Below are 52,694 nucleotides of genomic sequence, written 5' to 3'. Positions count from 1 at the left end.
GCGAGCCCTCGACCGGGCGCCGGTTGTGGTAGGCCACCTGCATGTCGAAGCCGGCTGCGCGCCGCGCCACGGCGCTGCCGATGCGGCCCATGCCGAAGATGCCCAGGCGCTTGCCGCTGGCGCGTGTATGTATGCCGAAACGCTGGCGGCTCCAGCCGCCGCGGCGCACGAAGCGGTCGGCCGCGGACAGGCCGCGCGCCGCGTCGAGCAGCAGGGCGAAGGCCATGTCGGCCACGCAGTCGTCGAGCACGCCGGGGGTGTAGCCCACGCGCGCGCCGCGGCGCAGCAGCGCCTGCCGGTCCAGCGCGTCGAAACCCACACCGAAGCTGCTCACGTACCTGAGGTGGGGCAGGGCATCGACCACGTGGGCGGGCAGGCCCATGGCGGCGGAGGTGACCACGCAGTCGAACGTGGCGCCGTGCCCGGCGAGGAAGCGGGCGGGGTCGGCCTGCTCGCTGAGCACGGCCACGTCGTAGCGCTCGGCCAGTTCACGGTCGAGCGCGGGCAGGGGCATCCGGCCGTACTGGAGGATGCGGGGAGGGCGTTGCGTCATGGGGGCGTGGGTCAGTCCGCCGTGATCCTGCGGGCCTCGATCAGCGTCTTCCAGCGCGCGTACTCGCGCGCCTGGAAGGCCGCGAACTCCTCGGGCGTGTTGGCCACGATCTCCATGCCCTGCTCGGTCAGGCGCTTCTTCAGCGCCGGCTCGCTGATGGCCTGGATGGCGGCGTCGGCCAGCTTCTTCTTCACCTCGGCGGGCAGGCCCCTGGGGGCGGCCAGGCCCTGCCAGGAATAGATCTCGGCGCCCTTCACGCCGGCCTCGGCCAGCGTGGGCACGTCGGGCAGCACGGGCGAGCGCCGGTCGCCGGTGACGGCGATGGCATGCAGCTTGCCGGCGCGGATGTGCGGCAGCACGGCGTTCACGTTCTGGAACGAGAAGTCCACCTGGCCGCCCAGCAGGTCGTTGATGGCCGGCGCGCCGCCCTTGTAGGGGATGTGCAGGCCCGAGGTGCCGCTCTGCTGCCAGAACAGCTCGGCCGAAAGGTGGTCCGACGAGCCGTTGCCCGAGCTGGCGAAGCTGATCTTGCCGGGCTGGGCCTTGAGCGCGGCGATCACATCGGCCACGGTGCGCGCCTTCTGCGCGGGCGAGGCCACGAGCACGTTCGGCGCCTGCACGGGCAGGCTGATGTAGTCGAAGTCCTTCACCGCGTCGTACGGGATGTTCTTCACCAGGTGCGGCGCGATCACGAAGGGGCCGAGCGATGCCACCAGCAGCGTATAGCCGTCGGGCGCGGCGCGCTTGACCGCGGTGGCGCCTATGGTGCCCGTGGCGCCGGGGCGGTTGTCCACCACGAAGGGCTGGCCGAGTTTTTCGCCCATGTGCTGCGCCATGGCGCGGGCGATGGTGTCGGTGGAGCCGCCCGCCGGGAAGGGCACGATGACGTTCACGCTCTTCTCGGGCCACGCGGCCGCGGCGGACAGGGCCACGCTGGCCGTGAGGGCCAGGAGGATCTTCTTCATTGGTCTGCTCCTTGTGTAGTTCGTGTGCGATGAAGGTGGCCCCGCCGCCGCTCGCGGTGCGGGACCGGGTCCGTCAGGCCTGCTCGACCTTGCGGATCAGCGCGGCCAGCATCTCGACCTCGTCGGGCTGCAGGTCGGCCAGCGGCGGGCGCACCGGGCCCGCGGGGTGGCCCACGATGCGCGCGCCCGCCTTGATGATGCTCACGGCGTAGCCCGCGCTGCGGTTGCGGATCTTCAGGTAGGGCATGAAGAAGTCCTTGAGCAGCTGGTGCTGGGTGGCCTGGTCGTCGTTCTTCACGGCCTCGTAGAAGCGCATGGCCGTCCTGGGGATGAAGTTGAACACGGCCGACGAGTACACGGGCGTGCCCAGCGCCTTGTAGGCCGCGGCGTAGACCTCGGCCGTGGGCAGGCCGCCCAGGTAGGCCAGGCGGTCGCCCATGGCGAGGAACATGCTGGCCATGCCCTCGATGTCGCCCACGCCGTCCTTGAAGCCCACCAGGTTCGGGTTGCGCTCGCACAGGCGCGCCACGGTTTCGGGCGTGTAGCGGCTCACGCCGCGGTTGTAGATGATCACGCCGAAGTCCACGCTCTTGCACACGGCCTCCACGTGCGCGGCCAGGCCTTCCTGGCTGGCCTCGGTCATGTAGTGCGGCATGAGCAGGATACCGTGCGCGCCGGCCTTCTCCGCCGCCTGGGCGCATTCGATGGCGAAGCGCGTGGGGCCGCCCGCGCCGGCGATGATGGGCACCTTGCCCCGGCAGGTGTCCACCGCGGTGCGGATGATGGCGGGGTACTCGCCGGCCGTGAGCGAGAAGTACTCGCCCGTGCCGCCCGCGGCGAACAGGGCGCTGGCGCCGAAGGGGGCGAGCCATTCCAGGCGCGCGGCATAGCTCTTGGCATCGAAGTCGCCGTTGGCATCGAAGTCGGTGATGGGGAACGACAGCAGGCCGGAGCCCATCACGTTCTTGAGGTCTTGGGGAGTCATGTCGGTCTTTCTTTCGGGGCCGCTGCGCGGCGGGTTGGGGCGATGGGGGAAATGGATGCGTGGATGAGGCGTCAGTCGAGCTGCAGCTTTTCCTGCTGCACCACCTTGGACCAGCGGGCGCGCTCGGCGGCGAAGAACCTGTCCACCTCGGCGGGCGACATGGTCACCACCTCGGCGCCCTGGCCGGCCAGGCGCGCGCGCACCTCGGGGTTGCGGATGGCGGCGACCAGCGTTTCGCCGAGGCGTTTGACGATGGCTGGCGGCGTGCCCGCGGGCAGCATCACGCCTTGCCAGGTGCCGGTCTCGTAGCCGGGCACGCCCTGCTCGGCGATGGTGGGTACGCTGCCGATCAGCGGCATGCGCTCGCGCTTGGACACGCCCAGCAGCTTGAGCTTGCCGCTCTGCACGTGGGGGTAGGTGGCCAGCATGCCGTTCATGAGCACCTGGGTCTGGCCGGCCACCGTGTCCTGCACCGACTGCACGCCGCCCTTGTAGGGCACGTAGACCCACTTGGCGCCCGTGGCGCGGGCCAGCTCCACGCCGGCCAGGTGCGGCGCGCTGCCCGTGGCGGTGACGGCGAAGTTCAGGTCGCTGGTCTTGGACAGCTCCACCAGCTCCTTGAGGTTGTTCGCCTTCACCGAGGGATGGACCACCAGCAGGTGGGGCGAGTAGGCCAGCATGGCCGTGCCGCGCAGGTCCTTGGACGGGTCGAACGCGAGCCGGGTGTAGACCGAGGGGCTGATGGCCAGCGCGCCCAGGTCGCACAGCAGCAGGGTGTAGCCGTCGGGCGCGGCCTTGGCCACGAAGTCGGCGCCCAGGTTGCCGTTGGCGCCGGGCTTGTTGTCCACGATCACCGGCTGCCCGAGCGCTTCCGACAGGTGCTGGCTGATGGAGCGCGCGATGATGTCCGAGCTGCCGCCCGGCGGGTAGGGCACGACGATCTTCAGGGGGCGGCTGGGCCACTGGCCGGCGGCCTGGGCGCCAAGGGGCAGCGCGGCGGCGCACAGGCCGGCGAGGGCGATGGCGGCGGCGCGGCGGGTGAGGGGGTGCTGGGGCATGCGGTGTGTCTCCTGTGATTTGTTATATGTCATCATACAACATACGGCGAGTGATGCAAGCGGTATTTCCGCCAGCGCGGCGCAGGGCCCGTTCAGGTACGGGGCGCGCTCGCGCGCTGCGCCAGCCGCAGCCGCTCGCGCGAGTTGGTCAGGTGGATGCGCATGGCCGCGCGGGCCGAGTCGGCGTCCTGGCGCTCGATGGCGTTGTAGATCTCCTCGTGCTCTCGGTTCACGCGGCGCAGGTAGTCGGGGGCGTGCGTGGGCGCCTGCAGCGAGGTGATGCGCGTGCGCGGGACCAGCAGGGCGCCGAAGTGCGCCAGGATGTCCCTGAAATACCGGTTGCCCGTGGCCTGGGCGATGCCCAGGTGGAACGCCAGGTCGTGCGTGACGGTGTCGCCGCCGCTGGCCGCGTGGCGCTCGAAGGCCTGCAGCGCGTCGCGCAGGGCCTGCAGGTGCTCGCTGCTGCGGCGCTGCGCGGCCAGGCCGGCGGCCTCGGTCTCCAGGCTGATGCGCAGCTCCAGCACGGCCAGCACGTCCACCGACTCGCTCAGCTCGCGCGCGTCGAGGGTCAGGCCCGCGCCGTCCCGCGCGGGCAGCACGAAGGTGCCTATGCCGTGGCGCGTCTCCACCAGGCCCGCGGCCTGCAGCTTGGACAGGGCTTCGCGCACGACGGTGCGGCTCACGTCGTAGTCCCGCACCAGCTCGGACTCGGTGGGCAGCTTGTCCCCTTCGCGCAGCAGGCCCTGGCGGATCTTGTTCTCGAATTCTTCGGACAGCAGGTTCGCCAGGCTGCGCCCCCCGCCACGGCCGGCCCGGCCGCGCAGCGAAGGGGTGGGCGTGGCCGTGGAGGAGGGGGATTCGGGTAATCCCGTGGATGGGGTGTTCATGTCCGCCATGATAATCTGTTGCAAGTCATCAGACGACATACTTCATGACAACCTCCCACGCGATCCGCCACATCCGCATCACGCCCATTGCCTTCCGCGACCCGCCGCTGCTCAACGCGGCGGGCATCCACGAGCCCTGGGCGCTGCGCTCCATCATCGAGATCGAGACGGCCTCGGGCCTGGTCGGCATCAACGAGAGCTATGGCGACCAGCCCATGCTGGATGCGCTGGCCAAGGCCGCGCCGGCGCTGCAAGGGCTCTCGCCCTGGGCTCTCAACGAGATGGAGCGCCGCGTCGCGGCCCTGGTTGCGCCGCCCGCGCAGACGGCCTCGGAATTCCTGGGCCGGCAGGTGTCGCTGGCGCCGGGCACCCATGTCTCCAAGACGGTGGCCAAGGTGGTCAGCGCGTTCGAGGTGGCCATGCTCGACCTGCAGGGCCAGCTGGCCCGGGCGCCGGTGGTCGATCTGCTGGGCGGCGCGGCGCGCGAGGCCGTGCCCTTCTCGGCCTACCTGTTCTACAAGTACGCGGAGCACATCGACAAGCCCTATGCGCCCGACGCCTGGGGCGAGGCGCTCACGCCCGAGCAGCTCGTGGCCCAGGCGCGGCGCATGATCGGGCAGTACGGCTTCCAGAGCATCAAGCTCAAGGCCGGGGCCCTGCCGCCCGGGCAGGAGGCCGCGGGCATCCTGGCACTGGCCGAGGCCTTTCCGGGCACGCCGCTGCGCATAGACCCCAACGGCAACTGGACGGTGGAGACCAGCCTGAAGATCGTGCGGCAGCTGCGCGGCGTGCTGGAGTACTACGAAGACCCGGCCCCGGGCCTGGACGGCATGGCCGCCGTGGCGCGCGAGTGCGACGTGCCGCTGGCGACCAACATGGTCGTCACCGACTTCGCCGAGTTCCGCCGCAACGCCGAGATGGGCTGCCCCGTGAAGATCGTGCTGAGCGACCACCACTACTGGGGCGGTCTGCGCGCCACGCAGCGCCTGTCCACGCTGTGCAAGACCTTCGACCTGGGCCTGTCCATGCACAGCAACTCGCACCTGGGTATCAGCCTGGTGGCCATGGCGCACCTGTGCGCCAGCGTGCCGCTGCTCACCTATGCCTGCGACACGCACTACCCCTGGCAGGACGAGGAGGTCGTCGAGGGCGGCCGCCTGCGCTTCGAGCAGGGCAGCCTGCGCGTGCCCACCGCGCCAGGCCTGGGCGTGACGCTGGAGCGCGAGGCGCTTGCCCGCCTGCACGACAACTACCTGCGCTGCGGCATCCGCAACCGCGACGACCTCGCGCAGATGCGCAAGTACGACCCGGCCTTCACCGGCCGGCAGCCCCGCTTTTGAGCTTTCTCCAGGAGACGACCCACCATGCAACGCCGCACCTTCATCCACCACACCCTCGCCGCCAGCGCCGCGCTGCTGGGCGGCTCGCAGGCCATGCCCGCCATGGCGCAGGCTCCCTGGCCCACGGGCAAGGCCATCACCTACGTGGTGCCCTTTCCGCCCGGCGGCAACACCGACACCCTGGCGCGCGTGATCGCCCAGCCCCTGAGCCAGGCGCTGGGCACGCCCGTGGTCATCGACAACAAGGGCGGCGCCGGCGGCAGCATAGGCTCGGCCCTTGCCGCGCGCGCGCCGGCCGACGGCTACACCATCCTCGGCGGCACCATCAGCTCGCACGCCATCAACGTGAGCCTGTACGCCAAGCTGGACTACGATCCCGTCAAGTCCTTCTCGCCCGTCGCCATGCTGGGCTCCGGCCCGCTGGTGCTGGTGGTGCCGGCGGCCAGCCCCTACAAGACGCTTGCCGACGTGCTGGCCGCGAGCAAGGCCAAGGCCGCGGCGGGCGGGCTGTCCTCGGCCTCGCCGGGCACGGGCACATCGCCGCACATGGCGCTGGAGCTGCTGGCCTACCAGTCGGGCGTGAAGTTCACGCACGTGCCCTACAAGGGCAGCGGCCCGGCTGTGCAGGACGTGATCGGCGGCCAGGTGGACATGATGTTCGACACCACGCTGATCGTCGGCCCCCACATCCAGTCCGGCAAGCTGCGCCCCATCGCCGTGACCAGCTCCAGGCGCCTGGAGTCGCTGCCCGACGTGCCCACCATCGCCGAAGCGGGCCAGAAGGGCTTCGACATGGGCTCCTGGCAGGCGGTGTTCGCCCCCGCGGGCACGCCCAAGGCCATCGTGGACCGGCTGCATGCCGAGATCATGAAGATCGTCGCCACGCCCGAGGTGCAGGCGCGCCTCAAGAGCTTCGGCATGATCCCCTCCACCATGACCCCCGCCGAGCTCGGCGCCTACCAGAAGGCCGAGGTGGCCAAGTGGGCGCAGGTGATCAAGGCGGCGGGCATCAAGGCCGATTGAGCCGTATCCATGACGATGCCCGTGGCGAGATGACAGTGCGATGAATACCCAAGCCCCGCTTTCCATCACCATGCATCCGGCAGACAACGTCGCCATCGTCGCCAACGACGGCGGCCTGCCCGCGGGCGCCGTGCTGCCCGGCGGCCTGGTGCTGCTCGACAGGGTGCCCCAGGCGCACAAGGTGGCGCTGGTGGGCATCCCCGAGGGCGGCGCGGTGCGCCGCTACAACGTGGTCATAGGCTATGCGCTGCGGCCCATACCGGCCGGCAGCTGGGTGCACGAGCGCCTGCTCAGGATGCCCGATGCGCGCGCGCTGGACGGCCTGCCCATCGCCACCATCCGCCCCGCGCCGCAGGAGCCGCTGGCCGGCTACACCTTCGAGGGCTACCGCAACGCCGACGGCTCGGTGGGCACGCGCAACATCCTGGCCATCACGCAGACGGTGCAGTGCGTGGCCGGGGTGACGGCCTTTGCCGTGCAGCGCATCAAGGCCGAGCTGCTGCCCAGGTACCCCCATGTGGACGACGTGGTGGCGCTGGAGCACGGCTACGGCTGCGGCGTCGCCATCGACGCGCCGGACGCGGCGGTGCCCATCCGCACGCTGCGCAACATCAGCCTGAACCCGAACTTCGGCGGCGAGCTGATGGTGGTGAGCCTGGGCTGCGAGAAGCTGCAGCCCGAGCGCCTGCTGCCGCCGGGCAGCATCCCGCTGGTCGATGAGCGCAACGTGGCCGACGTGGGCGCCAGCGCCGATTCGGTGCTGGACGTGGTGTGCCTGCAGGACGAGGCGCATGTCGGCTTCATGTCCATGGTCGAGTCCATCCTGCGCCAGGCCGAGGCGCACCTGGCGCGCCTGAACGCGCGCCGGCGCGAAACGGTGCCGGCCAGCGCGCTGGTGGTGGGCGTGCAGTGCGGCGGCAGCGACGCCTTCAGCGGCGTGACGGCCAACCCGGCCGTGGGCTTCTGCGCCGACCTGTTGGTGCGCGCCGGCGCCACCGTGATGTTCAGCGAGGTGACGGAGGTGCGCGACGGCATCGACCAGCTCACCGCGCGCGCCGCCACGCCCGAGGTGGCGCAGGCCTTGATCGACCAGATGGCCTGGTACGACGCCTATCTGGCGCGCGGCCGCGTGGACCGCAGCGCCAACACCACGCCGGGCAACAAGAAGGGCGGGCTGTCCAACATCGTCGAGAAGGCCATGGGCTCCATCGTCAAGAGCGGCAGCGCGCCGATCTCCGGCGTCGTTGCCCCGGGCGAGCGGGCGGCGCGAAAGGGCCTGCTCTACGCCGCTACGCCGGCCAGCGACTTCATCTGCGGCACGCTGCAGCTGGCCGCCGGCATGAACCTGCACGTGTTCACCACCGGGCGTGGCACGCCCTACGGCTTGGCCGCGTGCCCGGTCATCAAGGTGGCCACGCGCAGCGACCTGGCGCGGCGCTGGCACGACCTGATGGACGTGAACGCCGGCCGCATCGCCGACGGCGAGGCCAGCATTGAGGACGTGGGCTGGGAGCTGTTCCACCTCATGCTTGACGTGGCCAGCGGCCGCAGGAAGACCTGGGCGGAGCAGTGGAAGCTGCACAACCAGTTGGTGCTGTTCAACCCCGCGCCGGTGACCTGAACAGGCTCATTGCTATCGAAATAATAACGTTTGGCGCTTGCCAGACGGGCGCTGCAGGGCAAAAAGGCTTGAAACCTCAGTCCTCCAAGTACCACGCGTCCTTGAGCGCGCTCACCGTGGCCTCGGCCACCTCGGGCTGGGCGGCCAGCCAGGCCTGCGTGGCTTGGCGGTCGTCCTCGGTGGCGGAGCCGCGCGCGAACGCCGTGACGAAGCCCTCGCGCACCCAGCCGGCGGCGGCCAGGTTGCGGGGCACGAGCAGCTCGCGCACAAAGCGGTCCATCAGCGCCTCTTCCTGCTCGGGTGCCAGGGCCTGCCGGACTTTCAGCTCGTACTCGAAGCCGAACTCCTGGAATTCGCCCACGCGCATCTTCTTGCGAAGGCGGCGGCTGCGTTCTTTGTTGGGTGGCAGGGCCATGTCCAAAACTCCTTGAAATGCAAAAAATCAGATGCCCAGCACCTTGGCCACGTAGTCCGCGTCCTTGTCGCCGCGGCCCGAGAGGTTGACCAGGATGTGCTGGTCCTTCGGCAGGCCGGGCGCCACGCGCATGGCCCAGGCCACGGCGTGGGCGCTCTCCAGCGCGGGGATGATGCCCTCCACGCGCGACAAGGTCATGAATGCCTCCAGGCATTCCTTGTCGGTCACCGCCTCGTACTGCACGCGGCCGATGTCCTTGAGGTAGCTGTGCTGCGGGCCCACGCCGGGGTAGTCCAGGCCGGAGGCGATGCTGTGCACCGCGGCCGGCTGGCCTGCGGCGTCTTCCAGCACGTAGCACTTCATGCCGTGGATCTCGCCGGGCTTGCCCATGCTCAGCGTCGCCGCGTGGCGGCCGGGCTTGTCCGTGCCTTCGCCCGAGGGCTCTACGCCCACCAGCTTCACGCCGGTATCGTTCAAGAAGGCCGTGAAGATGCCCATGGCGTTGCTGCCGCCGCCCACGCAGGCCGCCACGTAGTCGGGCAGGCGGCCATGCCTGGCCTGGAACTGCTCGCGCGCCTCGCGGCCGACGATGCTCTGGAAGTCGCGCACCATCATCGGGAACGGGTGCGGGCCGACGACCGAGCCGATGGCGTAGAGGTAGTCGGTGGGGTTGGTCAGGTATTCCTCGAAGGCGCTGTCCACGGCCTCCTTCAGCGTGGCCGCGCCGCGCGTCACCGCCACGAGCTTGCAGCCCAGGATGCGCATCTTGGTGACGTTGGGGTGCTCCTTCTCGATGTCCACCTGGCCCATGTGGATCTCGCACGGAATGCCCACCAGCGCGCAGGCCGTGGCCAGCGCCACGCCGTGCTGGCCGGCGCCGGTCTCGGCGATCACCTTCTTCTTGCCCATGAACTTGGCCAGCAGGGCCTCGCCCAGGCAGTGGTTGATCTTGTGCGCGCCGGTGTGGTTCAGGTCCTCGCGCTTGAGGTGGATCTGCGCGCCGCCCAGCTGCTCCGACAGCCGCCTGGCGTGGAAGATCGGGCTGGGCCGGCCCACGTAGTCGGCAAACAGCTGCGCCAGCTCGTCCTGGAAGTCCTGCCGGCGGGTGATTTCGGCATAGGCGGCGTTGATGTCGTCCATAGCCTGCTTGAGGTGCGGCGGCACCAGCTGGCCGCCATAGGGACCAAAGAAGCCCTGGGCGTCGGGCATGGGGGCGAAGTCGGTAGAGGCAGTCATCGCAGTGGAGGAGGGTGGTTGAATTGGGAAGGGCCTGCGGGGCGCAGGCCGGCGGCACGGCGCAATATACGCGCAGATCCATCACGTTCCGGGCCGCGCGCCGCCAGGGTTGTCCCGATGGGCGCCAGAATTCAGCCATGCACTTGAAGCCCTACGAAAGCGTGGACGGCGTGCCGTTCACCGCCATGCGCGAAGACATCGTCCGCGCCCGCGGCCGGCCGCGCAGCGAGGAACGCAACGGCGTAGGCCTGACCGCGCTGGACTATGGCGGCGTGGTCTACCGCTTCCAGGATGGCGGCAGACTGGAGGAAATCACCGCCCGCGCCCGGGCGCTGCACCTGGGCACCGTGGCCGTCCCGTTCGCCAGCCTGGCCGCCTTCGTGCGGGCGGGCGACGATGCGGCCTTCGAGCGCGCGGGCTTTCTCGTCAGCCCGCGCTACGGCATCGCCTTCGTGCCTGGAGAGTCCTGCTGGGTGACTGCGCTGGCGCGGCACTGCCTGCCGCAGTGGGAGGCCATGGGCGCTTGAGGAGTTCCGATCCGACTCATGTTTGTCGAATGCAATGGCGGCATTCGACTACGGCAGTCAGGCATTCTCGGCTGGTATGCCAGCATCGGCGGGCGCGGAAGCCTGCGCAACCGTTGAGGCATCGGGTGCGGAACCCTTGGCGAGCTTGCGCTGGTTTTTTTCTTCCTTCTTTTTCTTTTTCTCAAGTTCGCGCTGACGTTTTTCGAAAGAATAATTGGGCTTGGCCACGCACACCTCACAGGAATTTGGCTTTGAGGATCATGATACCACCGGGCCTGCCTGAATCCTTGGGCGCATACCCGGCTCCTTGCAGCCACGCTGGACCGGCTCGGGCGTCGAATCGGATTCGATGGCCGGAAATGTTATGGGAAAAGAACAGTGTGCTATAAAAAACAGAGCAATTGGTACTGAATGGCGAAATGCCGGAAGGCCGCCTGGCAAGAAGCAGTGCCTATGGGCGGGCCCGGTCGACAGATGCACGGCGACGGGTCTATCCCTCAATTCTGTCCAGCCCCGTCTTTGTAAAACAGCGCGTCGTATTGAAAGAACGGCACTTCATCGGTCAGGTTGGATTTCCTGATTGGGGAAATGATCTTGTTCTTGTAGCCATGGGATGACATGAGTCTGAAAAGCTCTTCTTTCGACGATCCAAGCTGTTGCAGGGTGTTTTCTGATATTTCGCAAATCACGTCTGGAGCATCCGGCCGCGATAGAATCGCAGAGGCCCCTTTCAACGCCAGGACTTCGGCGCCCTCGATGTCGATTTTTATGAGTCTGATGGGCTGGGCGGACAGTTGGCTGTCCAATGTATCGAGGTGAACGGAAAATTTCTCCCCCGAGCCTTCTCGTAAAGAGCCGCCGCCAATATTCGATGCATTGGCCACATGGAATTCGGCAATGCCGCGCTTGTCGGCCAGGCCGACGGGCCGGACATCTATGTTTTGCCTGTTGTTGATTTCAATATTTCTATTCAGCTGCGCAAGGCACGTGGGATTGGGCTCGAATGAAATGACTTTGCTGCAGATTTGCGATGCCAGCAATGAAAAATATCCAACATTTGCCCCTATGTCGACAAAGACATCGTCTGTTTTAAGTCTCGATAAAATTACACGGCCAACGTCGTCGTCCCATCGGCCGGTCACGAAAATCGTGTGCTGAATGAAATCCCTGGTGTTCAGATGCATCAGGAAGCCGTAACTTGTCCGTGCAACGGTCTCTATTTTGTGGGTCCGCTCGTTTAACCACTGCGAAAAACGCCACTTGCCGGCTTCCAGGGGGAATCGGCGCATGTACAGGAGCAGAAGATTCACGCCGATATTATTGATGGGCATTGTTTTCAGCTCCTTTTGCAGGATCGGCCATGTTCTTCTCTGGGGCATGGCGCTGCAGACAAATCGAGAAAGAAAACACAATGCCCTTCATGCCAGATAAAAAAGGCGCCGTAGCACATGCTACAGCGCCCGTTCCGCGGAGGGTTTACAGAAAAACCCGACTCACCCCTTTTTCTGCAGCATCTTGATCACGCTCGAAAAGTCCTCGCCCCCATGCCCCGCGAGGCTGTGCGCCGCGTAGAGCGCGCGCGCCAGCCCGCCCAGGGGCGTGCTGGCCTTCACGGCGGTGGCGTTTTCCTGGGCCAGGCCCAGGTCCTTGAGCATCAGGTCGGTGCCGAAGCCGCCGGTGTAGCCGCGTGTGGCGGCGCTGGCCTCTTGCACGCCGGGGTAGGGGTTGTAGACCTCCAGCGCCCAGTTGCCGCCGGAGCTGCGGCGCATGATCTCGCTGAGCACCTTGGGGTCGAGGCCGTTGGCCACGCCCAGCGAGATGGCTTCGCTGGTGCCGATCATCAGGATGCCCAGCAGCATGTTGTTGCAGATCTTGGCCGTCTGGCCCGCGCCCACGGCTCCGGCGTGGAAGATGTTCTTGCCCATCTTTTCGAGCAGGGGGCGCGCGCGCTCCAGGTTGGCGTCGCTGCCGCCGACCATGAAGGTGAGCGTGCCCGCGATGGCGCCGCCGGTGCCGCCCGAGACGGGCGCGTCGATGAAGGCGATGCCTGCGGCTTCGGCCGCCTTGGCGGCCTTCTGGCTGGTGGCGGCGGCGATCGTGGAGCTGTCGATCACCAGCGTGCCCTTGGCGATGTGCTGCAGCAGGCCGCCCTGGCCGTCCTTGCCCAGGTACAGGCCCTCCACGTGCTGGCTGGCGGGCAGCATGCTGATGACGGCCTCGGCGCCCTGCACGGCGTCCTGGGCGCTGGCGGCGACCTGCAGGCCCTGGGCCTTGACCTGGGCGCAGGCGTCCGCGCTCAAGTCGAAGGCCTTGATGGCGTGGCCGGCCTTGTGCAGGTTGATGGCCATGGGGGCGCCCATGTGGCCCAGGCCGATGAATGCGATTTGCATGGTGGGTCTCCTGTGATGAATGAAGGGTGACTAGCGGGAAGGGGGAGGCGCGGAGCGCCGGGGCGTGGCCCTGGCCTGCGGGTTGTAGGCCAGGGCTGCGTCTATCCAGTGGCGCCACTGGGCGCGCGTGGCGTAGGCGGCGGGCGTGACCCAGAAGTAGCCGGACATGCCGCCGCGCGGGTCCAGCTCGCGCAGGCCGGGGGTTTCGGCGATGGCCGCGTGCTGCGGCGGCGGCAGGCGCACCAGCAGCTCGTCGCCCTTGACGGCCAGGCAAAGCTTGCCGTCCACCATGAAGGCGTGGCTGCCGAAGAGCTGGCGTTCCTCCACGCGTGCCCGCGCGTCCAGGCGCTCGGCCAGGGCGTCCTGCACTGCGGCGATCAGGTGCAGCGTTTCGTCGGACAGGGGGCGGGCGGGCATGGTGGTATGTGGTTGAAAAGGCCGCAAGCGCCCGTCCATCAAGCGCTGGCAGCTCTTTTATCGATAGCTATCGGACTGCATCCGGTGCATCGCCGTCGAGCATGCGCCTGCCGATGATGACGCGCATGATCTCGTTCGTGCCCTCCAGGATCTGGTGCACGCGCGCGTCGCGCAGCAGGCGCTCCAGCGGGTATTCGCGGATGTAGCCGTAGCCGCCGTGCAGCTGCAGCGCCTCGTTGACCACGTTGAAGCCCGCGTCGGTGGCGAAGCGCTTGGCCATGGCGCAGTAGGTGGAGGCGTCGCGTGCGCCGGCGTCGAGTTTGCTGGCGGCCAGCCGCACCATCTGGCGCGCGGCGATGAGCTCCGTGGCCATGTCGGCCAGCTTGAACTGCAGGGCCTGGAAGCTGGCGATGGGCTTGCCGAACTGCTTGCGCTCCTGCATGTAGCGCTGGGCGTGGGCAAGCGCGCCCTGCGCCGCGCCCACCGAGCAGGTGGCGATGTTGATGCGCCCGCCGTCCAGGCCCTTCATGGCGATCTTGAAGCCCTCGCCCTCGCGGCCCAGCAGATTCTGCGCGGGGATGCGCACGTTGTCGAAGCTGATCTGGCGCGTGGGCTGGCTGTTCCAGCCCATTTTTTCCTCCTTCTTGCCGTAGTGGATGCCCGGCAGGTCGGCGGGCACGGCGAAGGCGCTGATGCCGGCGGCGCCCGATTGCGCGTCGCCCGTGCGGGCCATGAGGACGAGCACGTGGGTGCTGCCCGCGCCGCTGATGAAGGCCTTGCCGCCGTTGATGACGTACTCGCCGCCCACGAGTTCGGCGCGGGTCTTGATGGAGGCGGCGTCCGACCCGCTGCCGGGCTCGGTCAGGCAGTAGCTGGCGAGCTTGCGGCCGCTGGTCAATGCCTCGCCCCATTCGGCGCGCACCGCATCCTGGGCCCAGGTGCCCAGCATCCAGGTGGCCATGTTGTGGATGGTGATGAAGGCGGTGGTGCTGGGGTCCACGGCGGCCAGTTCCTCGAAGACCAGCGTGGCGTCCAGCCGGGGCAGCTGCAGGCCGCCGACGGACTCGGGCGCGTACAGGCCGCAAAAGCCCAGCTCGCCCGCCTTGGCGATGGCCTCCACCGGGAAGATGCCCTCGGCGTCCCAGCGCGCGGCGTGGGGGGCCAGCTCCGCCTGGGCGAACTGGCGGGCGGTGTCGGCAAAGGCGCGCTGGTCTTCGCTGAGTTCAAAGTCCATGGCGGTGCTCTCCTTCTCTCGTCGCTTATTCGTTGTGCGGCGGCGCTTCGCCGTGGTGCAGCCAGTGCATCAGGGCCTGGCGCCGCGCCCGGGTCTGCGCCACCAGGCATTCGTGGTACAGGCGCGGCCATTCGGGGCGCTGCTCCTGCGCGCGCTGCGCCTGCTTGCACTGCGTGATGCGGGCGCGCTGCCAGGCCTGGTGGTCCTGGCGCAGGGCGGGGCGCTCGTGGGCCGACAGGGCGCGCATCACGTCGCCGTACAGGATCTGCAGGGCGGTGTCCGCCTCCTGGTAGTCGCGCACGGCGCAGGCGTTGGTCTCCTCCACCGAACCGCCGGGGCGGCAGGCGCCGCCGGCCTGCGCCCAGGCGGCCGTGCCGCCGAGGCACAGCGCAAGGGCGAGGGCGGCAGCGCGCGGGCCGGTCACTTCAGGCTGATGGTGGTGTTCACGCCGTGGTGCAGCGTGCTGTCGTCGAACCAGCGTTCGGTGACGGTCTTGGTCTGTGTGTAGAACAGCACCACCTGCTTGCCGTAGGGGCCCAGGTCGCCGAGCTTGGAGGCGCGGCTGCCGGTGAACGAGAACAGCGGGACCGGCACCGGCACGGGCAGGTTGATGCCGACCTGGCCCACGTCGATATCTTCCTGGAACATGCGCGCGGCCGCGCCGGACTGCGTGAAGATGGCCGTGCCGTTGCCGTTGGGGTTGGCGTTGATGAACTCGATGGCCTGCTCCAGGTCGTCGGCCGCCACCACGCACAGCACGGGGCCGAAAACCTCCTGGTCGTAGATGCTCATGCCGGGCTTGACGCCGCTGAAGATCGTCGGGCCGACGAAGTTGCCCTTCTCGAAGCCGGCGATGCCGGGGTTGCGGCCGTCGAGTTCGAGCTTGGCGCCTTCCTGCACGCCGCGCGCGATCAGGCCCTCCACGCGCTCGCGCGCGGCGCAGGAGATCAGCGGACCCAGGTCGGCGCCCGGGGTGGTGCCGGCCGAGACCTTGAGCCCCTTGGCCTTCTCGACGAAGTCGGGCAGCCACTTCTGCGCCTCGCCCACCAGCAGCACCACCGAGATGGCCATGCAGCGCTGGCCGGCCGCGCCGAACGAGGCGCCCAGGATGGCGTTGATGGACTGCTCCTTGTTCGCGTCGGGCATGACGATCGCATGGTTCTTCGCGCCCATCATGCATTGCACGCGCTTGCCGGCCAGGCTGGCGCGGTTGTAGACGTGCGTGCCCACGCGGGTGCTGCCCACGAAGCTGATGGCCTTGATGTCCGGGTGGTCGCAGATGGCGTTGACCACGTCCTCGCCGCCGTGCACCACGTTGAGCACGCCGGGGGGAATGCCGGCTTCGAGCGCCAGCTCGCACAGGCGCATGGTCACCATCGGGTCCTGCTCGGAGGGCTTGAGCACGAAGGTGTTGCCGGTGGCGATGGCCATGGGGAACATCCACAGCGGGATCATGGCCGGGAAGTTGAACGGCGTGATGCCCGCGCACACGCCCAGGGGCTGCAGCACGGTGTAGGTGTCCACGCCGCTGGCCACGTTGTTGGCCAGCTCGCCCAGCTGCAGGTTGCCGATGGCGGCGGCGTGCTCCACCACCTCCAGGCCGCGGAACACGTCGCCCTCGGCGTCGGGCAGGGTCTTGCCCTGCTCGGCCGTGAGCAGCGCGGCCAGCTCCTTCATGTTCTCGCGGATCAGCTGCTGCAGCTTGAGGAAGATGCGCGCGCGCGTGCCAATGGGGGTCTTGCGCCAGGTCTTGAAGGCCTCCTTGGCGTTGGCGACGGCGGCATTCACCTCGTCGGGCGTCGCGAAGGGCACGCGCGCCAGCACCTCCTGGGTGGCGGGGTTGACCACGTTGCGCCATTGGGTGGTCTTGGATTCGACCATCTGGCCGTTGATCAAGAGCTTGACGGTAGGGGCTTGTACGGCGGTGGATGCATCCATGGCGCGGGTCTCCTGTGCTGAAGGTGAGTGAACGGGCCCTATGGTAGTTGTGCGAAATTACCCATGCAATAGACAATTGTGCACCTTGGCTTTGCAAATATGCACATTCGTGCGAAGAGAGGGCTCCACCATGGACTGGGACAACCTGCGCTACTTCCTGGAACTGGCCCGCACCGGCACCCTGGCCGCCGCCGCGCGCCGCACGGGCGTGGAACACACTACGGTGGCGCGGCGCATCCAGGCGCTGGAAAAGCAGATGGGCGCGCCCCTGTTTGCGCGCGAGGCCGCCGGCCACCGCCTGACCGAGGCCGGCCGCCACCTGCTGCCCGCCGTCGAGGCCATGGAGGCCGCCGTGCTCGGCGTGGAGCGCGCATCGCCGGCCAATGCGTCCGCCGCCGGCCCGTCGGGCCTGGTGCGCGTGGGCGCCACCGAGGGCTTCGGCACGCTGATCCTGGCTCCACACCTGGCGCGGCTCACGCAGCGGCACCCGCACCTGTCCATCGACCTGCTGGCGCTGCCGCGCATGCTGCACCTGTCGCGGCGCGAGGCGGACATCGTCATATCGCTGGAGCGCCCCAAGCGCGGCTCGGTCATCGTCACCAGGCTGGCCGACTACACCCTGCGCCTTTACGGCCAGCGCGAATACCTGGCACGCCGGCCGCTGGTGGCCACGCGCGAAGACCTGCGCCACCACGCCTTCATCAGCTACGTGGACGACCTGCTGTTCACCAAGGAGCTGCAGTTCCTCGACCAGCTGTACCCGCCCGAGCGCTTCGCCCTGCGCAGCACCAGCATCACCGCCCAGTACGAGGCCGTGCGCGCCGGCGCGGGCTTGGCCGTGCTGCCCGCCTTCCTGGCCGACCGCGACCCCATCTTGGCGCGCGTGCTGCCGCACGAGGCCGCGTTCACCCGCACCTTCTGGATGAGCATGCCCGCCGAGGCCAAGCACCTAGCGCGCATGCAGGCCGTGTGGGCGTTCCTGAAGGAAGTGGGGCAGAAAGAGGCCGGGCTGCTGGTGCCGGATGCGCCGCATAAACCCGGATGAGCGGGAGGGTGCCCGGCCTGCGCACAATGCCAGGGCAGGGCACCGAAGGCGGCGCCCGGGGAGCCGTTCCATGAATTACTTGCGAAAAGTGCTTCTAACGCCTTTCCGGAAAGCGCATGCAGCTACTGTTTGCGTAGCGATCGCCATGCTTGCCAGCAGCGGTGCGCATGCGCAGGACGGCGCGCCCGTGCAGCCCGTGGCGGCGCGCAGCCGCGCGTCGGCGGAGGTGGTGGCCTCGGGCCTGGAGCATCCCTGGGGCCTGGCCTTTCTGCCTGGCGGGCGCTTCCTGGTCACCGAGCGGCCCGGCCGCCTGCGTGTGGTGGAGCCCGGCGGGCGCCTGGGGCCGCCCCTGGCCGGTCTGCCGCAGGTGGCGGCGGGCGGGCAGGGTGGGCTGCTGGACGTGATCACCGACGCGGACTTCGCGCGCAACCGGCGCATCTTCTTCTGCTACTCCGAGCCTGCCCCGGAGGGCCGCGGCAACGGCACGGCCCTGGCCAGCGCCACGCTCGCGCCCGATGCGCCGGCGCTGCAGGACGTGAAGGTGCTCTTCAGCCAGTCGCCCAAGGTGGCGAGCCAGCTGCACTTCGGCTGCCGCATCGTGCAGGCGCCGGACGGCAACCTGTTCCTCACGCTGGGCGAGCGCTTCAGCCGCAAGGACGACGCCCAGCGGCTGGACGGCCACCTGGGCAAGGTCGTGCGCCTGGCGCCCACGGGCGGCGCCGCGCCCGGCAACCCGCTGGCCAGCCGCGCGGGCGCGCTGCCGGAGATCTGGAGCTGGGGCCACCGCAACCCCCAGGGCGCCACCTGGGGGCCGGACGGCAGGCTGTGGATCCACGAGCATGGCCCGCAGGGCGGCGACGAGATCAACCGCCCCGAGCCCGGCCGCAACTACGGCTGGCCGGTCATCACCTACGGAGAGAACTATGGCGGCGGCAGGATTGGCGAGGGCACGGCCAAGGCCGGCATGGAGCAGCCGCTGCACTACTGGGTGCCGTCGATCGCGCCCTCGGGCATGGCTTTTCTCACCAGCGACCGGTACGGCGCGGCCTGGAAGGGCAGCCTGTTCGTGGGCTCACTCAAGTTCGCGCGCCTGCACAGGCTGGAACTGCGCGATGCGCGCGTGGTGCGCGACGAATACCTGCTCGACGGCCTGGGCGCGCGCATCCGCGACGTGCGCCAGGGGCCGGACGGCTGGCTCTACCTGCTCACCGACAGCCCCGACGGGCAACTGCTGCGCCTCAAACCCTGACGGCGGGGTGCGCACCGCCTGCGACAATGGCCGCCTACACCCCTGAACAGAAGATCGACCGCCATGCTGCTTGATGCCTCCGAATCCCAACTCGTGCTCGTGGACTACCAGGAACGCCTGATGCCCGCCATCTTCGAAGGCGCGGCCGTGCTGGCGAATGCGCGGAAGTTGGCCCGGATCGCGCAGCTCGTGGACGTGCCCGTGTGGGGCACAGAGCAGAACCCCTCGCGCCTGGGCCCCAACGATGCCGAGCTGCGCGCCCTGTGCCGGCGCACGCTGGCCAAGATGCATTTCAGCGCCGCCGAGGAGGGCCTGGGCGAGTGGCTGCGCCCGGCGCCCAAGCCCCAGGGCGGCAACGCGCGCAGCCTGCCCAAGCACCTGCAGAAGGCCCGCGAGCAACAGCAGGTCTCCGAGCGCGCCAGCATCGTCATCGCCGGCTGCGAGGCGCACGTGTGCCTGCTGCAGACGGCGCTTCAGCTCATCGAGGACGAGTTCGAGGTTTGGGTGGTGACGGACGCCTGCAGTTCGCGCACCGAACGCAATCGCGACGCCGCCTTCGACCGCCTGGCGGGTGCGGGCGCTGAGCTGGTCACCACCGAAATGGTCGCCTTCGAATGGCTGCGCGGCTGCGAGCACCCGGCGTTCAAGGACATGCTGGGGCTGGTGAAGTAACGGGGCCCCCACGCGGGCGGCAGCGTCAGCTTTCTGCAAGCGCGACATGAATAATTATGGGTTTTGGATGATCGACCTTCCGCGCTGGGGTGGCGCGGCACGCTTCCAGGAGACAGCACCATGGCCGCCGAGCACAGCAACTACGCCGATTTCTACCGCCGCTCCATCGACGAGCGCGACGCCTTCTGGGCCGAGCAGGCCCGGCTGATCGACTGGCATCAGTCTCCCAAGACGATCTGCGACTATGGCAAACCGCCGTTCGCCCGGTGGTTCCCCGACGGCACCACCAACCTGTGCCACAACGCGGTCGACAGGCACTTGGCCGCGCGCGCGCAGCAGAGCGCGCTGGTGGCCATCTCCACCGAGACCAACACCGAGTGCGCCTACACCTACGCCGAGCTGCACCAGGAGGTGCAGCGCATGGCGGCGGTGCTGCAGGCGCTGGGCGTGAAGCAGGGCGACCGCGTGCTGATCTACATGCCCATGATCGCCGAGGCCGCCTTCGCCATGCTGGCCTGCGCGCGCATCGGCGCCATCCATTCGGTGGTGTTCGGCGGCTTTGCCTCGTCGTCGCTCGCCTCGCGCATCGAGGACGCCGAGCCCGTGGTCATCGTGAGCGCCGACGCGGGCTCGCGCGGCGGCAAGGTCGTGCCCTATAAGCCGCTGCTGGACGAGGCCATCGACCTGTCGGCGCACAAGCCCGCCGCCGTGCTGATGGTGGACCGGGGCATGGCCCCCGCCGCCATGCGCGCGGGGCGCGACCACGACTGGGCGGCGCTGCGCGCGCAGCACCTGGACGCCCAGGTGCCCTGCGCTTGGGTGCAGGCCGCGCACCCAAGCTACACGCTCTACACCAGCGGCACCACGGGCAAGCCCAAGGGCGTGCAGCGCGACACGGGCGGCTACACCGTGGCGCTGGCCGCGAGCATGCGCCACATCTTCCAAGCCAACGCGGGCGACACGTACTTCTGCACCAGCGACATCGGCTGGGTGGTGGGCCACAGCTACATCATCTACGGCCCGCTGATCGCCGGCATGACCACCATCCTCTACGAAGGCCTGCCGATCCGCCCCGACGCGGGCATCTGGTGGAGCATCGTCGAGAAGTACAAGGTCACGCACATGTTCTCGGCGCCCACGGCGGTGCGCGTGCTGAAAAAACAGGACCCGGAGTACCTGAAGAAATACGACATCGGTAGCCTCAAGGCCCTGTGGCTCGCCGGCGAGCCGCTGGACGAGCCCACGGCCACCTGGATCAGCGGCGCGCTGCAGGTCCCCATCATCGACAACTACTGGCAGACCGAGACCGGCTGGCCCATCCTCACCCTGTGCAACGGCGTGCAGCAGCAGGCCTCGCGCTTCGGCAGCCCCGGCAAGGCGGTGTACGGCTACAACGTCAAGCTCATCGACGAGGCCACGGGAGAGGAACTTACCGCGCCCAATCAGAAGGGCGTGGTCGCCATCGAGGGGCCGCTGCCCCCGGGCTGCCTGCAGACTGTGTGGCGCAACGACGAGCGCTTCGTGAACACCTACTGGAAGAGCATCCCCGGCCGCCTGATCTACAGCACCTTCGACTGGGGCATACGCGACGAGGACGGCTACTACTTCATCCTTGGGCGCACCGACGACGTGATCAACGTGGCCGGCCACCGCCTGGGCACGCGCGAGATCGAGGAATGCATCGCCGGCCATCCCAACATCGCCGAAGTGGCCGTGGTCGGCGTGGCCGACCAGCTCAAGGGCCAGGTGGCCATGGCCTTCGCCGTGCCGCGCGACGCCTCGGGCCTCACCGACGCCGCCGCGCGCCTGAAGCTCGAGGGCGAGGTGATGAAGCAGGTGGACGGCCAGCTCGGCGCCGTGGCCCGTCCCGCGCGCGTGCTCTTCGTGACCCAGTTGCCCAAGACGCGCAGCGGCAAGCTGCTGCGCCGCGCCTTGCAGGCCGTGGCCGAGCGGCGCGACACGGGCGACCTGACCACCATGGAAGACCCGACGGCGCTGCAGCAGATCAAAGACCTGCTGGGCTGAACGGGCAATCCCCGTCTGCTTTTGTTTTGATAGCTTCCAGCGCCCGGATGGCGGGCTCTGGAGGCTTTTTTTATGGGTTGCCCGCAGGCTTGAGCAGCGTGGATTCGAGCTTGTTGGCCAGCTGCGCCACGGCCAGGGCGGCCGGGCAGCCGGGCATCTGCAGCATCAGCAGCTGGCGGCGCATCACGGCCTCGCGCACCGAGGAGTCGGCCGGGATGTCGCCCATGTGGATCAGGCGCACGGGGCGGCCCGAGTCGGTGGTCACGAAGCGGTCCAGCACCTGCTGCAGCTGGCCGGTGATGGCGCGCCCGTCGCCGGCGCGTGCGGCCTGGTTCACCACCATGCGCACGTGCTGGCGCTTCTGCTGGGTGGCCAGCACCTTGATCGCGGCGTAGGCGTCCGTGAGCGAGGTGGGCTCGGGCGTGGCCACGATGAGCACTTCCTGGGCCAGCGACACGGAAAACAGCACCACGTCGGAGATGCCGGCGCCGGTGTCCAGCAGCACCACGTCGTACTGCGGCGCCAGGGTCTGGATGACGTTGAAGAACTCGTTGCGCACCTCGGGCGTGAGGCGCGAATACTCGACCATGCCCGAGCCGGCCAGCACCACGGAAAAGCCGCCGGGGGCCTTGATCACGGCGTCCTCCAGCTGGGCCTTGCCGGTGAACACGTCGTGCAGCGTGGTCTTTGGGTGCAGGTTCAGCACCACGTCCAGGTTGGCCAGGCCCAGGTCGGCGTCCAGCACCAGCACGCGCAGCCCGCGGCGGGTGAGCGCGGCGGCCAGGTTCGCCGATACGAAGGTCTTTCCGACGCCGCCCTTGCCGCTGGTGACGGCAATGATGCGCGCGTCGACCGGCGCCGCGGCGACAGGCGTGGGGGCGGTGGCCGGGGCGGTGGCGCCGGCGGAAGGTGTCGGTTGTGGGGACAGCGCGTCGGTCATCACTGGGCTTTCAATAGGCGCTGCTTGGGGATGGGTCCAGGGGCGGGGGCAGGTCGCCCCAGCCCGTGGGGGTGTATAGCGGGCCGAACAGCAAACTCTTTTCCTCCGCGCTCACGCTGCTGTCGGGCTGGTCCTCGATGCTGACGCGGTTGCGGCCGGAAAGCTTGGCCTTGTACAACTCGGCATCGGCGCGGTCGGTCCACAGCGCGGTGGTGCTGCGGATCCACTGCAGTGCGAAGGCGCCGCCGATGCTGACGGTGACGTTTAGCGTCAGCGACGGGGAAACGTACACGGGCGTGGACTCGATCGCGCGGCGCACGCGCTCGGCAACCACGCGGCCGAAGCCGAACTGGCATGCGGGCAGCACGATGGCGAATTCTTCCCCGCCGTAGCGGGACACGGTGTCCATGGGGCGCACGCACGATTCGAGCGTGCGCGCGACCGACTGCAGCACGATGTCGCCCGCGAGGTGGCCATGGCAGTCGTTGACCTGCTTGAAATGGTCGATGTCGAGCATGAGCAGCAGCGCCGCCTCTCCCGAGCGGGCGACGCGGTCGAGCTCGCGTTCGAGCACCCCATGCACGTGGCGCCGGTTGGGCAGGCCGGTGAGAGGATCCTTGAGCGAGAGCTCGCACAGGCCGTTGATCAGGTTCTGCAGGTACAGCGCCGGCGACTGTTCGTACAGCGCCGCTTCGGAGCCCAGCGATTGGGCCACCAGCGCATGTGCCGTGGCCAGGCTCAGGTCACGCAGACGAACGGAAGCTGAGGACGCGAGATCGGTCACAAAAAGAAACAAATTGATTTCAAGCGATTTTAGCAGCTACGCCGGGCTGTTTTCGGCGGCCGTCTGCTGCAGTGCTGCGATGGCCTCAGCATCGGTCCGGTACGTGATGAAGTTGGGGCCGGGCGCGAGGGCCCCCGCATTCTCGAGGGTGCGCTGCACGGGCAGTTTGATTCCACTCACGTGCAGCATGCCGCCGTGGCTTTGCAGCAACGCGCGCAGGCGCATGAAGGCCTCCACGCCGGTCACGTCGATACGGTTGATGGGCAGCGCGAACAGGCACAGGTGCTGAATGTCTGAGCGCTGGGCCAGCTCGTCGGCTACGCGGCGCTCCAGCGCGTTGGCGGAGGCAAAGTCCAGCTCCGCATCCATACGCAGCGCAAGCACCCGGGGGGCCAGCGGGGCGATCTGCCACAGGTGGCGGTCGCGCAGGCTGCCGTCGGGGTGCAGCCCCACCTCGATGATGCGCGGGTGCAGGCGCTGGTACAGGAAGTGACTCAGGTTCATCAGCAGGCCGACGAGCACGCCCCAGTACATGCGCGGCGCGGTCGCGAGCGTGAGGCCGAAGGTCGCCAGGCCGATGGCCGTCTCCACCCGCGAGATGCGCCACAGCCTGAACATGGTGCCGGGCTTGATCAGGTTCGTGATGGCGGCCACCACCACCGCGGCCAGCACTGACTGCGGCACGTGGTAGAGCGCGGGCGTGAGCCACAGCAGCGTGGCCAGCACCAGCAGCAGCGCGAACAGCGTGGCCCAGCCGGTCTTGGCGCCCGCGTACAGGTTGATCGCAGAGCGCGAGAACGAGGCGCTGGTGGCGAAGCTGCCGCACAGGCCCGAGCTGATCTTGGCCATGCCGTGGGCGATCAGGTCCTGGTTCTCGTTCCAGCGCGTGCCGCCCTGCTGGTGCTCCACCTTGGCGCTCGACGCGGTTTCCAGGAAACTGACCAGCGTGATCACCATCACCGGCATCACCAGGGCACCCATGTCGTCCCACGACAGCCACCCCGGCCAATACGGCGAGGGCAGGCCCGAGGGCAGGTGGCCGATCACGGCGCCGTCGGCATCCGCGTAGCCCATGGCCCAACTGACAAAGGCCGCCAGGGCGATCACCACGATGGCGGCCGGAAAGCTCGGGCGCCAGCGCCGGGCTAGCACCAGCAGCGCCAGGCTGCCCAACCCGAAGGCCAGCGCGGTGAAGTCGAAGTGGTGCGGCGACGGGCTCTCCGCCAGCGCGTGCCAGCTGGTGCGTAGCCCGAGCAGCGCCGGCAGCTGCGACGCCAGGATCAGCAGCGCCGCGGCCTGCGTGAAGCCGCCCAGCACGGGCGACGTCACCAAGTTGAGCAGCCAGCCGAAGCGCACCACGCCCAGCACCAGCTGCAGCAGCCCCGACAGCAGCGCCATCCACACGGCCAGGGCCACCCATTGGGCGCTGCCGGGCTCGGCCATGCCGGTGAGTGATGCGCCTATGAGCAGGCTGGTGAGCGCCGTGGGACCCACGCCGAGGCGGGTGGAGGAGCTCCAGAGCACGGCCACGAGGGCCGGCACGAGCGATGCATAGATGCCCGTCACCAGCGGCATGCCGGCGAGCGCCGCATAGGCCACGCCCTGAGGCACCAGCATCAGCCCGACGGTCATGCCGGCCCAGAACTCTCCCTGAAGGAGGGCGGCCGTGGGGCGGGGCCAGGCCAGAAAGGGAAGCCAGCGGTGCAATACGGGTATGGACATGGGGCCCGATTGTCACGCCAGTAGGGACCGCCGTTGTCCTACCCCCGATTTCAGCCCTCTCCGACCCCCGGCCAACGCCATGCTTTCTACAGTGGCAGGCATACCCCCCACACAGGAGAACCAACCATGGACAGTACACGTTCCAACCCTTCGATGCTGCGCTGGACGGGCCTGGCCGCAGCGCTGGCGGTGGCCCTGGGGCTGGCCGGCTGCAACAAGACCGAGGAGCAGACGGCGGGCCAGCGCGTGGACGAGGCGATCAACAAGACAGAACAGGCGGCCCAGGAGGCCAAAAAGAAGGCGGAGACCGCCGCCGGCGAAATGGGTGATGCCACGCGCCGCGCCGCGGCCGGCGCCGCCGCGCTGGTGGACGACGCGGCCATCACCGCCAAGGTCAAGGCGGGGCTGGCGCAGGACATGGACCTCGGCGCCCTCAAGATCGACGTGGACACGAGCGCGGGTGTGGTCACGCTCAAGGGCGAGGTGAAGTCCGAACAGGCGCGCGAGCGCGCGAGCCAGATCGCTCAGGCCGTGTCGGGCGTGAGCTCGGTGGAGAACAAGCTCACCGTTTCCGGCGGCTGAGAACGTTCTAACATCGGCGCATGACCCAGCCACCTGCTCCAGACCTCCGCACCCGGCTCATCCACCACGACTACCGCCCGCCCGCGGGGTTCGAAGCGCCGCAACCGGCGGTGCACAAGGCGTCCACCGTCATCTTCCCGAACGTGGCCGCCATGCGCGCGCGCGAGTGGAAGGACAAGAGCAGCTACACCTACGGCCTGCACGGCACGCCCACCACCTACCAGCTCGAAGAGCGCCTGGCGACGCTGGAGGGCGGTCGCCAGTGCCTGCTGGCGCCCAGCGGCCTGGCTGCCATCGCCACCGTGTCGCTGGCCCTGCTGCGGCATGGCGACGAGGTGCTGATCCCGGACAACGCCTACGGCCCGAACAAGGCCCTGGCCGAGGTGGAGTTGCGCCACTACGGCATACGCCACCAGGTCTACGACCCGCTCGATCCGGCCGACCTGGCCGCCAGGATCACCGACGCGACGCGGCTCGTGTGGCTGGAGGCGCCGGGTTCGGTGACGCTCGAGTTCCCCGATCTGCCCGAGCAGGTGCGCATCTGCCGCGCGCGCGGTGTGACCACGGCGCTGGACAACACCTGGGGCGCGGGCCTGGCCTTCGCGCCGTTCGATCTCGCGGGCGATGGCCAACTGGGCGTGGACATCAGCGTGCATGCGCTCACCAAATACCCCAGCGGCGGCGGCGACGTGCTCATGGGCAGCATCACCACGCGCGACGAGGCGCTGCACCTGCGCATGAAGCTCACCCACATGCGCCTGGGCCTGGGCGTGGGCGCGAACGACGTCGAGGCCGTGCTGCGCTCCCTGCCCAGCATGGCGCTGCGCTACCGTGCGCACGACGCGGCGGCGCGCGCCCTGGCGCAGTGGATGGGCACGAAGGCGCCCGTGGCGCAGGTGCTGCACCCGGCGCTGCCGGGCTCGCCCGGCCACGAGCACTGGCGCGCCCTGTGCGGCAGCGCTGGCGGCCCCGAGGGCGCCGCGGCGGGCCTGTTCAGCGTGGTCATTGATGCGCGCCACACGCAGGCACAGGTGGATGCGTTTTGCGACGGCCTGCGCCTGTTCAGGCTGGGCTACAGCTGGGGCGGGCCCATGAGCCTGGTGGTGCCCTACGACCTGCCCGGCATGCGCGAGCGCGCCACGCCGCACCTCGAGGCCGGCACGGTGGTGCGCTTCGCGGTGGGGCTGGAGGCGGTGGAAGACCTGCGCCAGGACCTGGCGCAGGCCATGGAGCGCGCCTTCGCCGGCTGACGGGCAGGCACGGCCGGCGGCTGCCGGGGTGGGATTTCCTTGATGTCCAGCAAGACCGGTGCTGGTTATCGTGGGCGTACTTCCACCGCCGCCGCGCCGCCGGCTTGCCGCCATGACCGATTCCCCCGCGCCCGTATCCGCCAGCGCCCCTGCGGCCCCCCTGGTGCTCACCCCTCTGGGGTGGCGGGACCCGTTCCGCTGGCTTGCCAGGGGCCTGCGCGACGTGGCGGCGGCGCCCGGCATCGCCCTGTTCTATGGCGGCTGCTTCTGGCTCATGGCGCTGGTGCTGGGCTGGGTGTTCCGGGCCAGTCCCGAATACACCATGTCGCTGGTCAGCGGCTGCCTGCTCGTGGGGCCGTTCCTGGCCATGGGGCTGTACGAAACGAGCCGCAGGCGCGAGCTGGGCCTGCCGCCGCAACTGGGCGAGTCCATCACCTGCTGGGACAGCCACATGGGCAGCATGGGCATGCTGGTGCTCGTGCTCGTCGTGCTGGAACTGTTGTGGGGCAGGGCATCGCTGGTGGTGTTCGCGGTGTTCTTCAATACCGGCATGCCCTCCACCACGGGCGTGGTGCAGGCGATTTTCAGCCCTGGCAACTGGCAGTTCATCGTCGTCTACCTGCTGGTGGGCGGGGTGTTCGCGGCCCTGGTGTTCTCCAGCACGGTGGTGTCCATTCCGATGATCCTTGACCGCGACACCGACGCGCTGACGGCGGGCATCGCGAGCGTGCGCGTGGTGCTGGAAAACCCCGGCGTGATGCTGCTGTGGGGCGCGCTCATCACCGCGCTGGTCGTGCTCTCCCTGTGGTGGACCTGGGGGGCGGGCCTGCTCGTGGTCGGGCCGGTACTGGGCCATGCCAGCTGGCACGCCTACCGTGCGGCGGTGGCAGCACCCCGCGCCGCGGAGCCTGCCGTTTCCGCGCCCCCTCAGGACGGAGCCTGACGGCGCCTGCGGCTCACAGCAGCTTGCGCAGCTGCGGCCACACATTGTCGAGCATGCGCGGATGCGCCTCGGCGCGCGGATGGATGCGGTCGGGCTGGAACAGCGCCGTGGAGTCCGGCACGTCGGCAATGCCATGCAGCAGGAACGGCACCAGCGGGACCTTGCGTTCCTTGGCCACGGCCTCGAACAGGGCGGCGAAGCGGCGTGCGTAGTCGGCACCGTAGTTGGGCGGCATCTGCATGCCCACCAGCAGCACGCGCGCGCCGGCGGCCTGTGACTGCTCGACCATCCATGCCAGGTTGTCCCGGGTGTTGGTCAGGGGCAGGCCGCGCAGCGCGTCGTTGGCGCCCAGCTCGATCACCACGTGCGTGGGGCCGTGCTGCCTGAGCAGCGCAGGCAATCGCGCGCGGCCGCCGGCCGTGGTGTCGCCGCTCACGCTAGCGTTGACCACCGTGGCGCCGATCTTTTCCTGGGCCAGCCGCTTCTCCAGCAGCGCCACCCAGCCGCTGCCGCGCGGCAGGCCGTATTCGGCGCTGAGCGAGTCGCCCACCACCAGGATCACGGGGGCCCTGGCGGCGGCCTTGCGGCTCTGCTGCGCGAGCGCAGGCGCCGTGCCGAGCAGGGCCAGGGCGCCGGCCGCGATAAAGTCACGCCGAAACATACGCATCACTGTCGAGAACCTTTCATGTCCGAACCCTTCGCCGCTGCGGCAACAACCACCGCTTCCGAGTCGCCCGTGCCCCCGGAGCCCATCATCGCGGTGGAGCATGTGTACAAGTCGGTCACCGACTCCACGGGCACGCTGGAGATTTTGCGGGATATCGATTTCCGCCTCGCGCCGCAGGAGACCGCCGCCATTGTCGGCGCCTCGGGGTCGGGCAAGAGCACGCTGCTGTCCATCATCGCAGGGCTGGATACGCCCACGCGCGGCACGGTGCGGCTGGCGGGGCAGGACCTGTTCGCGCTGGACGAGGACGAGCGTGCCGCGCTGCGCGCGCGCCAGGTGGGCTTCGTGTTCCAGAGCTTCCAGCTCCTGGGCAACCTCACGGCGCTGGAGAACGTGATGCTGCCGCTGGAGCTGGCCGGCAGCCGCGACGCGCGCCGCCGCGCGACCGAGATGCTGGGCCGCGTGGGTCTGGGCCAGCGCCTGTCGCACTATCCCAAGGTGCTCTCGGGTGGCGAGCAGCAGCGCGTGGCGCTGGCGCGCGCCTTCGTGGTCGAGCCGGCCGTGCTGCTGGCCGACGAGCCCACGGGCAGCCTGGATTTCGCCACCGGCGAGACCATCATGGAGCTGATGTTCGCCCTCAACCGCGAGCAGGGCACGACGCTGGTGCTGGTCACGCACGACCGCGCCATCGCCGCGCGCTGCGACCGGCGCATCACCATCGAGGCCGGGCGCCTGGTGTAGCGGCATGCCAGGAACGGCATCGGGGCCGTTCGTTCAGGCGCGCCGGGGTGCCATGCAGGCAGCCGCCGTGAACAGCACGTCGGTGGACGAATTGAGCGCCGTCTCGGCCGAGTCCTGCAGCACACCGATGATGAAGCCCACGCCTACGACCTGCATGGCCATGTCGTTGCCGATGCCGAACAGGCTGCAGGCCAGCGGGATCAGCAGCAGCGAGCCCCCGGCCACGCCCGAGGCGCCGCAGGCGCAGACCGAGGCCACCAAGCACAGCAGCAGTGCCGTGGGCACGTCCACATGGATGTCCAGGGTGTGGGCGGCCGCCAGCGACAGCACGCTGATGGTGATGGCGGCGCCCGCCATGTTGATCGTGGCGCCCAGCGGGATGGCGATGCTGTAGGTCTCTTCGCTCAGGTTCAGGCGCTTGGCCAGTGCCAGGTTGATGGGGATGTTGGCGGCCGAGCTGCGCGTGAAGAAGGCCGTCACGCCGCTCTCGCGCAGGCAGGTGAGCACGAGCGGGTAGGGGTTGCGGCGGATGGTCAGGAACACGATCAGGGGATTGACCACCAGCGCCATGAACAGCATGCAGCCCAGCAGCACGGCCAGCAGCTGCGCATAGCCCCACAGTGCCTGCGCGCCCGCCTCGGCGAGGGTGGTGGCCACCAGGCCCAGGATGCCCAGCGGCGCGCAGCGGATCACCCACTGGATGATCCGCGTGACGGCCTGCGCGCCGTCCTGCAGCATCTCGCGCGTGGACTCGCTGGCGTGGCGCAGCGCCACGCCCAGGGCCACGGCCCAGGCCAGGATGCCGATGTAGTTGGCATCCTGCAGCGCCTTGACCGGGTTGGCCACGATGCTGCCCACCACGTTGAGCAGCACCTCCGAGACCGCGCCCGGCGCAGCCTGCGCCTGTGCTGCACCCTTGAGCGCTAGGGTGCTCGGAAACCACATGCTGGCGGCCACGCCCACGGCGGCCGCGGCCAGCGTGCCAATGGCGTACAGCAGCAGGATCGGGCGCATGTGCGTGTTCTCGCCCGGGCGGTGGTTGCCGATGGCGGCTACCACCAGCACGAACACCAGCACCGGGGCGATTGCCTTGAGCGCGGAGATGAAGAGATGGCCCAGAAATGCCACGGCGGGCGTGGCGGCGGGCCAGGCGGCGGCCAGCGCCACGCCCAGGATCAGCGCGATCGCGATCTGGGAGACCAGGCTGGTGCGCTGCGCACGGCGCAGCAGGGGAGAGAGGATCATGGTGCAACAGGAACCGGGAGCCGCGCGTGCCCGCGGGATAGGCGGGGCGGACGCTTGCGCCATGGCGGATGGCCAGGGGGCTCGTGGAATGGTGTGGGCGCGATTCTAAAAGCCCGGCCCGCAAGCCCGGATAATCCCCGCCATGTCTTCCCCCAAGATCCTGTTCGGCTTCCATGCCGTGGGCGTGCGCCTGAAGACGGCGCCGCAGTCCATCATCGAGGTGTATTACGAGGCCACGCGCCGCGACGCACGCATGCGCCAGTTCCTTGCGCGCGCCAAGGAAGCGGGCGTGCGCCTGATCGAGGCCGACGGCCTGCGCCTGGCCAAGCTGGCGGGCAGCCATGGACACCAGGGCGTGGCCGCGCGCGTGCAGGCCGTGGCGCAGCTGCATTCGCTGGACGATCTGCTCGACCAGCTGGAGGCCGACGGCGTGGCGAACCCGCTGCTGCTGGTGCTCGACGGCGTGACCGATCCGCACAACCTGGGGGCTTGCCTGCGCGTGGCCGACGGAGCGGGCGCGCACGCCGTGATAGCGCCCAAGGACCATGCCGTGGGAATCAGCGCCACCGTGGCCAAGGTGGCCAGCGGCGCGGCCGAGACCATGCCGTACTTCATGGTCACCAACCTGGCGCGCACGCTGGGTGAGCTCAAGGAACGCAACATCTGGGTCATCGGCACCAGCGGCGACGCCGACAAGACGCTCTACCAGGTGGACCTGAAGGGCCCCGTTGCGCTGGTGCTGGGCGCCGAGGGACCGGGCATGCGCCAGCTCACGCGTAAGACCTGCGACGAACTCGTAAGCATCCCGATGAAGGGAGCGGTGGAGAGTCTGAACGTTTCGGTGGCCAGCGCCGTGTGCCTGTACGAGGCGCTGCGCCAGCGCGGCTGACCGGCCTCAGCGCCTGGCCGCAAGGTCGGCTAGCACGGCGGCCAGCCGGTCCAGGTTCTGCTCGTTGCCGGGCACGCAGACAGGTGCCAGGCGCGCGCAGGTCTCGGTGTCCGCGAACGTCTGGCGCCAGCCGATGCGGGTGCCGCCGTCCTGCGGCGCCAAGGTGAGCGCCAGCTCGAACCAGGGCGCGCTGGTGTGCTCGATCACGACGCGCTGGCACGCCACGATCTCGGTGAAACGGCATTCGTTGGCGTAGTCGGTGCCGTCCGGTCCGTGCAGGGTGTGGATCCAGCGTCCGCCCGGGCGGAAGTCGAACGTGTGGAAGGTGCTGCGGAAGCCGGCCGGCCCCCACCAGCGCGAGATCAGGCGCCAGTCGGCAATGGCGCCGAATACGGCCGCAGGCGAGGCGGCCAGCACGCGCGTGGTGCAGAGCGTGCGGATCTCGTTGGATGCTGCAGGGCTCATGGCGATTCACTGCATGGAATGCAGGCCGATGCAATTGCCTTCGGTATCGATCACGAGGGCAATGTGCCCGTGCGGCGCAATGGAAAACTTGGGCTTGGACACCTGGCCTCCCGCGGCTTCGGCGCGGCCCTGCTCCACGGCGCAATCGTCGCAGGCGAAGTACACCAGCGTGCCGCCGTCCGAGGGCGCGCCCTCCATCTTGACCAGTGCTCCGCTTGCGCCCATGGTGCTCATGTCACCGGGAAAGGACAGCATCTGCAGACCGCCATCCAGCTCGGCGGGCGCCGCCAGCGGTTGCAGCGTGCACTGGAATACCGTCTCATAGAAGCGCCGCGCGCGCTCCATGTCCTGCACATAGATTTCGAACCAGACGACGGGATTGGGTTTCATTTGTGGCTCCTGGGTGGCTGGGGGTGGATCGATCAGGCACGCGGGTGGTGGTCGATGGGTGCTTTGTCGGAGGCGTCAACGGTGATCGCGTGGCCGGCAGGGCATTCGGTCTGGTATCCGCCTCACCCGCGGCGCGCCGCTTCGATGGCGGCGATGTCGATCTTGCGCATCTGCATCATGGCGTCGAACGCACGCTTCGCGGCCGCGCGATCAGGGCCGGTGACTGCCTCGGTCAGGGCCACCGGCGTGATCTGCCAGGAAATGCCCCATTTGTCCCTGCACCAGCCGCATACGCTTTCTTCGCCGCCGTTGCCGACGATCGCATCCCAGTACCGGTCGGTTTCCGCCTGGTCCGAGGTCGCGATCTGGAACGAGAAGGCCTCGCTGTGCTTGAACGCGGGGCCGCCGTTGAGCCCGAGGCAGGGGATCCCCATGACCGTGAATTCGACGGTCAATACATTGCCTTGCTTGCCGGATGGAAAGTCGCCCGGGGCGTGGTGGATCGCGCCGATTGACGAGTCGGGGAAAGTCCGGGCGTAGAAGCGCGCGGCCTCCTCGGCGCCGCCGTCGTACCAAAGGCAAATCGTGTTCTTCGCGGGTTTCATCATTTCGCTTCTCCACATCCTTGCAAGCCAGCGCACATTTAGTCTGGAATGTCCGGCTCCACGAGCGCGGCCAGCTGGGCGAGGGACTCCTGCCAGCCCAGGTAGCACATCTCCAGGGGAATGGCCTGCGGGATTCCCGCCTGGGCGATGCTCAGTTCCGTGCCGCAGACCACCGGCTTGAGCCTGACCGTGACTTCCAGCACGCCAGGAAGGTTCGGATCGTCAAACCGGTCCGTGTAGCGGATGAGCGCGTCCGGGACGAGTTCAAGGTACTCGCCCGAGAACGAGTGCCCGTGGCCTGTGCCGAAGTTGTGGAACGACATGCGGAACGTGCCCCCGGCGCGGGCTTCCAAGTGATGCACCTTGCAGGTGAAGCCATGGGGCGGGAGCCATTTGGCCATGGCGTCGGCCTCCAGGAAGGCACGGTAGACTTTCTCGGGCCTGGCGCGCAGCACGCGATGGAGATGGACGGTTCGGTCGGACATGGGGACTCCTCGGGTGGGTTGATGCATGGGGATCAATGCTGCGCCGTCACGTTCACCATCCACGGCGTGCCGAAGCGGTCGCGCACCATGCCGAAGCCGGGCGACCAGAACGTGGCCGCGTACGGCATCACGACCTGCCCACCGTTGCCGAGCGCGTCGAACAGGCGCTGCCCCTCGGCCGCATCGGCGGCCTGGATCGACACCCACAAGCCCTGCGGCAGCTGGTAGCCGCCGCCGCACAGGGCAGGGTCCTGCCCCGGCACGGCCGGCATGGTGTCGGAGCCCATCAGCGACTGCCCCTCAATCTGCAGGTGCACGTGCATGATGCGGTTCCTGGCCGATTCGGGCAGCTTTGGCATGCCTTCCGACGCAGGCATCTCGCCGAAGGTGCTCTGGTGGACGATGGTGCCGCCAAACAGCCTGGCGTAGAAGGCAAAGGCCTCGGCGCAGTTGCCGTCGAAATTGAGGTAGGGGGTGAACTGCATGTGTGTCTCCTGACGTTGGTGCTTGCAAATGGCGTGGGTGGTGCGCAATGCCGTCGGTCACGTGCGGCCGCCGGCGAAAGCCTTGGCATGCGGTCAAAGCGAGCGGCCGTCGAAGTGCTTGACGGACAGGCTGGCCAGATCGATGTCGTGCACGCAGCGGACGTTGATGGCCGCCATCGGCCGGCCCTTGGGGTCGACTCCCTCGGCGTAGGGATGGATGCCGCAGGTCGGGCAGAAGCGGTGCCGAATCGCGTGCTTGTGGAACTGGTAGGTCGATGCGGCGTCGTTCGGCGAGATCAGCTTGAGCTCGCCGCGCGGCATGAACCACAGTAGCGCGCCCTTGCGTTGGCAGATCGAGCAGTTGCAGGACACCACTTCCTGGATGTCGCCTTCGAACTCCATTGCCACTTTCCCGCAGTGGCAGCTGGCCTTGTATTGCATTGATGCTCCCGGTTGATTCGTGAGGGTCGGAGGGGCCGGCCTGGCTAAGCACTCACCAGCACGCGAAAGCCGCCGTAGATCAGGCGCTTGCCGTCGAACGGCATGTCCTTGGGGCAGCGAGGGTCGTCCATGAAAGCCTTCATGCCGGCATTGCGCGCCGCGCGCGAGGGCCAGGCCACCCATGAGAACACCACGGTCTCGTCGTCCTTGCGTTGCACGGCCATGGGCATGGACGTGAGCTTGCCCTCGGGCACGTCGTCGCCCCAGCACTCCACGAACTCGGTGGCGCCGTGTTCCTTGAAGAGCTGCGCTGCCTCGGTGGCAAGCCGGCGGTACGCTTCCTTGTTGGCGGTGGGGACGGCGAGCAGAAAACCGTCGACGTAGCTGTCGGATTTCATGATGCGGTTCCTTTGTGGACGGTGTACACTTATACGCGCATCACGATCGAAAATGAATCGTGTCCATGTAAAACCTAGTAAGAATGCCGAACGAGGATTCAAGCCCCGTCCGCAGCACCTACCGCCACGGTGACCTGCGGCGCGCATTGCTTGATGCGGGCGTTGCGCTGGCGCGTGAGGGTGGCCCGGGTGCCGTCGTGCTGCGCGAGGCTACGCGGCGCGCCGGCGTGGTGCCCAATGCGGCGTACCGGCATTTCCAGAGCCACCAGGTCTTGCTGGAGGCAGTGCGCGCGGTAGCGCTTTCCGAATTGGCGCGCGCGATCGAGGCCGAGATCGATGCAACCCGGCGCATGCGCGATCCGCGCCGGCGCGCGCGCGCGGCGTTCTGCGGCGTGGGCCTGGGCTATTTGCGCTTTGCGCGGCGGGAGCCTGGCCTGTTTCGCACCGCATTCGCGGCGCGGCCCTTCGACGTGAACGAACGCGCCCCGCATGACGGCGCGGCGCGCGGCGCCAGCGGCATGGACCCGTTCGAGTTGCTGTGCCACACGCTCGACGGCATGGTCGATGCCGGCCTGCTGCCGCCCGTGCGCCGGCCGGGGGCCGAGTTCCTGGCCTGGTCCGCCGTGCACGGGATGGCGATGCTGGTGCTCGACGGCCCCCTGCGCGGCCTGGACGAGGCCGGATGCCAGGCGCTGGCCGAGCGGCTGGTCGCGATGGTCGAGCAGGGCCTGCTGGCTGAAAAGGTGTGAGCTTCGGCACGATGAACCGACATGCGCGATAACCCCTCAACCGCCCTCGACGAGGCCCGCGCCTGGCTGCGGGACGCGCGCCGCGTCGCGGTGCTGACCGGCGCCGGCGTCAGCGCCGAGTCGGGCGTGCCCACGTTCCGCGATGCGCAGACCGGCCTGTGGGCGCGCTTTCGGCCCGAGGACCTGGCCACGGAGCAGGCCTTCCGGCGCAACCCCGGGCGCGTCTGGGACTGGTACGCCGAGCGGCGCGAGAAGCTGCTGGGCGTGCAGCCCAACGCCGGCCACCATGCGCTGGCGGCGTTCGCGCGGCGCGCGCCGGGCCGGCTCACGCTGATCACGCAGAACGTGGATGGGCTGCACCAGCTGGCGGGCAGCGAGGGCGTGCTGTGCCTGCACGGCAGGCTTGCGGACGACCGCTGGCTGGACCACCCGCGCCCCTGCTGCGATCTGGCCCGGGCCGTGCCGGATCGCCCGCCGCGCTGCGCCGGCTGCGGCAATCTGGTGCGCCCCGGCGTGGTCTGGTTTGGCGAGGCCCTGCCGACGCAGGCGCTGGATGCGGCGCAGCAGGCCGTGCAGGCCTGCGATGTGATGCTGGTGGTGGGTACGGCCGGCGCCGTCTATCCGGCCGCCGGTCTGGCGCACCAGGCGCGGCAGGCCGGTGCGCGCGTGGTGGTGCTCAACATCGGGCCGAGCGAGCTCGACGGCATTGCCCATGCCGTGCTGCGCGGGCCGTCGTCGCAGCTGCTGCCTGCATTGCTGGACGTTTCATTCCATTTCTCAATCAATCGAGTACGCGAAGGCGAAGCGCAGACAGTACGACCCGTACGGCAAGCGAAGCCGACAAAGTAATCGATTGATTGAGAAATGGAATCAGACCCAGCCCAGCGCGCCTAGCAACGCACCTGCACTCAGCAGCCACAGCAGGTGGATGCGCGTGCGCCACACCAGCAGCGTGGTGACGGCGGAGAGCAGCCACAGCGGCCAATCCCGCGCCGGGTCGCCGTGGGCGCTGCCCAGCACCCAGGCCGTTGCCAGTATCAGCCCGATCACCAGTGGCGCCATGCCTTGCTTGAAGGCCCGCACCGAGCGGCGCTCGCGGTTGCGGTGCGCCCAGCGCGTGGCGGCCCAGGTCAGCAGGCTGCTGGGTAGCATGATCCCCACCATGCACACGGCCACGCCCAGCGCGCCGGCAGCCCAGGCCATGTGCGTGCCGTCGCCCGTGTTCAGGCCCACGTTCCAGCCCAGCAGGGCGATGAACAGCACGTTCGGGCCGGGCGCGGACTGGGCGATGACGATGGAGGTGTTGAACTGCACGTCGGTGAGCCAGCCCTGGCGCTCGACCAGGAAGCGGTGCATGTCCGGCGCCGTGGCGATGGCGCCGCCCACGGCCAGCAGCGAGATCGACAGGTAGTACAGGAACAGGTTCAGCCAGTCCACGGGTTGCAGGTTCAGTGCAGTGGCCATGATCAGGCTGGGAGCTTGCGCCACGTGAGCACGCAGGCCGCACCGCCCACCACGGGCAGCACCCAGGCCAGCGGCAGGCGTAGCACGCTCATGGTGGCAAAGGTGGCCACGACGATCAGGCCGCAGGGCAGGGGCCCCAGCGGGTGCCTGCCCAGCGACGCCGCCAGCCGGCAGCCCACGCCCGCGACCAGGCCTGCCGCTACCGCGCCCATGCCGCGCAGCGCGCCGACCACCATGGGGTGCGTGGCAAAAACCGCATACACGGCGGCTACCGCCACCACGAGCAGCATGGGCAGCAGCAGCATGCCCACCACGGCCACCAGGGCGCCGCGCGCACCGAAATGGCGGTCGCCCACCATGATGGACAGGTTCACCACGTTGGGGCCGGGCAGTATCTGCGCCGCGGCCCAGTCTTCCATGAATTCCTCGTTCGTCATCCAGCGGCGGCGATCCACCAGCTCGCGCTGCACCACCGCCAGCACGCCGCCAAAGCCCTGCAGCGCCAGCCAGGTGAAGGCCCAGAACAATTCGCGCAGGCTGTGTGGACGCGGGCGTTCGCCGATGGAAGAGGTGTCGATGGAAGCGGTGGGCATGACAGGCGCTGCGAGGCATGCCATGGTAAGCGGGCGCGGCCCCGGCTGCAGTACAGGAGCCATCGCCGAATGCGATGCGGCCATCAGCCGGGGCGATGGGTGGCGATGCACTGGTTCGGTTAAGGGGGAATATCCATGCGGCGCTTATCCAGTAAGCGCTGTAAGCTATCATTTTAATACTCCAACGACTGGCGGCGAAGCGGCGACACCTACCATGCACCCCTACATCTTGCTCGGCATCTCCATAGCGGCGGAGGTCGTCGCGACCACGGCCCTGAAGTCCTCACAGGGGCTCACGCGCCTGTGGCCCGCCGTGCTGGCCGTGCTGGGCTATTGCGTGGCCTTCTACCTGGTCTCCAAGGTCATGAACCACATGGCCACGGGCGTGGTGTACGCCGTCTGGTCGGGGCTGGGCATCGTGCTGATCTCCCTCGTGGGCTGGCTGCTCCACGGGCAGAAGCTGGACCTGCCGGCCATCGTGGGCATGGCCATGATCGTGGGCGGCGTGCTGGTGATGCAGCTCCTGTCCAAGACCACCGGGCATTGAGGCGAGGCGCAGCCGGCCCCTTCCTTCTCAGGTCAGCCGCGATTGCGGGAGCCGCGGGGCTGGGGCTCGGCATTGTCCTCGCCGGAGCGGGCGGGAGCGGCGGCGGGCTTCTTCTCCAGCTGCGTGAGCACCGAGGGCGCGCCCTCGATCTTGTTCTCGCGCATGTACTGGTCCATCTCCTTCCAGCCCGCGAACACCATGGCCTTGGATGCCTTGGGGTTGAGCGTGAAGCAGTCTTCCAGCCCGCGCAGGGCATGGCGGCAGGCCCCGCCTATGGCCTTGGCCTCGGCCTCGCGCTGCGCTATGCGCGGGTCCGGGCCCAGCCCCGGAATCTCGCAGCCGGCCAGGGCCAGCAGCGCGGCGGCGGCGAAGGCGGCGCGAAGGCCGGCGGCGAGGCGGGGGCGAGGTGGCAGCATGTATCCCTATATCGGCAGGCGGGCGGAACAATTGAGCCCACGGCGCGCTGATTTCAGCGCAGCTGCTTTTGCGCCGCCACCACCACCGCCGCCGCCACGGCCATCGCCGCGATCCACAGGTACAGGTGCTGCCCCGCGAGGAAGACCGCCTGCATGTCCAGGTGTCCGCTCCCCGCGGGTAGCCGGATGAGCTGGGCCGTGCGGCCGTTCTGCAGCGCGACGGCGGCCACGGCGGAGGCCAGCGAGATCATCATCTGCCGCATCACGTTCTTGGCCTGGTAGCCCTTGGCGAAATGGGTGTCGCCTAGCGCGCGCCAGGTCAGGGCCGACACGGGCAGGATCATCAGCACGCCGAACAGCCCCTTGATGGCCAGCGGCCCGTACAGCGCGGCGACGGGCGCGTCGGGCGGCAACGACGCCATCCACCACGCGGAGACGGCCATGCACAGGCACCCGATCATCATCATCGCCCGCTTGTTGGCCACGCGGGCCGAATAGCGGCTGTAGAGCACCACGGCGACGAAGGTGACGCCGCCCGAGAAGCTGTTGAGCCAGCCCGTTGTCACCACCGGCAGGCCCAGGCCGTGCTCGGCATATTGCGGGAACAGGTAGTTGTTGAAGTTGACGATGAAGTAGTACGTGGCAAAGAGCCCCATGCCTGCGAGGAATCCGGGGTGGGTGAGGTCGCGCAGGTGCAGCAGCGGCTCGTCGTGCCGCCATTGGTGCAGGCTGAACAGGCCCAGCAGCGTCACGCCCGCCAGCGCCACGAGGGCGAGCTTGTCGGGCCGCTGCAGCAGCTCGTGGTCGGCCTCGGAAAACACCCACTGCACCAGGCCCACGGCCAGCAGGAACAGCACCACGGGGATGGCCGACCAGCGTATCGGCTGGATGCTCTTGCCCAGGTGCCTGGGCATGAATCTCTGCACCCCTGCGGCCAACAGGACGACGATGGGCAGCTGGACCCAGAAGATCCATTGCCAGCCCCCGCCGCCCACGAGCAGGGCCGCCAGCGCCGGGGCCATGACTCCCATTCCGAAGATGGTCAGCAGGAAGCCGCGCGAAGCCAGCGGGCGCATGGGCACGGAGAACAGCAGCGGGATCAGCACGCGCGTGCTCAGGAAGAAGGCGCCGCCGCCCATGCCCTGGAGCAGGCGCGCGACGATCATCTCCGGCAGGTTGGACGCCAGCGCGGAGCCCACGTCGCCCAGGCCGAACAGCAGCAGCGCCAGCAGCAGGTAGCGCCGGTAGCCGAAATGCCGCACCATCCACTGCTGCGTGGCCACCATGAACATGTTGCCCACGGCGTAGGCCATCTGCACCAGGGCGAACTCCTGCGGCGCGGCGCCAATGGCTCGCATGATGGGCGCAGCGGCGAACACGAACATCCCGCTTTCGAGAAACTCCACGCCCACCAGGCCGCAGATCAGGACGATTAGCAGGCGCTGCTTGCGCCGGTGCAGCCACTGCTGCAGTTGCGGCGCATTCATGGCGCATCCTCCGGCAGGCCGGTGCCGCGCAGGTGGGCATGTACCTGCGCGAGCTGCAGGGCCAGGGCGTGTATCTCGTCGCCGGTCAGCGGCTCCCAGGCGCTCGCATAGGCGGCCTGCACCAGCGGCACGGCCTGCTCAAGGCGCTCGGCGCCGGCTGGCGTCAGCGTGATCTCCAGGCTGCGGCGGTCATGCTTGTGCAGCGCGCGGGCGATCAGCGCCTTCTTCTCCAGCCCGTCGAGCAGGCGCGTGATCTGCGTGCGCGTGGCGTCCAGCGCCATGCTCAGCGAGGTGGGGCGCAAGGGCTCGTGCACGCTGTCCGACAGCAGGCGCAGCGCCAGGTATTCGTGCATGTGCAGGCCGCAGGGGGCCAGCGCGGCGTTGATGCGCCGCTCCAGCAGGTGCGCAGCGTGCAGGAGTTCGCGCGACGCGGCCACGCGGTCGCGCAGGGGCTGCGGCCTGCCGGCCAGCAGGCGGTTTCGGCGTGATTCGGTTTCCATGGTGCATCCGATATTATTTCGTTTGCAATAATATCAAATGCAACAAAATTGCGCCTGCGCCAACGAAAAAGCCCCGGCGGACCGGGGCTTGTGGAGCGGGGAAGGGCAGTGCCGCGCTTTAGTCGCGCTCGCCGCCCATGATGCCCAGCAGGGCCAGCAGGCTCTGGAACACGTTGAACAGGTCCAGGTACAGGGCCAGCGTGGCGCTGATGTAGTTGGTCTCGCCGCCGTCCAGGATCTGCTTCAGGTCGTACAGCATGTACGCGCTGAAGATGCCGATGGCTGCGACCGAGATCGCCATCATGCCGGCCGACGAGCCCACGAACACGTTGACGATGGCGCCCACCATGAGCACCAGCGCGCCCACGAAGAGCCACTTGCCCATGCCCGAGAGGTCGCGCTTGATCACGCTGGCCAGGCTGGCCATGACGAAGAACACGCCCGCCGTGCCGGCGAAGGCCGTCATGATCAGGTCCGCACCGTTCTTGAAGCCCAGCACCATGCCGATCAGGCGCGAAAGCATCAGGCCCATGAAGAAGGTGAAGCCCAGCAGCACGGCCACGCCGGCGGCCGAGTTCTTGGTCTTTTCGATGGCGAACATGAAGCCGAAGGCGCCGCCCAGGAACACGATCAGCCCCATTCCGCCGCGCAGCGACTCGGTGATGCCAGTGGCCACGCCCAGCCATGCACCCAGCACCGTGGGCACCAGGCTCAGCGCCAGCAGCCAATAGGTGTTGCGCAGCACGCGGTGGCGCTGCTCCTGCGACAACGCATAGCCCGAGCCGATACTGGTGATTTCAGTGTTCATCTGGTTTCTCTCCTGAATGGCCTGCATGGTGCAGGCCGGGGCATTCTAGATGCGGGTACCGGGCGCCCAATGCAATACCCGCGCGCTATCCCGTACTTAAACGGATGGATTCTTTTGCCTTGGGAAGGTTCATTGGCGCGGCGTGCCGGGTCTATGCTCCACGGGCTTGCGCGCGGTGCGCCGCGCGCGTTTCTTTCATCCATTGCAGGATTTGCCGCATGAAGACCAAACCCGAACTCGAACTCGCCGACGTGAAGTTGATCGCCGCAGCCGCAGAGGCAGAGGCGCTGAAGAACCAGTGGGCCGTGACCATCGCCATCGTAGACGATGGCGGCCACCTGCTGTGGCTGCAGCGCCTTGATGGCGCGGCTGCCATCTCCGCGCACATCGCGCCGGCCAAGGCCCACGCTGCAGCCCTGGGCCGCCGCGAGAGCAAGGGCTACGAGGACATGATCAACGGCGGCCGCACCGCGTTCCTGAGCGCGCCCACCATGCAGGGCCTGCTGGAGGGCGGCGTGCCCGTCATGAAGGACGGCCGGTGCCTGGGCGCAGTGGGCGTGAGCGGCGTGAAGTCCAGTGAGGACGCGCAGATCGCGCGCGCGGGCATCGCGGCGATCGGCCTGTAACCGGACCCGGCATCCGAAGATTCTTCTTTTGATAGCTGCCAGCGCTCGGCAGACAAGCGCTGGAGCCTGAAAAGGCTTGAAGAACCCGAATGAAAAAACCGGCCTTGCGGGCCGGTTTTTTTGCGGGTGGGTGGTGGGTGAAAAAAAGCCTGGCTACGCGGGCATGCCCGTTGGCTGGCCAATACGACCCTTGGGACCGAGGTCCTGGAGTCGCCCCACGATGAAACCTATTTCGTCAGAATCAGTTTGCCGAGCTTGGTGGCCTGCAGGCGGTAGCTGGCGCCGTTGTGCACGATGGTCACGGCTTTGTGGCCACGCAGCAGGGTCTTGCTATCGACGGCCATCCCGCCGGCATGCATGTCTGCCGGGCCATTGAAGTAGCCAACGGCGGCATTGCCGGTGTTGCGCAGATGCGAGGCGGTCGGGGCGGAGGGGATGGTCAGCTCGGCGTGCATGATGATCGTCAATCCATTTTGGATATAATAATGATAATCATTATCGTTTGTGTGTCAAGCGTTTTCTGTAACCTCATGCACAAACGGTGCGCGGCTTACTGCGCGGGATCGGTCACGAAGCCGATCTTGCGCACGCCGGCGCGCTGCGCAGCCGACATGGCCTGGGCCACGCGCTCGTAGCGCACGTCCTTGTCGCCGCGGATGTGCAGGTCCGGCTGTGGGTTCTTGCGCGCCTCGGCCTGCAGGCGCGGCTCCAGTTCCTCGTCGCTGATGCCCGATTCGTTCCAGAAGTACTTGCCGTCGGCCGTGACCGACAGGCGGATCGTCTCCGGCTTGACCACCTCGCGCTCGTTGGACGCGCGCGGCAGGTCCACGGGCACGGCATGCTTCATCACGGGCACGGTGATGATGAAGATGATCAGGAGCACCAGCATGACGTCCACCAGCGGCGTCATGTTGATCTCGTTCATCACCTCGTCGGTGTCGTCCTGGGTACCGAAAGCCATGGCACGTCAGCCTTTCTTGATGGGCAGCACCTTGGCCGCGGCGTCGCCCTGCACCGTCACGCGCGCGCCGGTCACGAAGTAGGCGTGCAGGTCGTGGGCGAAGCTGTTGAGGCTGCTCAGGACGGACTTGTTGCCGCGCACCAGGGCGTTGTAGCCCAGCACGGCCGGAATGGCCACGGCCAGGCCCAGGGCGGTCATGATCAGCGCCTCGCCGATCGGGCCGGCCACCTTGTCGATCGTGGACTGGCCCGACGCGCCGATGGCCACCAGCGCATGGTAGATGCCCCAGACGGTGCCGAACAGGCCGATGAACGGCGCGGTGGAGCCCACCGATGCCAGGATGGCCAGGCCCGACTGCAGGCGGGCGGTGAACTCGTCGATGCAGTTGCGCAGGCAGCGCGTGACCCAGTCGCTCACGTCCAGGCTGTCGTGCAGATGGGCCTGGGTGTTGCGGTGGTGCGCCGTGGCTTCGCGGCCCTCCAGCGCCAAGTGGCGGAAGGGGTTCGCCGGGTCGGCGCCCAGCTTGGTCAGGCCGGCGGCGAAGTCCTCGCTGTGCCAGAAGTCGCGCGCCTGGCGCGCGTGCTTCTTGTACCTGACGATGTCCAGCGCCTTGATGATGATGACGATCCACGATGCCAGCGACATGCCCAGCAGCAGCACGGCGACGGCACGCGTGACGAAGTCGCCTTGTATCCAGACGTTGGCGATGCCGAAATGCGATTCCATGAAAACTCCCGGGGTCTATTGTTGGAGAACGAAGTTGATGGGTTGCAGGTACCACATAGCCTCGGGCACGCCATTGCGCGTGCCGGGCACGAAGCGCCAGCGCGAGACGGTGTCCACGGCCTGGCGGTCCAGGCGCTCGTAGCCGCTCGATTGCTTGATCTCGATCTTCTGCGGCAGGCCGTCGGTGCCGATCAGCACGCGCAGGACGATCTTGCCCTGCTCACCCAGGCGCTTGCTGACCGCAGGGTAGACCGGCTTGGGGTTGTTCAGGTGGCTGGCATCGCTCGAAGGCTGGATGATGGCCGGCCCGGGCGGGGCCGCGGGCGCCGCAGGGGCCGGGGCGGGAGCGGCCTCGACTGGCGCGGCGGCCGGCTGCTGCTGCACCACGCCCACGGGCGCCGCGGGTGCCGGCGTGGGGTCGGCTATCGCCAGGGGCATGGGCGCGGGAGCGGGTGTCGGTGCCGGACGCGGCTTCGGGGGCGTGGGCTTGGGGGGGGCAGGCGTGGGCTTGTGCGGCAGCGGCACGGGCGGCGCAGGAGGAGCGGCGGGCGGCGCCGGCGTAAGAAACTCGCTCAGGACCTCGGCCGGGATGATGATTTCCGCGGCCTGGCGCATCAACCCGGACTGCAGGGCCCACAGGCCGGCTGCATGCAGCAACACCACCGAACCCGCGATCACGGCATTGCGGCTCAATCCCCTGGGGGAGCCATATCGATCTAAATGCGACATAAAGTAATAGCTGCCAGCACTTGTCCAGCAAGGCTGGAGCTAATACAAGCTTGAATATTCTGCCTATTTACGCAGGACCCACCAGGCGGATCCTATGACGATGATCAGACTTGCAGCGAGTGTCGAGAGCAGTTGCATGACGTACCTTCCTGGCAGGCTTTGGCAAGCTGGACGTCACTGGCTCCGACCTCCTTGTGGAGGGCGGCCACCGGCTGCGATGCGCAGCATTGCGCGACGATATCGCGCGCGCAATCCTCGCAGTTCCCGCATTGGGTGGCAACGCCCAATTCGAACTGGATCTCATCGAAGCTCATACCTGCGCGCGCATGGCGTGCAATCTCGCGATCGGAAACGCGGTGGCAAACACAGACGATCATGGTGCAGGCAGTTGTGGCTGGCTATGAAACAATGGTTGGATTATAAATGCGAATTCATCGCATTTGCAGTCTGTGCCCACACTGCGATGTCGAATACTGTGGCTGAGGCCGGGCGGGCACAAAAAAACCGGCGCGAGGGCCGGTCTTTTTCGTCGCAGGCCCGCTATGGCGCGGTCTGCATGCCCGGGCGGGACTTATTTCACGTGCTTGCCGATCAGGCCGGCCATCTCGAACATCGAGACCTGGGGCTTGCCGAACACTTCCTTGAGCTTGGCGTCGGCATTGATCATGCGCTTGTTGGCGGCGTCCTGCAGGTTGTTGGCCTTGATGTAGACCCACAGCTTGCTGATGATCTCGGTGCGCGGCAACGGGGTGGCGCCGACCACGGCAGCCAGGGCGGGGCTGGGAGTCAGCGGCTTCATGAAGGCGGCATTGGGGGTGCGCTTCTTTGCGGGAGCGGTCTTTGCAGTTGCCATGTCGGGTGGTCCTTGTTGGATGTGAAAAGTATCACCAGCGAAAACCTGCTCCACTGGCTAGCGGCGATGCTACTGGGAAAAAAACGCGTTTCCAAGGAGGGGGAGGTCTTTTTTGCCTCGATTTGTAGTGGTCCGGGAAGCCTTTGCGCGGGTGCTTCAGCGGCTGCCGCCGTGCCTCACGCGCCATGCCAGGCGTGAGGGCAGGGTGGCCAGCACCACGCTGGCCAGCGCCATGCCGAAGGCCAGCAGCTGGATCGGCGTGAAGCGTTCGCCCAGCGCCAGCACCCCGACCAGCGCTGCGCTCACGGGCAGCAGCACGGTAAACACGCCGCCTTGTGCGGCGGGCACGGCCTTGAGTCCCGTCATCCACAGCCACACGGTCCACATGCACGCGGCCAGCGCGTAGAACAGCAGCAGCAGCCACAGGCTCCAGGGCACGGCGGCAAAGTCAAAGCCCCAGGCGAAGTACATGCCGAGCGGTGTGGACAGCGCAAAGCCCCATAGATTGATGAGTGCGGTGATGCGCTTGGGACCAAGCGCGCCGGTGAGCTTCTTGCCAATCACGGAATACGCGCCCTCGCACACCGAGGCGCCCAGCAACAGGGTATAGCCCAGCCACTGCATGTAGATAGAGTTTTCAGGGGATTCCCCAATATTGGCGGGCGCCGCATGCTCTTGTCCGGATAGCGCGAAAAGCGCGATGCCGGCGACGGCGCAGGCCACAGCCAGCCAGGTGCGGGGCGCCACCCGCTCGTGCAGGAAGAGCCAGCTCATCACTGCCACGCAGGCGGGGATGGACGCCATGATCACGCCGGCCGAGGTGGCGCTGGTCAGGCTCACGCCATAGATCATGCAGACGGTGAACAAAAAGTTGCCGAGCAGGGATTGCAGAAACAACAGGCCGCGGGTCTGCGCCGTCAGCGGCTCCTCCTGCACGGGCCTTTTGATCCAGCCCAGCATGGCCACGCCGCCGATGCCGAAGCGCATCCAGACGAGCAGGAAAACCGGGAAGGCCGCGGCCAACGGCTTGGACAGCGCTACGTAGCTGCCGACCAACGTCATGCTGAGTGCCAGGCAGAGATAGGCGACGGGGCGGCTGGGGGTGTTCACTCGATGGAGGCGGGGGAAGGGGCGCACATCATGCACGATACGGCCGCGGCGGCGCACTGTGGCCATCGCTTTTCCGGGTAAATTTCATAATGCGGAAGTTAGTTTTCTCATCGTGAATAATCGATCTTGTTGCGGTGCGGCAAAATTTCTCGATAAGAGAAATTACTTTCCACGATGAGGAATGGTTGGCGCAAGTGATTGATTTTCATGAGATAAATTTATCTCTTATATAAGACATAAGAGCTTGCATTGGTCTTATATAAGACTTAGAGTTGCACCCAAGGATGCCGCATTGGCACCTGTCGATTCCCTTACCTCTTGGAGAGCAAGCATGCCGAATTCCCTGAACGCACAACTGAGCCGTGAGCAGCAGATCGCAGCCCTGGAGAAGGACTGGGCCCAGAATCCCCGCTGGAAGAGCGTCAAGCGCGGTTACAGCGCCGCCGACGTGGTGCGCTTGCGCGGCAGCGTGCAGCCCGAGTACACGCTGGCCCAGCGTGGCGCCGAGAAGCTGTGGGAGCTGGTCAACGGCGGCGCCAAGAAGGGCTACGTGAACGCATTCGGCGCCATCACCGCGGGCCAGGCCATGCAGCAGGCCAAGGCGGGCCTGGAGGCCGTGTACCTGTCGGGCTGGCAGGTGGCCGCTGACGGCAACACCAGCGAGACCATGTACCCCGACCAGTCGCTGTACGCCTATGACTCGGTGCCCACCATGGTGCGCCGCATCAACAACACCTTCAAGCGCGCCGACGAGATCCAGTGGGCACGCGGCGTCAACCCCGGCGACAAGGAATTCATCGACTACTTCCTGCCCATCGTGGCCGACGCCGAGGCCGGCTTCGGCGGCGTGCTCAACGCCTTCGAGCTGATGAAGAACATGATCGCCGCGGGCGCTGCCGGCGTGCACTTCGAGGACCAGTTGGCTGCCGTGAAGAAGTGCGGCCACATGGGCGGCAAGGTGCTGGTGCCTACCCAGGAAGCCTGCGAGAAGCTGATCGCCGCGCGCTTCGCCGCCGACGTGATGGGCGTGCCCACCATCGTGCTGGCCCGCACCGACGCCGAGGCCGCCAACCTGATCACCAGCGACCACGACGCCAACGACAAGCCCTTCCTGACCGGCGAGCGCACGCAAGAAGGCTTTTACCGCGTCAAGAACGGCCTGGAGCAGGCCATCAGCCGCGGCGTGGCCTACGCGCCCTATGCCGACCTGGTGTGGTGCGAGACCGGCACGCCCGACCTGGGCTTCGCGCGCGAGTTCGCGCAGGCAGTGCTTGCCGCCTGCCCGGGCAAGCTGCTGAGCTACAACTGCTCGCCGTCCTTCAACTGGAAGAAGAACCTGGACGACAAGACCATCGCACGCTTCCAGGACGAACTCTCCGCGCTGGGCTACAAGTACCAGTTCATCACACTGGCCGGCATCCACAGCAACTGGTACAACACCTTCAAGTTTGCCCACGCCTACGCTCGCGGCGAAGGCATGAAGCACTATGTGGAGATGATCCAGGAACCCGAGTTCGCCGCACGCGAACAGGGCTACACCTTCGTGTCGCACCAGCAGGAAGTGGGCGCGGGCTACTTCGACGACGTGACCACGGTGATCCAGGGCGGTTCTTCCAGCGTGAAGGCGCTGACCGGCTCCACCGAAGAAGAGCAGTTCCACTGATCTGACGGACTCAGGCGCTCGGGAGGGCGCTTGGGCTTGTTCAATGAGAAACCACCTGATGCTTCGGTGTCACGGTGGTTTTTTTCTTAATGGCTGAGTTCGGCTTATCGTGTTGAAAAACTCCCCTTGAGCCGGGAGCCCGACCAGTGATGGGTGGTCCGCCATCACTGACGAAGGCGCACACCATGCTGGGACAGCAGGTAAGCCAGGATCGGCTCTTCTACGCATTCAACCTGGGGCCGATCACATTCCGCGTGTGGAAAGACATCTGAATACCAGCTTGCAGCTCATTCACCTGGCGTTCCTGGCTTTGCTGCTCGAAGGATTTTGAACAGACTCTTAGAATGAGCACTCTGTCGAAAGAACCGTCATGGCTTCGGCCATGAAAGGCTTTCATTCTTGAAACCCAACGGGGTGAAGATGAACAAGCCTTTCATTTCCCTGTGTCCCGAGATCACCCGGGCAAACGCGCTGACTCTGATGGACTGGTTGGAAGATGAGGCCGTCACGCGCTACCTGAGAGACTCGCGCCATGTCTCCCGGTCCATTGAGCAGGCCATCGGTCGGATCCAGTTGCCGATCCTGACCCATCTATTCAACCAAGGCGGCCGGTTCTTCATGGCCTACGACCGGCATGACGTGCCAGTGGGCTTCGTGCGTCTCGTCAAGAAGGGCCCGGACTGCGAAATGGTCCTGGTCATTGGCAACCGCGACAACTGGGGCCGCAAGCTCGGAGCAAGCGCGATTCGCGAAGGCATGAAACTCGCCTTCTTCGACATGCGGGCCGAGAAGCTCATCGCCAAAATCCACCCAGACAACGCGCGGTCGCTGAATGCTTTTCTGCGCAGCGGCTTCCTGCTGGAAAGCGAAACGCCCGCGATGAAGTCTTTTGCCATCAACTCGGAGCGCTATCTCCGGCTCTTGCGCGAAAGCCCTGCGGCTCATACCTCCGTCATCTACATCACCGAAATCGACAAGGCCCGGCTCAGGAGCCTGATCGAGCTCGAACAGGGCTCGGATATTTTTGAGCTGGAGCACGAGATCGAGCGAGCCGTCGTCGTCGATCCACGGCAAGTGGCGGAGGATGTCGTCACGATGAACTCCAAGGCCTTGCTGGAGGTGGGCAACGAGGAGGTGCAAGTTGCGCTGGTTTACCCAGAGGATGCGGACGGCGGTGTCGAGAAGCTATCGGTTTGCTCCGGCATCGGCACCGCGATCCTGGGCTACAAGGAGGGCGATGCCTTCGACTGGCGGAGTCCGAACCGAACCTGCCATATCCGGATCAGGAAGGTGCTTTATCAGCCGGAAGCAGCGGGCGATTTCCACCTGTAGGTTGGTGCGCTGCGCCACTGCTGCAGATCGCGCATGAGCGCATGGGGCGGCTGCGAAGATCCGTTCCACTGATCTCGCGCAGGGCGCTCACGGCCCTGGGCGCAGGCTCCGGGGTTTTTGCGTCGGCACAGGGTAGAATCCGAACTTTTGCAAGACACAAGGGCGAGAAAGGCAATGTCGGTTATGACACCGCGAACTACGATGGAGACCTTCACCAGCCGTTGAGGCTGGCCGTTCGCGCCTGCACGAGACCACTTTCTCCCCCACCCTCGAAAAGCGCGGACTGTGTTCCGCGCTTTTTGCTTTGGGGCCGGGAGCGCGCACCGTACCTCTTTCAGTTCACAAGGATTTGCACACCATGCTTCAGATCACGCTCCCCGACGGTTCCCGGCGCGAGTTTCCCGGCCCGGTGACGGTGGCCGATGTGGCCGCTTCGATCGGCTCCGGCTTGGCCAAGGCCGCGCTGGCGGGCAAGATCGGCGACAAGGTCGTCGATACCAGCTACCGGATCACGCAGGACAGCCCCTTGAGCATCGTCACGGCCAAGGATCCCGAGGGCCTGGAGGTGATCCGCCACTCCACAGCCCACCTGCTGGCCTACGCCGTCAAGGAGCTGTTCCCTGACGCGCAGGTGACCATCGGCCCGGTGATCGAGAACGGCTTCTACTACGACTTCGCCTACAAGCGCCCGTTCACGCCCGAGGATCTGGTGGCGATCGAGAAGCGCATGATGGAGCTCGCCGCCAAGGACGAACCCGTGGTGCGCCGCGTGCTGCCGCGCGACGAGGCCGTGGCGTACTTCAAGGGCCTGGGCGAGCACTACAAGGCCGAGATCATCGCCAGCATCCCGAGCAACGAGGACGTGAGCCTGTACCGCGAGGGGGGCTTCGAGGACCTGTGCCGCGGCCCGCACGTGCCCAGCACCGGCAAGCTGAAGTTCTTCAAGCTGATGAAGGTGGCCGGCGCCTACTGGCGCGGCGACCATCGCAATGAGATGCTGCAGCGCGTCTACGGTACGGCCTGGGCCACCAAGGATGAGCTGAACCAGTACCTGCACATGCTGGAAGAGGCGGAAAAGCGCGACCACCGTCGCCTGGGCCGCGAGCTCGACCTGTTCCACATCGACGAGCATTCGCCCGGCACGGTGTTCTGGCATCCCAAGGGCTGGACGCTGTGGCAGGAGGTGGAGCAGTACATGCGCCGCGTGTACCGCGACAACGGCTACCAGGAGGTCAAGGCCCCGCAGATCCTCGACAAGAGCCTGTGGGAGAAGACCGGCCACTGGGACAAGTACCGCGAGAACATGTTCGTCACCGAGAGCGAGAAGCGCGACTATGCGCTCAAGCCGATGAACTGCCCGGGCCACATCCTGATCTTCAAGCAGGGCATCAAGAGCTACCGCGACCTGCCGCTGCGCTACGGCGAGTTCGGCCAGTGCCACCGCAACGAGCCCACGGGCGGCCTGCACGGCATCATGCGCGTGCGCGGCTTCACGCAGGACGACGGCCACATCTTCTGCACCGAGGACCAGATCCAGCACGAGGTGCTGGCGTTCACGCGGCTCCTGCAGAGGGTCTACCAGGACTTCGGCTTCACCGACATCGTCTACAAGGTCGCCACGCGGCCCGACGCGCGCATCGGTTCGGACGAGATCTGGGACAAGGCCGAGGCGGCGCTCATCGAGAGCCTGAAGGCCTCGGGCTGCGACTTCGAGATCTCGCCCGGCGAGGGCGCGTTCTACGGCCCCAAGATCGAGTACACGCTCAAGGACGCGATCGGCCGCCACTGGCAGTGCGGCACCATCCAGGTGGATTTCTCGATGCCCGAGCGGCTGGACGCCGAATACGTGGGCGAGGACGGCGGCCGCCACCGCCCGGTGATGCTGCACCGGGCCATCGTCGGTTCGCTCGAGCGCTTCATCGGCATCCTGATCGAGCAGCACGCGGGCGCGCTGCCGGTGTGGCTGGCGCCGGTGCAGGTGGCGGTGCTCAACATCACCGACGCGCAGAGCGACTACTGTCGCGAAATTGCCGCAAAGCTGCAGAAAGCGCTGCCGCATCAAGATCTTAGGGTGGTCCAGGATCTGCGTAACGAAAAGATTACGTATAAAATACGCGAGCATGCGTTGCAAAAGCTGCCCTATATCCTGGTCGCGGGCGACAAGGAAAAGGCGGCCGGAGCCGTCGCAGTGCGCGCCCGGGGCAATAAAGACCTGGGTGTGATGTCCCTCGACGCCTTTGTCGAACTGATCGCACGGGACATCGCCTCCAAAGCCTGATTTTTGAGTCAAAACTGGCCTGAGAGCGCACAGGTGGTGCGTGAGCAGCTACGCTTTTCGTAGCATTTTTGATTGAAGGTGAGAACCATCGCTACTGAATTTCGTGACCGTCGCCAGCGCGAGGAGCGCAAGCACCGCCTGAACCGGGAAATCATGGCGCCCGAAGTGCGCCTGTCCGGCCCTGACAACGAACCCCTGGGCATCGTCAGCCTGCAAGAGGCTCTGCGCATGGCGGGCGAATTGGACGTGGACCTGGTGGAGATCGCCGCCACGGCCAACCCGCCGGTGTGCCGGTTGATGGACTACGGCAAGTTCAAGTACCAGGAACAGAAGAAGGCTGCCGAGGCCAAGGCCAAGCAGACGGTCATCGACATCAAGGAAGTCAAGTTCCGCCCCGGTACGGACGATGGCGACTACAACATCAAGCTGCGCAACATCCGCCGCTTCCTGGCCGATGGCGACAAGGTGAAGGTCACGCTGCGCTTTCGCGGCCGCGAGATCACGCACCAGGAACTGGGCCTGGCCCTGCTCAACCGCCTGCGCGACGAGCTGGCCGACAGCATCCAGGTGGAGCAGTTCCCCAAGCTCGAAGGCCGCCAGATGATCATGATGATCGCGCCGGCGCGCAAGAAGCCCGGGGCCAAGCCCGCGGCGGATGCAGCGGCGACTGCAGCGTAGGCGAGAGGATTTGGCCGGCGCCCGCCGCAAGGCGGACGCCAGCCGATAGGCCGTGCGAGAGCATGGCCGCACGGCAGGGCGAAAGCCCCCGCCGTTTGAAAAAGTGGCTCGGGGCCAACAAGGTTGCACAGCGGTGTGCAAACGCCTCACGAGCACAAGCAACAGGAGCATTCACATGCCCAAAATGAAGACCAAGAGCAGCGCGAAGAAGCGTTTTCGCGTTCGTCCGGGTGGCACCGTCAAGCGCGGTCAAGCCTTCAAGCGTCACATCCTGACCAAGAAGACCACCAAGAACAAGCGCCAGTTGCGTGGTGCAGTGGCCGTGCATGAGACCAACATGGGTCACATGGCACAGATGCTGCCTTTCGCAGGCCTGTAATCAACTGACGAACAAGGAGAAAGCACATGCCTCGCGTCAAACGTGGTGTTACGGCCCGCGCCCGTCACAAGAAGGTTCTCGCCCTGGCCAAGGGTTTCCGCGGCCGCCGCGGCAACGTCTTCCGCATCGCCAAGCAGGCGGTGATGAAGGCCGGGCAATATGCCTACCGTGACCGCCGTACCA

The 52,694-nt window shown here is 67.5% G+C and carries 62 protein-coding genes (2 of these 62 only partly in view); 23 read left to right on the top strand and 39 right to left on the bottom strand.

What is annotated here, in order from left to right; genetic code table 11:
* From ALIDE2_RS14345 to ALIDE2_RS14325, 5 genes are all read right to left on the bottom strand, one after another.
* Nucleotides 1–553, bottom strand: partial view of a 2-hydroxyacid dehydrogenase gene (locus ALIDE2_RS14345; protein WP_013722401.1) — the 5' portion only. 440 nt of this gene lie to the left of the window's left edge; 553 of the gene's 993 nt are visible here — the first part of the coding sequence; the start codon lies at nt 551–553; its stop codon lies beyond the left edge, outside the window.
* Nucleotides 554–564: 11 nt separating this feature from the next.
* Nucleotides 565–1,518: a Bug family tripartite tricarboxylate transporter substrate binding protein gene (locus tag ALIDE2_RS14340; protein WP_013722400.1), complete on the bottom strand. Its 954-nt coding sequence runs from the start codon at nt 1,516–1,518 to the stop codon at nt 565–567.
* A 73-nt stretch (nt 1,519–1,591) separates the two neighbouring features.
* Nucleotides 1,592–2,503: a 5-dehydro-4-deoxyglucarate dehydratase gene (gene kdgD / locus ALIDE2_RS14335; protein WP_013722399.1), complete on the bottom strand. Its 912-nt coding sequence runs from the start codon at nt 2,501–2,503 to the stop codon at nt 1,592–1,594.
* 71 nt (nt 2,504–2,574) lie between these two features.
* On the bottom strand, nt 2,575–3,561 hold the full coding sequence (locus ALIDE2_RS14330) for a Bug family tripartite tricarboxylate transporter substrate binding protein (RefSeq protein ID WP_013722398.1): 987 nt from the start codon (nt 3,559–3,561) through the stop codon (nt 2,575–2,577).
* A gap of 92 nt (nt 3,562–3,653) precedes the next feature.
* Nucleotides 3,654–4,448 (bottom strand): FadR/GntR family transcriptional regulator, encoded by a 795-nt coding sequence (locus tag ALIDE2_RS14325; protein ID WP_238530024.1) that lies wholly within the window; start codon nt 4,446–4,448, stop codon nt 3,654–3,656.
* A 44-nt stretch (nt 4,449–4,492) separates the two neighbouring features.
* On the opposite strand from ALIDE2_RS14325, the gene ALIDE2_RS14320 reads away from it, so the two are divergent.
* The 3 genes from ALIDE2_RS14320 to garD are packed head-to-tail and all read left to right on the top strand — an operon-like array spanning nt 4,493 to nt 8,432.
* Nucleotides 4,493–5,788, top strand: coding sequence for a glucarate dehydratase family protein (locus tag ALIDE2_RS14320; RefSeq protein WP_013722396.1), 1,296 nt, complete (start codon nt 4,493–4,495; stop codon nt 5,786–5,788).
* 24 nt (nt 5,789–5,812) lie between these two features.
* Nucleotides 5,813–6,811: a Bug family tripartite tricarboxylate transporter substrate binding protein gene (locus tag ALIDE2_RS14315; RefSeq protein ID WP_013722395.1), complete on the top strand. Its 999-nt coding sequence runs from the start codon at nt 5,813–5,815 to the stop codon at nt 6,809–6,811.
* A gap of 40 nt (nt 6,812–6,851) precedes the next feature.
* The gene (gene garD / locus ALIDE2_RS14310) at nt 6,852–8,432 is read left to right on the top strand and encodes a galactarate dehydratase (protein ID WP_013722394.1); all 1,581 of its coding nucleotides are present in this window, start codon (nt 6,852–6,854) and stop codon (nt 8,430–8,432) included.
* Nucleotides 8,433–8,508: 76 nt separating this feature from the next.
* Here the strand turns inward: garD and ALIDE2_RS14305 are convergent, their stop codons facing one another.
* Together ALIDE2_RS14305 and trpB are read right to left on the bottom strand one after the other, a co-directional pair.
* Nucleotides 8,509–8,847, bottom strand: a complete 339-nt coding sequence (locus tag ALIDE2_RS14305) for a YggL family protein (protein WP_013722393.1) — start codon at nt 8,845–8,847, stop codon at nt 8,509–8,511.
* Between the two features lie 27 nt (nt 8,848–8,874).
* Nucleotides 8,875–10,083, bottom strand: a complete 1,209-nt coding sequence (gene trpB / locus ALIDE2_RS14300; protein ID WP_013519384.1) for a tryptophan synthase subunit beta — start codon at nt 10,081–10,083, stop codon at nt 8,875–8,877.
* Nucleotides 10,084–10,220: 137 nt separating this feature from the next.
* On the opposite strand from trpB, the gene ALIDE2_RS14295 reads away from it, so the two are divergent.
* Nucleotides 10,221–10,610 (top strand): hypothetical protein, encoded by a 390-nt coding sequence (locus tag ALIDE2_RS14295; RefSeq protein WP_013519383.1) that lies wholly within the window; start codon nt 10,221–10,223, stop codon nt 10,608–10,610.
* A gap of 57 nt (nt 10,611–10,667) precedes the next feature.
* Here the strand turns inward: ALIDE2_RS14295 and ALIDE2_RS25190 are convergent, their stop codons facing one another.
* The 7 genes from ALIDE2_RS25190 to ALIDE2_RS14265 form a co-directional block, all read right to left on the bottom strand.
* Complete coding sequence (locus tag ALIDE2_RS25190; RefSeq protein WP_013722392.1) at nt 10,668–10,838, bottom strand: hypothetical protein; 171 nt, start codon at nt 10,836–10,838, stop codon at nt 10,668–10,670.
* A gap of 269 nt (nt 10,839–11,107) precedes the next feature.
* The gene (locus ALIDE2_RS14290) at nt 11,108–11,989 is read right to left on the bottom strand and encodes an FkbM family methyltransferase (protein WP_238530023.1); all 882 of its coding nucleotides are present in this window, start codon (nt 11,987–11,989) and stop codon (nt 11,108–11,110) included.
* Between the two features lie 114 nt (nt 11,990–12,103).
* Nucleotides 12,104–13,000 (bottom strand): 3-hydroxyisobutyrate dehydrogenase, encoded by an 897-nt coding sequence (gene mmsB / locus ALIDE2_RS14285; protein WP_013519381.1) that lies wholly within the window; start codon nt 12,998–13,000, stop codon nt 12,104–12,106.
* A 30-nt stretch (nt 13,001–13,030) separates the two neighbouring features.
* Nucleotides 13,031–13,417 carry a TfoX/Sxy family protein gene (locus ALIDE2_RS14280; protein ID WP_013519380.1) on the bottom strand — a complete coding sequence of 129 codons (387 nt, stop codon included), beginning with the start codon at nt 13,415–13,417 and terminating at the stop codon, nt 13,031–13,033.
* A gap of 67 nt (nt 13,418–13,484) precedes the next feature.
* Nucleotides 13,485–14,651 (bottom strand): acyl-CoA dehydrogenase family protein, encoded by a 1,167-nt coding sequence (locus ALIDE2_RS14275; protein ID WP_013722390.1) that lies wholly within the window; start codon nt 14,649–14,651, stop codon nt 13,485–13,487.
* A 25-nt stretch (nt 14,652–14,676) separates the two neighbouring features.
* Nucleotides 14,677–15,075, bottom strand: coding sequence for a lysozyme inhibitor LprI family protein (locus ALIDE2_RS14270; protein ID WP_013722389.1), 399 nt, complete (start codon nt 15,073–15,075; stop codon nt 14,677–14,679).
* Complete coding sequence (locus ALIDE2_RS14265; RefSeq protein WP_013519377.1) at nt 15,072–16,589, bottom strand: CoA-acylating methylmalonate-semialdehyde dehydrogenase; 1,518 nt, start codon at nt 16,587–16,589, stop codon at nt 15,072–15,074. Before ALIDE2_RS14265 ends, ALIDE2_RS14270 begins: the two co-directional genes overlap by 4 nt.
* Nucleotides 16,590–16,719: 130 nt before the next feature.
* Between ALIDE2_RS14265 and ALIDE2_RS14260 the strand changes: the two genes are divergently transcribed.
* The 4 genes from ALIDE2_RS14260 (at nt 16,720) to ALIDE2_RS14245 (ending at nt 21,580) form a co-directional block, all read left to right on the top strand.
* Nucleotides 16,720–17,634: a LysR family transcriptional regulator gene (locus tag ALIDE2_RS14260; protein WP_013519376.1), complete on the top strand. Its 915-nt coding sequence runs from the start codon at nt 16,720–16,722 to the stop codon at nt 17,632–17,634.
* Between the two features lie 145 nt (nt 17,635–17,779).
* Nucleotides 17,780–18,883 carry a PQQ-dependent sugar dehydrogenase gene (locus ALIDE2_RS14255; RefSeq protein ID WP_013722388.1) on the top strand — a complete coding sequence of 368 codons (1,104 nt, stop codon included), beginning with the start codon at nt 17,780–17,782 and terminating at the stop codon, nt 18,881–18,883.
* 63 nt (nt 18,884–18,946) lie between these two features.
* Nucleotides 18,947–19,555 (top strand): isochorismatase family protein, encoded by a 609-nt coding sequence (locus tag ALIDE2_RS14250; RefSeq protein WP_013722387.1) that lies wholly within the window; start codon nt 18,947–18,949, stop codon nt 19,553–19,555.
* Between the two features lie 120 nt (nt 19,556–19,675).
* The gene (locus tag ALIDE2_RS14245) at nt 19,676–21,580 is read left to right on the top strand and encodes a propionate--CoA ligase (protein WP_013722386.1); all 1,905 of its coding nucleotides are present in this window, start codon (nt 19,676–19,678) and stop codon (nt 21,578–21,580) included.
* Between the two features lie 70 nt (nt 21,581–21,650).
* Here ALIDE2_RS14245 and ALIDE2_RS14240 read toward each other — a convergent pair whose 3' ends face one another.
* The 3 genes from ALIDE2_RS14240 to ALIDE2_RS14230 are packed head-to-tail and all read right to left on the bottom strand — an operon-like array spanning nt 21,651 to nt 25,026.
* A complete protein-coding gene (locus tag ALIDE2_RS14240; RefSeq protein WP_013519372.1) occupies nt 21,651–22,520 on the bottom strand; it encodes a MinD/ParA family protein in 870 nt (289 codons plus the stop codon).
* A 10-nt stretch (nt 22,521–22,530) separates the two neighbouring features.
* Nucleotides 22,531–23,304: a GGDEF domain-containing protein gene (locus tag ALIDE2_RS14235; RefSeq protein WP_013519371.1), complete on the bottom strand. Its 774-nt coding sequence runs from the start codon at nt 23,302–23,304 to the stop codon at nt 22,531–22,533.
* A gap of 36 nt (nt 23,305–23,340) precedes the next feature.
* Nucleotides 23,341–25,026: a SulP family inorganic anion transporter gene (locus ALIDE2_RS14230; RefSeq protein WP_013519370.1), complete on the bottom strand. Its 1,686-nt coding sequence runs from the start codon at nt 25,024–25,026 to the stop codon at nt 23,341–23,343.
* A 126-nt stretch (nt 25,027–25,152) separates the two neighbouring features.
* On the opposite strand from ALIDE2_RS14230, the gene ALIDE2_RS14225 reads away from it, so the two are divergent.
* The 3 genes from ALIDE2_RS14225 to ALIDE2_RS14215 all read left to right on the top strand — a co-directional run bounded on the left by ALIDE2_RS14225 (nt 25,153) and on the right by ALIDE2_RS14215 (nt 27,801).
* Entirely contained in the window at nt 25,153–25,608 is a 456-nt protein-coding gene (locus tag ALIDE2_RS14225; RefSeq protein ID WP_013519369.1) for a BON domain-containing protein, read from the top strand.
* Between the two features lie 20 nt (nt 25,609–25,628).
* Nucleotides 25,629–26,858: a PLP-dependent transferase gene (locus ALIDE2_RS14220; protein ID WP_013519368.1), complete on the top strand. Its 1,230-nt coding sequence runs from the start codon at nt 25,629–25,631 to the stop codon at nt 26,856–26,858.
* Nucleotides 26,859–26,970: 112 nt separating this feature from the next.
* Nucleotides 26,971–27,801: a DUF2189 domain-containing protein gene (locus tag ALIDE2_RS14215; RefSeq protein ID WP_013519367.1), complete on the top strand. Its 831-nt coding sequence runs from the start codon at nt 26,971–26,973 to the stop codon at nt 27,799–27,801.
* A 13-nt stretch (nt 27,802–27,814) separates the two neighbouring features.
* On the opposite strand, the gene ALIDE2_RS14210 is transcribed toward ALIDE2_RS14215, so the two are convergent.
* A complete protein-coding gene (locus tag ALIDE2_RS14210) occupies nt 27,815–28,462 on the bottom strand; it encodes an arylesterase (RefSeq protein WP_013722385.1) in 648 nt (215 codons plus the stop codon).
* Nucleotides 28,463–28,486: 24 nt separating this feature from the next.
* Between ALIDE2_RS14210 and ALIDE2_RS14205 the strand changes: the two genes are divergently transcribed.
* The gene (locus ALIDE2_RS14205; RefSeq protein ID WP_013722384.1) at nt 28,487–29,209 is read left to right on the top strand and encodes an ABC transporter ATP-binding protein; all 723 of its coding nucleotides are present in this window, start codon (nt 28,487–28,489) and stop codon (nt 29,207–29,209) included.
* A 33-nt stretch (nt 29,210–29,242) separates the two neighbouring features.
* On the opposite strand, the gene sstT is transcribed toward ALIDE2_RS14205, so the two are convergent.
* Nucleotides 29,243–30,454: a serine/threonine transporter SstT gene (gene sstT, locus ALIDE2_RS14200; RefSeq protein ID WP_013722383.1), complete on the bottom strand. Its 1,212-nt coding sequence runs from the start codon at nt 30,452–30,454 to the stop codon at nt 29,243–29,245.
* A gap of 142 nt (nt 30,455–30,596) precedes the next feature.
* Between sstT and rlmB the strand changes: the two genes are divergently transcribed.
* Nucleotides 30,597–31,343: a 23S rRNA (guanosine(2251)-2'-O)-methyltransferase RlmB gene (rlmB, locus tag ALIDE2_RS14195; RefSeq protein WP_013722382.1), complete on the top strand. Its 747-nt coding sequence runs from the start codon at nt 30,597–30,599 to the stop codon at nt 31,341–31,343.
* 6 nt (nt 31,344–31,349) lie between these two features.
* Here rlmB and ALIDE2_RS14190 read toward each other — a convergent pair whose 3' ends face one another.
* From ALIDE2_RS14190 to ALIDE2_RS14160, 7 genes are all read right to left on the bottom strand, one after another.
* Complete coding sequence (locus ALIDE2_RS14190; protein WP_013722381.1) at nt 31,350–31,808, bottom strand: SRPBCC domain-containing protein; 459 nt, start codon at nt 31,806–31,808, stop codon at nt 31,350–31,352.
* Between the two features lie 6 nt (nt 31,809–31,814).
* Nucleotides 31,815–32,198 carry a VOC family protein gene (locus ALIDE2_RS14185; protein WP_013519361.1) on the bottom strand — a complete coding sequence of 128 codons (384 nt, stop codon included), beginning with the start codon at nt 32,196–32,198 and terminating at the stop codon, nt 31,815–31,817.
* A gap of 122 nt (nt 32,199–32,320) precedes the next feature.
* The gene (locus ALIDE2_RS14180) at nt 32,321–32,806 is read right to left on the bottom strand and encodes a VOC family protein (protein WP_013519360.1); all 486 of its coding nucleotides are present in this window, start codon (nt 32,804–32,806) and stop codon (nt 32,321–32,323) included.
* Nucleotides 32,807–32,841: 35 nt separating this feature from the next.
* Complete coding sequence (locus tag ALIDE2_RS14175; protein ID WP_013519359.1) at nt 32,842–33,288, bottom strand: SRPBCC family protein; 447 nt, start codon at nt 33,286–33,288, stop codon at nt 32,842–32,844.
* A gap of 32 nt (nt 33,289–33,320) precedes the next feature.
* Nucleotides 33,321–33,773 (bottom strand): VOC family protein, encoded by a 453-nt coding sequence (locus ALIDE2_RS14170; RefSeq protein WP_013519358.1) that lies wholly within the window; start codon nt 33,771–33,773, stop codon nt 33,321–33,323.
* Between the two features lie 93 nt (nt 33,774–33,866).
* Nucleotides 33,867–34,214: a GFA family protein gene (locus ALIDE2_RS14165; protein ID WP_013722380.1), complete on the bottom strand. Its 348-nt coding sequence runs from the start codon at nt 34,212–34,214 to the stop codon at nt 33,867–33,869.
* A 44-nt stretch (nt 34,215–34,258) separates the two neighbouring features.
* Nucleotides 34,259–34,612, bottom strand: a complete 354-nt coding sequence (locus tag ALIDE2_RS14160) for a DUF1428 domain-containing protein (protein WP_013722379.1) — start codon at nt 34,610–34,612, stop codon at nt 34,259–34,261.
* Between the two features lie 83 nt (nt 34,613–34,695).
* On the opposite strand from ALIDE2_RS14160, the gene ALIDE2_RS14155 reads away from it, so the two are divergent.
* Nucleotides 34,696–35,361, top strand: coding sequence for a TetR/AcrR family transcriptional regulator (locus tag ALIDE2_RS14155; protein ID WP_013519355.1), 666 nt, complete (start codon nt 34,696–34,698; stop codon nt 35,359–35,361).
* 21 nt (nt 35,362–35,382) lie between these two features.
* A complete protein-coding gene (locus ALIDE2_RS14150; protein WP_013722378.1) occupies nt 35,383–36,210 on the top strand; it encodes an SIR2 family NAD-dependent protein deacylase in 828 nt (275 codons plus the stop codon).
* Between the two features lie 21 nt (nt 36,211–36,231).
* Here the strand turns inward: ALIDE2_RS14150 and ALIDE2_RS14145 are convergent, their stop codons facing one another.
* Complete coding sequence (locus tag ALIDE2_RS14145) at nt 36,232–36,825, bottom strand: chromate transporter (RefSeq protein WP_013519353.1); 594 nt, start codon at nt 36,823–36,825, stop codon at nt 36,232–36,234.
* Between the two features lie 2 nt (nt 36,826–36,827).
* The gene (locus tag ALIDE2_RS14140; RefSeq protein ID WP_013519352.1) at nt 36,828–37,418 is read right to left on the bottom strand and encodes a chromate transporter; all 591 of its coding nucleotides are present in this window, start codon (nt 37,416–37,418) and stop codon (nt 36,828–36,830) included.
* A gap of 214 nt (nt 37,419–37,632) precedes the next feature.
* On the opposite strand from ALIDE2_RS14140, the gene ALIDE2_RS14135 reads away from it, so the two are divergent.
* A complete protein-coding gene (locus tag ALIDE2_RS14135) occupies nt 37,633–37,965 on the top strand; it encodes an SMR family transporter (protein WP_013519351.1) in 333 nt (110 codons plus the stop codon).
* Between the two features lie 32 nt (nt 37,966–37,997).
* Here the strand turns inward: ALIDE2_RS14135 and ALIDE2_RS14130 are convergent, their stop codons facing one another.
* The 4 genes from ALIDE2_RS14130 to ALIDE2_RS14115 all read right to left on the bottom strand — a co-directional run bounded on the left by ALIDE2_RS14130 (nt 37,998) and on the right by ALIDE2_RS14115 (nt 41,176).
* Nucleotides 37,998–38,381: a hypothetical protein gene (locus ALIDE2_RS14130; protein ID WP_013722377.1), complete on the bottom strand. Its 384-nt coding sequence runs from the start codon at nt 38,379–38,381 to the stop codon at nt 37,998–38,000.
* Nucleotides 38,382–38,434: 53 nt separating this feature from the next.
* A complete protein-coding gene (locus ALIDE2_RS14125; protein ID WP_013722376.1) occupies nt 38,435–39,868 on the bottom strand; it encodes an MFS transporter in 1,434 nt (477 codons plus the stop codon).
* Nucleotides 39,865–40,368, bottom strand: a complete 504-nt coding sequence (locus ALIDE2_RS14120) for a MarR family winged helix-turn-helix transcriptional regulator (protein ID WP_013722375.1) — start codon at nt 40,366–40,368, stop codon at nt 39,865–39,867. Before ALIDE2_RS14120 ends, ALIDE2_RS14125 begins: the two co-directional genes overlap by 4 nt.
* Before the next feature lie 118 nt (nt 40,369–40,486).
* Nucleotides 40,487–41,176 carry a Bax inhibitor-1/YccA family protein gene (locus tag ALIDE2_RS14115; protein ID WP_013519347.1) on the bottom strand — a complete coding sequence of 230 codons (690 nt, stop codon included), beginning with the start codon at nt 41,174–41,176 and terminating at the stop codon, nt 40,487–40,489.
* Between the two features lie 218 nt (nt 41,177–41,394).
* Here ALIDE2_RS14115 and ALIDE2_RS14110 point away from each other — a divergent pair, with 218 nt between their 5' ends.
* Nucleotides 41,395–41,802, top strand: a complete 408-nt coding sequence (locus ALIDE2_RS14110; protein WP_013519346.1) for a heme-binding protein — start codon at nt 41,395–41,397, stop codon at nt 41,800–41,802.
* 227 nt (nt 41,803–42,029) lie between these two features.
* On the opposite strand, the gene ALIDE2_RS14105 is transcribed toward ALIDE2_RS14110, so the two are convergent.
* The 7 genes from ALIDE2_RS14105 to ALIDE2_RS14075 all read right to left on the bottom strand — a co-directional run bounded on the left by ALIDE2_RS14105 (nt 42,030) and on the right by ALIDE2_RS14075 (nt 46,133).
* Complete coding sequence (locus ALIDE2_RS14105) at nt 42,030–42,257, bottom strand: hemin uptake protein HemP (RefSeq protein ID WP_013722374.1); 228 nt, start codon at nt 42,255–42,257, stop codon at nt 42,030–42,032.
* Between the two features lie 95 nt (nt 42,258–42,352).
* Nucleotides 42,353–42,763: an ExbD/TolR family protein gene (locus ALIDE2_RS14100; protein WP_013519344.1), complete on the bottom strand. Its 411-nt coding sequence runs from the start codon at nt 42,761–42,763 to the stop codon at nt 42,353–42,355.
* Between the two features lie 6 nt (nt 42,764–42,769).
* Nucleotides 42,770–43,489, bottom strand: coding sequence for a MotA/TolQ/ExbB proton channel family protein (locus ALIDE2_RS14095; protein WP_013519343.1), 720 nt, complete (start codon nt 43,487–43,489; stop codon nt 42,770–42,772).
* Between the two features lie 15 nt (nt 43,490–43,504).
* Entirely contained in the window at nt 43,505–44,218 is a 714-nt protein-coding gene (locus ALIDE2_RS14090; protein ID WP_041700965.1) for an energy transducer TonB, read from the bottom strand.
* A 104-nt stretch (nt 44,219–44,322) separates the two neighbouring features.
* The gene (locus ALIDE2_RS14085; protein WP_013519341.1) at nt 44,323–44,595 is read right to left on the bottom strand and encodes a (2Fe-2S)-binding protein; all 273 of its coding nucleotides are present in this window, start codon (nt 44,593–44,595) and stop codon (nt 44,323–44,325) included.
* 194 nt (nt 44,596–44,789) lie between these two features.
* A complete protein-coding gene (locus ALIDE2_RS14080) occupies nt 44,790–45,071 on the bottom strand; it encodes an SWIB/MDM2 domain-containing protein (RefSeq protein WP_013519340.1) in 282 nt (93 codons plus the stop codon).
* 156 nt (nt 45,072–45,227) lie between these two features.
* Entirely contained in the window at nt 45,228–46,133 is a 906-nt protein-coding gene (locus tag ALIDE2_RS14075) for a DMT family transporter (protein ID WP_238530022.1), read from the bottom strand.
* A 379-nt stretch (nt 46,134–46,512) separates the two neighbouring features.
* On the opposite strand from ALIDE2_RS14075, the gene aceA reads away from it, so the two are divergent.
* From aceA to rplT, 6 genes are all read left to right on the top strand, one after another.
* Complete coding sequence (gene aceA / locus ALIDE2_RS14070; protein ID WP_013519338.1) at nt 46,513–47,844, top strand: isocitrate lyase; 1,332 nt, start codon at nt 46,513–46,515, stop codon at nt 47,842–47,844.
* Nucleotides 47,845–48,264: 420 nt separating this feature from the next.
* The gene (locus ALIDE2_RS14065) at nt 48,265–49,176 is read left to right on the top strand and encodes a bifunctional GNAT family N-acetyltransferase/nucleoside diphosphate kinase regulator (RefSeq protein WP_013722372.1); all 912 of its coding nucleotides are present in this window, start codon (nt 48,265–48,267) and stop codon (nt 49,174–49,176) included.
* Nucleotides 49,177–49,534: 358 nt separating this feature from the next.
* Entirely contained in the window at nt 49,535–51,454 is a 1,920-nt protein-coding gene (gene thrS, locus ALIDE2_RS14060; protein ID WP_013519336.1) for a threonine--tRNA ligase, read from the top strand.
* A gap of 78 nt (nt 51,455–51,532) precedes the next feature.
* Nucleotides 51,533–52,132 (top strand): translation initiation factor IF-3, encoded by a 600-nt coding sequence (infC, locus tag ALIDE2_RS14055; RefSeq protein ID WP_013722371.1) that lies wholly within the window; start codon nt 51,533–51,535, stop codon nt 52,130–52,132.
* Nucleotides 52,133–52,307: 175 nt separating this feature from the next.
* Nucleotides 52,308–52,511, top strand: coding sequence for a 50S ribosomal protein L35 (gene rpmI / locus ALIDE2_RS14050; RefSeq protein WP_013519334.1), 204 nt, complete (start codon nt 52,308–52,310; stop codon nt 52,509–52,511).
* Nucleotides 52,512–52,537: 26 nt separating this feature from the next.
* Nucleotides 52,538–52,694 carry the 5' portion of a 50S ribosomal protein L20 gene (gene rplT / locus ALIDE2_RS14045; RefSeq protein ID WP_005795139.1) on the top strand. 203 nt of this gene lie beyond the right edge of the window, so only the first 157 of its 360 coding nucleotides appear in the window; its start codon is at nt 52,538–52,540; its stop codon lies off the right edge, out of view.

The organism is Alicycliphilus denitrificans K601, from assembly GCF_000204645.1.
GTDB classification, from domain to species: Bacteria; Pseudomonadota; Gammaproteobacteria; order Burkholderiales; family Burkholderiaceae_C; genus Alicycliphilus; species Alicycliphilus denitrificans.
This window is presented reverse-complemented; position numbering and strand designations above follow the sequence as displayed.

Bases quoted from the DNA above. Each gene is read 5' to 3' on its own strand.
- ALIDE2_RS14340 (WP_013722400.1), bottom strand. From the start codon at position 1,518: ATGAAGAAGATCCTCCTGGCCCTCACGGCCAGCGTGGCCCTGTCCGCC.
- kdgD (WP_013722399.1), bottom strand. From the start codon at position 2,503: ATGACTCCCCAAGACCTCAAGAACGTGATGGGCTCCGGCCTGCTGTCG.
- ALIDE2_RS14330 (WP_013722398.1), bottom strand. From the start codon at position 3,561: ATGCCCCAGCACCCCCTCACCCGCCGCGCCGCCGCCATCGCCCTCGCC.
- ALIDE2_RS14325 (WP_238530024.1), bottom strand. From the start codon at position 4,448: ATGAACACCCCATCCACGGGATTACCCGAATCCCCCTCCTCCACGGCC.
- ALIDE2_RS14320 (WP_013722396.1), top strand. From the start codon at position 4,493: ATGACAACCTCCCACGCGATCCGCCACATCCGCATCACGCCCATTGCC.
- ALIDE2_RS14315 (WP_013722395.1), top strand. From the start codon at position 5,813: ATGCAACGCCGCACCTTCATCCACCACACCCTCGCCGCCAGCGCCGCG.
- garD (WP_013722394.1), top strand. From the start codon at position 6,852: ATGAATACCCAAGCCCCGCTTTCCATCACCATGCATCCGGCAGACAAC.
- ALIDE2_RS14305 (WP_013722393.1), bottom strand. From the start codon at position 8,847: ATGGCCCTGCCACCCAACAAAGAACGCAGCCGCCGCCTTCGCAAGAAG.
- trpB (WP_013519384.1), bottom strand. From the start codon at position 10,083: ATGACTGCCTCTACCGACTTCGCCCCCATGCCCGACGCCCAGGGCTTC.
- ALIDE2_RS14295 (WP_013519383.1), top strand. From the start codon at position 10,221: ATGCACTTGAAGCCCTACGAAAGCGTGGACGGCGTGCCGTTCACCGCC.
- ALIDE2_RS14290 (WP_238530023.1), bottom strand. From the start codon at position 11,989: ATGCCCCAGAGAAGAACATGGCCGATCCTGCAAAAGGAGCTGAAAACA.
- mmsB (WP_013519381.1), bottom strand. From the start codon at position 13,000: ATGCAAATCGCATTCATCGGCCTGGGCCACATGGGCGCCCCCATGGCC.
- ALIDE2_RS14280 (WP_013519380.1), bottom strand. From the start codon at position 13,417: ATGCCCGCCCGCCCCCTGTCCGACGAAACGCTGCACCTGATCGCCGCA.
- ALIDE2_RS14275 (WP_013722390.1), bottom strand. From the start codon at position 14,651: ATGGACTTTGAACTCAGCGAAGACCAGCGCGCCTTTGCCGACACCGCC.
- ALIDE2_RS14265 (WP_013519377.1), bottom strand. From the start codon at position 16,589: ATGGATGCATCCACCGCCGTACAAGCCCCTACCGTCAAGCTCTTGATC.
- ALIDE2_RS14260 (WP_013519376.1), top strand. From the start codon at position 16,720: ATGGACTGGGACAACCTGCGCTACTTCCTGGAACTGGCCCGCACCGGC.
- ALIDE2_RS14255 (WP_013722388.1), top strand. From the start codon at position 17,780: ATGCTTGCCAGCAGCGGTGCGCATGCGCAGGACGGCGCGCCCGTGCAG.
- ALIDE2_RS14250 (WP_013722387.1), top strand. From the start codon at position 18,947: ATGCTGCTTGATGCCTCCGAATCCCAACTCGTGCTCGTGGACTACCAG.
- ALIDE2_RS14245 (WP_013722386.1), top strand. From the start codon at position 19,676: ATGGCCGCCGAGCACAGCAACTACGCCGATTTCTACCGCCGCTCCATC.
- ALIDE2_RS14240 (WP_013519372.1), bottom strand. From the start codon at position 22,520: ATGACCGACGCGCTGTCCCCACAACCGACACCTTCCGCCGGCGCCACC.
- ALIDE2_RS14230 (WP_013519370.1), bottom strand. From the start codon at position 25,026: ATGTCCATACCCGTATTGCACCGCTGGCTTCCCTTTCTGGCCTGGCCC.
- ALIDE2_RS14225 (WP_013519369.1), top strand. From the start codon at position 25,153: ATGGACAGTACACGTTCCAACCCTTCGATGCTGCGCTGGACGGGCCTG.
- ALIDE2_RS14220 (WP_013519368.1), top strand. From the start codon at position 25,629: ATGACCCAGCCACCTGCTCCAGACCTCCGCACCCGGCTCATCCACCAC.
- ALIDE2_RS14215 (WP_013519367.1), top strand. From the start codon at position 26,971: ATGACCGATTCCCCCGCGCCCGTATCCGCCAGCGCCCCTGCGGCCCCC.
- ALIDE2_RS14210 (WP_013722385.1), bottom strand. From the start codon at position 28,462: ATGTTTCGGCGTGACTTTATCGCGGCCGGCGCCCTGGCCCTGCTCGGC.
- ALIDE2_RS14205 (WP_013722384.1), top strand. From the start codon at position 28,487: ATGTCCGAACCCTTCGCCGCTGCGGCAACAACCACCGCTTCCGAGTCG.
- sstT (WP_013722383.1), bottom strand. From the start codon at position 30,454: ATGATCCTCTCTCCCCTGCTGCGCCGTGCGCAGCGCACCAGCCTGGTC.
- rlmB (WP_013722382.1), top strand. From the start codon at position 30,597: ATGTCTTCCCCCAAGATCCTGTTCGGCTTCCATGCCGTGGGCGTGCGC.
- ALIDE2_RS14190 (WP_013722381.1), bottom strand. From the start codon at position 31,808: ATGAGCCCTGCAGCATCCAACGAGATCCGCACGCTCTGCACCACGCGC.
- ALIDE2_RS14185 (WP_013519361.1), bottom strand. From the start codon at position 32,198: ATGAAACCCAATCCCGTCGTCTGGTTCGAAATCTATGTGCAGGACATG.
- ALIDE2_RS14180 (WP_013519360.1), bottom strand. From the start codon at position 32,806: ATGATGAAACCCGCGAAGAACACGATTTGCCTTTGGTACGACGGCGGC.
- ALIDE2_RS14175 (WP_013519359.1), bottom strand. From the start codon at position 33,288: ATGTCCGACCGAACCGTCCATCTCCATCGCGTGCTGCGCGCCAGGCCC.
- ALIDE2_RS14170 (WP_013519358.1), bottom strand. From the start codon at position 33,773: ATGCAGTTCACCCCCTACCTCAATTTCGACGGCAACTGCGCCGAGGCC.
- ALIDE2_RS14165 (WP_013722380.1), bottom strand. From the start codon at position 34,214: ATGCAATACAAGGCCAGCTGCCACTGCGGGAAAGTGGCAATGGAGTTC.
- ALIDE2_RS14160 (WP_013722379.1), bottom strand. From the start codon at position 34,612: ATGAAATCCGACAGCTACGTCGACGGTTTTCTGCTCGCCGTCCCCACC.
- ALIDE2_RS14155 (WP_013519355.1), top strand. From the start codon at position 34,696: ATGCCGAACGAGGATTCAAGCCCCGTCCGCAGCACCTACCGCCACGGT.
- ALIDE2_RS14150 (WP_013722378.1), top strand. From the start codon at position 35,383: ATGCGCGATAACCCCTCAACCGCCCTCGACGAGGCCCGCGCCTGGCTG.
- ALIDE2_RS14145 (WP_013519353.1), bottom strand. From the start codon at position 36,825: ATGGCCACTGCACTGAACCTGCAACCCGTGGACTGGCTGAACCTGTTC.
- ALIDE2_RS14140 (WP_013519352.1), bottom strand. From the start codon at position 37,418: ATGCCCACCGCTTCCATCGACACCTCTTCCATCGGCGAACGCCCGCGT.
- ALIDE2_RS14135 (WP_013519351.1), top strand. From the start codon at position 37,633: ATGCACCCCTACATCTTGCTCGGCATCTCCATAGCGGCGGAGGTCGTC.
- ALIDE2_RS14130 (WP_013722377.1), bottom strand. From the start codon at position 38,381: ATGCTGCCACCTCGCCCCCGCCTCGCCGCCGGCCTTCGCGCCGCCTTC.
- ALIDE2_RS14125 (WP_013722376.1), bottom strand. From the start codon at position 39,868: ATGAATGCGCCGCAACTGCAGCAGTGGCTGCACCGGCGCAAGCAGCGC.
- ALIDE2_RS14120 (WP_013722375.1), bottom strand. From the start codon at position 40,368: ATGGAAACCGAATCACGCCGAAACCGCCTGCTGGCCGGCAGGCCGCAG.
- ALIDE2_RS14115 (WP_013519347.1), bottom strand. From the start codon at position 41,176: ATGAACACTGAAATCACCAGTATCGGCTCGGGCTATGCGTTGTCGCAG.
- ALIDE2_RS14110 (WP_013519346.1), top strand. From the start codon at position 41,395: ATGAAGACCAAACCCGAACTCGAACTCGCCGACGTGAAGTTGATCGCC.
- ALIDE2_RS14105 (WP_013722374.1), bottom strand. From the start codon at position 42,257: ATGCACGCCGAGCTGACCATCCCCTCCGCCCCGACCGCCTCGCATCTG.
- ALIDE2_RS14100 (WP_013519344.1), bottom strand. From the start codon at position 42,763: ATGGCTTTCGGTACCCAGGACGACACCGACGAGGTGATGAACGAGATC.
- ALIDE2_RS14095 (WP_013519343.1), bottom strand. From the start codon at position 43,489: ATGGAATCGCATTTCGGCATCGCCAACGTCTGGATACAAGGCGACTTC.
- ALIDE2_RS14090 (WP_041700965.1), bottom strand. From the start codon at position 44,218: ATGTCGCATTTAGATCGATATGGCTCCCCCAGGGGATTGAGCCGCAAT.
- ALIDE2_RS14085 (WP_013519341.1), bottom strand. From the start codon at position 44,595: ATGATCGTCTGTGTTTGCCACCGCGTTTCCGATCGCGAGATTGCACGC.
- ALIDE2_RS14080 (WP_013519340.1), bottom strand. From the start codon at position 45,071: ATGGCAACTGCAAAGACCGCTCCCGCAAAGAAGCGCACCCCCAATGCC.
- ALIDE2_RS14075 (WP_238530022.1), bottom strand. From the start codon at position 46,133: ATGACGTTGGTCGGCAGCTACGTAGCGCTGTCCAAGCCGTTGGCCGCG.
- aceA (WP_013519338.1), top strand. From the start codon at position 46,513: ATGCCGAATTCCCTGAACGCACAACTGAGCCGTGAGCAGCAGATCGCA.
- ALIDE2_RS14065 (WP_013722372.1), top strand. From the start codon at position 48,265: ATGAACAAGCCTTTCATTTCCCTGTGTCCCGAGATCACCCGGGCAAAC.
- thrS (WP_013519336.1), top strand. From the start codon at position 49,535: ATGCTTCAGATCACGCTCCCCGACGGTTCCCGGCGCGAGTTTCCCGGC.
- rpmI (WP_013519334.1), top strand. From the start codon at position 52,308: ATGCCCAAAATGAAGACCAAGAGCAGCGCGAAGAAGCGTTTTCGCGTT.